Source organism: Chryseobacterium sp. Mn2064, from assembly GCF_049319685.1.
GTDB lineage: Bacteria > Bacteroidota > Bacteroidia > Flavobacteriales > Weeksellaceae > Chryseobacterium.
In genome coordinates, this window is sequence record NZ_JBMOUE010000005.1 from 115,343 (window position 1) to 173,013 (window position 57,671).

Sequence of the window (57,671 nt, forward strand, 5' to 3'; positions counted from 1 at the left end):
TGGGGGATTGAAGGCAGAGTCCCTTTTCTTGATAAAGAATTTATGGATATTGCCATGACTGTTAATCCACAAGATAAGATGATCAATACCGCTGAAGGAAAAATTGAAAAATGGGTATTGCGAAAAGCCTTTGAAGATCTTCTTCCGGAATCTATCGTATGGAGACAGAAAGAGCAATTTTCAGACGGTGTAGGATATTCATGGATCGATACTTTGAAAGAAGTTGCAGAAAAAGAAGTGACCGATGAAATGATGACCAACGCACGATTCAGATTTCCGTTAAACACTCCTCAAAACAAAGAAGAATATCGATACAGAACTATTTTTGAGGAACATTTCCCAAGTGAAACTTCTGCAGCGACAGTTCCTTCTGTTCCTTCCGTAGCCTGCTCTACTCCTATTGCATTGGAATGGGACGAAGCTTTCAAAAAAATGAATGATCCGAGCGGAAGAGCGGTGAAAGTACATGAAACGTCATATTAGGATTTAGATCTGGAATTTGTGAATGGTGAATTTGCTTCGCTTGTCAATTTTTTAAGGTTTGGGTTAAATGGTGCAAATTTCGGTGTAGCAGATTATCGTTCGATATGTTTCAACTATTGATGATCCATTCACAAAGTAAAAATTGACGATTCACTATTCAACGATTCATTATTCAACATTTGCTGGCGAAGCAGAATTGACCATTCATAGCAGCATTTTTCTCATGACAACATCTAACCTCCTCATTTATAATTTATCAATCCTGTAGCGATACAGGATTTTTTCTTGAATTAACGATAATAATATAGCATAATTTAACTCACAATCCAAAATAATATCTAATAAATAATTATATTTGGAAAACGAAAATATCAATTATAAAAAAAATGAGAAGAAACCTTACTGTTTTATTTGCCTTATTATCCTTCAGTTTTGCTTTTGGGCAGGGAAAATATGGTAAATACCTGAGTTCTAAAAAGCTTGCTTTGACCTATAAAACTGTGAAAGATCAGGATAAAGACGACTATTATCAGCAATATTATTGGCTTATAAAGGCAGAACAACTGAAAACCTATCCTCACCTTAAAGACATCAAACCAATTGTTCTCTATGAATTTGTAAAGTACGTAAACCCTCAGAATCCTACTAAAAAACTGGATGCAAGAGGTAAAGAGCTTAGAGCTACTGCAGAATTATCTTTAAATCAGTATTTTAAAAATAAAAACTTTGAAAATAATTCTGTACTGATGTACAACCTTGAAACCTATGTTGACCCTTCAAAAGGACTGTTCTATACAAAAGTTGATCCGGAAAAAATTAAGGAACTCGTACCGAAAGAGTTATTTGCTTTCAATTCTGTCAACAGAAACTTAGGTGAAGAAAAGACCTATTATCTTTGGGTGGATAAGAAAAAAGATGATTTGAATATTGTTGATATTATTCCTAGCGAAAAAGATGATAAAGCTTTCTATACAAGATTAAAGCAATATCTTCCAAGCTACAAATTCTCAAAATATGTTCCTACCGTAAAAAAAGGAAACAAATCTGATAAAACGGATATTGAATACTACTACATCATGCCGTTTGAACAAAATACCGATAACATCGAGTACAAAACCAAGGATTTCAAAACCTTTATCCTAAGCCAGTACAGAAAAGCCGGCGATGAATGGAAAGGAGTAGAAAAACCTAGAAAATAAATCAAAAAGTCCTGTGAAATCTCGCAGGACTTTTTTAATTTTATATGGATTTCTTTATCTAAAAGAGTAAACGCTTAAAGCAAGCACTTTCTTCAAAATAAAAAAAGTCTGGAAATCTTTGAATATTCCAGCCTATATACAATGACAGAAACAAGCCCGCAACAGACGTCCATAAAAAAAATTCTTCCCCTGATTCTGGCCACTGCCATTTTTATGCAGATGCTGGATTCTACGATCCTGAATACTTCTTTGCCTTCCATTGCCAAAGATCTCAAAGAGTCTCCGCTTAATATGCAGAACGCTATCATCAGCTATGTTCTTACATTAGCAGTTTTCATGCCTGCCAGTGGATTTCTTGCAGACAGGTTTGGAACTAAAAAAGTTTTCATTGTTTCACTTGTCTTGTTCAGCCTTGGATCTTTATTCTGTTCATTGTCTCAAAATCTTACACATCTGGTGATTTCGAGAGTTGTTCAGGGTGTTGGAGGAAGTTTGATGACACCTGTTGGAAAACTTGCCCTGATCAAAACATTTGATAAAAATGAACTGCTCAAAGCGATGAACTTTGCAATTATTCCGGCATTGATAGGCCCTGTGCTTGGACCTTTGGTTGGAGGTTACATGGTGGATTATCTTTCCTGGCACTGGATCTTTCTCATTAATATTCCTATTGGGCTTTTAGGGATACTTTTAGGATTAAAATTTATGCCCAACTACAAATCTGACGATGTAGATTTCGATTTAAAAGGCTTCCTTATTTTTGCCGCGGCTTCCCTACTCCTCTCTATTTCCTTAGAACTTTTTGGAGATATACAGAACATTACTCCTGTATTGCTTGTATTTATTTTAGGATTTCTATTCCTGTATTATTATTACAAACATGCGAAAAGAGGTGGAAATCCTATTTTCCCTTTGAATCTCTTTCAGGTAAGAACATTCCGCGTAGGAATTGTAGGAAATTTGGCCACAAGACTTGGAATCAGCTCTGTTCCTTTACTTTTGCCCTTAATGATCCAGATTGCCTATAAACAGTCTGCCGTTACTTCAGGATGGATTATTGCTCCTATGGCTATTACCGCCATCTTCGGAAAATCAACGGTTATCAAAATTCTGGATAAATATGGTTACCGTCAAACTTTAATGGTCAATACATTTATTATTGGAACTTTAATCTGTATGCTTGCCATCCCCAATATTCATACTTCCTTGTATTGGTTTGTTCCTATTATTGCGGTCCTGGGATTTTTTAACTCTATTCAGTTTACCTCAATGAATACAATTTCTATTGCTGACTTAAGAAATTTTCAGACCAGCAGCGGAAATTCACTGATATCCGTTAACCAGCAGCTGGCTATCGGTTTCGGAATTGCTTTCGGATTGATTGTTTTAAAGCTTTTTGAAAATACAGACCTTATTCAGGGAGAAATTCACAACGCTTTCCGATATACATTTTTAACGGTAGGAATTCTGACGATCTTCTCCGGTTTAGTGTTCAGAAGACTGCATATTTCAGATGGGAAAAATATGAAATCGAAAGAAGAGTAATGATCAGTCATAACATGCACAGAGGTAATTCATCAATCATTTAAACTCACAAATCAATATTTTTTATCATTCTCAATAAACATCTGTAAAACATTCACATCATTTTAACGATAACAAATGTATTTACATTTTCTGCTTTCCTTATCGTTCTTCTACGAACTTAACACAGATCAATGTTTTTGCCACGCTGCCAAAGTATTTTTGTTTACATAAAAAATCAACAATGTGATGGCAACTAAAAAAGTAGAAATCGTAGTATCTCCAAAACCTGCACATTTTGTAGGGGATGGTTTCAGAGTTCATAATTTTATTCCGGGCGTACACGGATTGGATATGAAAAGAATGGACCCGTTCATTATGCTGGATTATAATTCAAAATTCCATTTCAATGGTTCAGATATACCTAGAGGAGTGGGCGTTCACCCGCACAGAGGTTTTGAAACCGTAACAATAGCCTATAGTGGTAAAGTAGAACATCATGACAGCGCAGGCGGCGGTGGTATTATCGGACAAGGTGATGTACAATGGATGACCGCAGCAAAAGGAGTTCTTCATAAAGAATATCATGAAACAGAATGGGCCAAAGAAGGTGGAATTTTCCAAATGGTTCAGCTTTGGGTGAATCTTCCTGCAAAAGATAAGATGAGCTGCCCAAAATACCAGGCTATCGAAAACTCCAAAATGGAAAGAGTAGATTTAAATGAAAACGGTTTTATAGAAATAATTGCCGGTGAATACAAAGGACACCAAGGTCCTGCCTCTACTTTTACCCCTGTTCATATGATGAATGCAAAATTGAAAGCCGGAGGAAAAGCTGAGTTCAGTTTTCCTGCTCATTACAATACGGCAGCTTTGGTAATTGAAGGAAATATTACCATCAATGAAGAAGAAAAAGTAAAACAAGACCATTTTGCTTTATTTAAAAATGAAGGTGAAACATTCAGCATTGAAGCAACAGAAGATTCTATTGTTCTGATCATCAGCGGAGAGCCTATTAATGAACCTATCTATCCTCACGGGCCTTTTGTAATGAATTCAAGAGAAGAGATCATGCAGGCTTTCGAAGATTACAATACCGGTAAATTCGGTTATTTGGAGGATTAAAAGAATTAAATTTATCTTAATCTTCAATTATACCTTTTTTTATTAACTTTATATAATGGCAAACCTTATAGGTTTTAAAAATCTATAAGGTTTATTGGTCTTCATCAACAATTCCCTGTTTTTATGGGAAGCCAGCACCCCTTAGTACAAAATATTATGAAATCAGAATTTGAAAATATACCTCTCGTAAAAGCTGAGAAAAGATTTGAAATAGAATTTAACGGACATTACGCCTTCATCGATTACCGCGAGACGACTCACCAAATTGCTTTGATACATACCGAAGCAGAACCCGAGCTCGCAGGAACAGGTGCAGCGGCAGCCGTGGTAGAAAAAACGCTGAATTATATCGAGGAAAGTAATAAAAAGCTCCTCCCTTTCTGTCCTTATGTTTTTGCTTTTATCAAAAAACATTCTGAATGGAAGCGCATCGTTGATGAAAAGTTTGAAGGGTATGACAAACTTTAAATCAATCAGAAAACTATTCAACTTACGTACAATTTAAAAAAGTAATACAGCATTATGTCAAATATTGGACTTATCATAGAAGAAAAAGCAGCGGATATAGGAAACTTTCTGGTAGGAAGACTTCTTCCTTTCCGTGAGAAAAGAGCAGTGGGACCTTTTGTCTTTATTGATCATATGGGGCCTTCAGAATTAAAAGACTATCAAAATCTTGATGTTCCGCCACACCCACACATTGGCTTATCGACTCTGACTTATCTGTTGGAAGGTTCTATTTTCCATAGAGACAGTATCGGAAGTGCTATTGAAATAAAGCCCGGTGCTGTCAACTGGATGACTGCCGGAAAAGGCGTGGTACATTCTGAAAGAACTCCAGAATATTTAAGACACAGTGATAAGAGACTTCACGGGTTCCAGATCTGGGTGGGTCTTCCCAAACATCTTGAGCAGGCAGAACCTACTTTTCACCATATTGAAGCGGATGATATTCCTGTTTGGGAGGAAGATGGAATTCAGTATAAATTAATTGCAGGAGAAGCATTCGGAAAAACGTCTCCCGTTCCTGTACACAGCAAGTTATTTTTCATTGAGATCAAAACCAAAGATGCTAAGAAAATAAGCATAGGGAAAGACCTTTATGGAGAAGCAGCCATGTATGTTCTGGACGGAACGGTAACCACAGACGGAAATTCCTATGGTTCAAAACAGCTGATGATTGCCAAAGATACCCAACTTTGCGAATTCGACATGAGCGAAAATGGTACCGTTTATCTTTTTGGCGGTGAACCTTTTGATGAGGAACGTTTCATCTTCTGGAACTTTGTAAATTCTGATAAAGAAATGATTGACCAGGCCAAAGTCAACTGGAACGACCAGAATCATGAAGCATTTCCTTTAGTTCCAGGTGACGATCAGGAATATGTTCCTCTACCTAAAGCTATTTTAAACAGAAAATAATATCCGGTCCGGATGACAACAACCATGAAGATATTAGCATTTGCAGGAAGTACTTCTTCCACATCCATCAACAGAGAACTGGTAAAATTTGTTCTGAAAGATTTTCAGGACGAGGAGATCAATCTGATTGACCTCAACGATTTCACAATGCCTGTTTTTTCAGTAGATCTTGAAAAGAAAGGTTTTCCACATGAAGCCCACCATTTTTTGAAAGTCATTGAAGAATGTGATGTTATTATCTGCTCGCTTGCAGAACATAACAGATCTTACAGTGCTGCTTTTAAAAATGTTTTCGACTGGGCTTCCAGAATTAATGTAAAAGTATTTCAAAACAAGCCTATGTTTCTGATGAGTACTTCTCCCGGAGGTTATGGCGGTGGAAATGTAATGAATACGGCAAAAACATTTTTTCCTCAGTTTGCAGCAGACATCAAGGAGACTTTTTCGCTTCCAAAGTTCTATGAAAATTTTGATCTGGAAAGCGGTATCATTAATCCTGATATGCTGGCAGATCTGAAAAGTAAGATAGAAAACTTCAAAAATCAGTCTGTAAACAATGACTAAAGGAAGACTGGAAGCGTTCAGTGATGGTGTACTTGCCATTATCATTACCATTATGGTGCTTGAGCTTAAAGTACCGGAAGGAAATAGCTGGATGAGTCTCAAACCTCTTCTTCCTAAGTTTTTGGCTTATATTTTCAGTTTTATTTATGTGGGAATCTACTGGAACAATCATCATCATCTGTTTCAGGCCGTAAAGAAGATTAACGGCAGTATTCTTTGGGCTAATCTGCATTTGCTGTTCTGGCTCTCTCTGATGCCCATTGCAACAGAATGGATCGGAACCACCGGTTTTGCAGAGAATCCTGTTGCAGCCTATGGAATCGGGCTTATCATGTGTGCTATTGCGTACACTATTTTGGAAAATTTAATCATCCGATGTGAGGGGGAAAATTCAAAATTGAAAGAAGCTATTCATTCAAAATCTAAAGAATATATATCAATTATATTTTATATACTCGGCATAGCAACTTCATTTTTTTATCCTTATATTGCCATAGGTTTTTATTATATCGTGGCGCTCATATGGCTGATTCCGGACAAAAGAATCGAAAAATCATTAAAAGAAAATTGATATGGAAACACACGAATATCCCAACGGTAACATTACTGTCATCTGGCAGCCTCAGAAGTGTATCCACTCGGCTGTATGTGTAAAAACTCTTCCCCAGGTTTATAATCCCAAAGACAGACCCTGGATAAAAGCAGAAAATGCAACACCTGAAGAACTTAAAAATCAAATAGATCTATGCCCTTCCGGTGCATTAAGTTATAAATTCAATACAGAAAAATAATGGCGGTAACAGTAAAAGCAAGTTTAGGAAAAACAAAATACTATACGGAAGTAACTGCTGGTGAAAATAAGATCATCACAGATGAACCTATTGATAAAGGCGGCCAGAATAAAGGTTTTAATCCTTTGGAAATTTTAGCAACTTCTCTGGCAAGCTGCACTGCGGCGACATTAAGAATGTATATCGAAAGAAAAGAATGGGATGTGGAAAACATCAACGTAGAAGTAGAACTGGAGAATTATCCATTAACCAAAAGAGCGGTGTTCAAAAGAGATATCACTTTTGATGGCATCCTGGATGATGAGCAGCTGAAAAGATTGCACACCATTGCCGATGCATGCCCTGTTCATAAAATATTAACCAACGACATAGAAATATTAACTAAATTCTCATAGTATGATCGAAGTAAAACAAAACAACGACGAAAAACACGGAAGTTTTGAAGCTTTCATAGATGGAAGACGCGCAGGAGAAATGACGTATACCTGGGCAGGAGAAGAAAGATTTATTATAGACCACACGGAGGTGGAAGAAGCTTACAACGGAAAAGGCGTAGGCAAGGAAATGCTTTTGGCAGCAGTAGATTTTGCCCGAAAAAACGGAAAAAAGATCATTCCGCTTTGCCCTTTTGCAAAGGCTAGTTTTCAGAAGAGTGAGGAAATTCAGGATGTTTTGGTGAACTGATTACTTTTCCACCCTTACCATATAAACCTTTCAGAGAATCTCTGGAAGGTTTTTTATTTCTAAATGAAACGAACCTCAACAGACTCCATTGTAAATTCACGATCCACGACTGATCTTTTTTATATATTTGCTAAAATTTAAAATCAAAGCATGAATCCAGGAACGATCCTTTTGCTATTTGTCTTTATCTACTTCATCGGCCTTTTGGTGATTTCGTATTTTACCAGCCGGAATTCTGACAACCAGTCATTCTTTATTGGTAACAAAAAAAGTAAATGGTGGCTCGTGGCATTCGGAATGATAGGAACCAGCCTGAGTGGGGTTACCTTTATTTCCGTTCCGGGAACTGTAGGGAAGATGACCGGCTCAGAATACATCTATGGTGGTTTTGAATATTACATGATGGTAATCGGCTTCTTCATTGGGTATTTCATTGTTGCAGCCATATTGCTTCCTCTGTATTATAAGATGAATCTTACTTCCATTTACACGTATTTAGGAAAAAGATTCAATGTGGAAGCACATAAAATAGGGTCGATATTCTTCATTATTTCAAGAGCAATTGGGGCTACGGCAAGATTATATCTGGTAGTGAATGTATTGCAGATCTTTTTGCTGGAAGGGCTTGGCGTTCCGTTTTGGGTAACTTCTATGGTTCTTCTACTAATGGTTCTTCTGTATACTTTCGAAGGAGGTGTAAAAACGATCGTTATCACAGATACTTTACAGACATCTTTCATGATTATCAGTTTGATCGCCTGTATCGTATTTATTTTATCTAACCTTAATCTGTCGTTTGGTGAAGCGTATACTATTTTAGAACAGAAAAATTATACTCATTTCATCAATTTTGATCCGAATTCCAAAACATTTTTCCTGAAAACAATTTTGGGAGGAATTTTCATCACCATTGCAATGACAGGTCTTGATCAGGAAATGATGCAGAAAAATATATCTGTAGACAACCTTAAAAATTCTAAAAAGAATATGCTGACTTTTGCAGGAACACTTCTTCTTGTGAATCTGGCATTTCTTTTCTTAGGAGGACTACTTTATCTTTTTGCCTTACAGAATGGTGCAGAATACGGAACAATAAATTCCGAAACAATAACTAATATTTTCGGATTTAAAGATTCTTCTGGAAATATTAAAAACATCATGGGTGATGACCTTTTCCCGGCTTTATCACTTCAGGGCTATTTCCCTATGTTTATTTCAATCATCTTTATTATTGGATTGATCTCTGCGTTGTTCCCTTCTGCTGATGGAGCTTTAACTGCGGTTACAAGTTCATATTGTGTTGATCTTTTAAATCTCAATGAAGATAAAACCAAAACCGAAAAAGAAAAGAAACGTCTTCGTATGAAGGTACACTTAACTTTCACTGTTGTTTTCTTCATTTTAATCATGATTTTCAAAGCATTAAATGATAAATCTATCGTTTATCTGATCATGGAAATCGCAGGATATACTTATGGGCCACTGTTGGGACTTTTTGCTTTCGGAATTTTCACCAAATTCAATATTTCGAAAAAATATTCTATCCTTACCGTGACTCTTTTAGCCCCTGTACTTACATATCTGATCAATCTGGCTGTCACTACTTACACAGATTACCGAATTGGGGTAGAACTCATCGTTCTGAATGGTCTACTTACATTCATCGGTTTATGGCTGGTAAAGAATAAATCTTATCTAAAGGTGGTTTAATTTAAACTACTGATAAAGATAAAACGAAGAAGGCTGTTTTCATCAATAATGAAAACAGCCTTTTTTATATATTAGAATGATCAGAATATTTTCTATTCTTTAATCCATTTTACAGCTTGTTCGAAATCTTTGGTTTTTACTTTGATTACGTAGTTTCCTTTTACCAGTTCCGTTAAGTTAAATGTTCCAACTCTATCGTTGCTTAACTTATTATTCTGCTGACTGAATACCAATCTTCCGCTTGTATCATATACCGTAATATCATATGAATCATTAGGTTTGGTAAATTTAATGTTAACGATTCCTTTGCTTGGGTTAGGGTATACGGAAAATACATCTGCTTTTCCTGATACCTCATTTACTCCCAGTATTTGTTTATTAATGGTGAAATTAATCGGGTTGATATTAAAGAATACATTTCCATCACCAGCTACCATAATTCTCGCCTGTGTAGTATTCACATCAGGAATTGTAATGGTTTCTGATCCGTCATTAGGTGTAGAAGCTAAAATGGTAATCGGATAAGTAAGTCCACCATCCGTGGAAAGATAAATATTCACATTCGCACAGCTTACCGGAACTTCTGTAGTATTAGCTACATCCCATGTGATTGTCTGAGTACTGTTTCCCGTCCAGCTTACAGCAGTATTGGGTGCCGTTACCATAAAAGGTCCTGCATTGTCTACCACCGTCACAATGGCATCATCATTGGCTACTCCAGCACAACCTGCATTATTATCTCTTACCGTCAGTCTGAACTCCATCGTTCTTGCATATGATGGTAAAATCTCACCGATAGTGGTAGTGTTACTGATAACATCTGTAATTTTCGGGAAATATCTGTAAGGAACTGTTGTTGGTATAAATGATCTGAATATAGCTGCATTTCCTGTTGGAGCATTCCAGTTTCCGGCTGGTCCATTATCATTCTGTTCCCAGCAGTAGGTAAGTCCAGTGTTTTCAGCATCTGTTGCAGAACCTGTTAGTTTAAATGGAGTACTTTTAGGAATAATATAATTACTTCCAGCGTTTACTATAGGAGCTGTATTGGCAACAGGGTTTGTCACCTGGCAAGTTGTTGACTGTACTTTTGTAGTGATAGATTGGAACGAACTGGTATGGAAAATAGGGATACTGTTTGCTGCCAGGTTATTTGAGATCAGACAAATTCCTGCATAAGCCATAATGGTAATACCGCTTCCTGGCTCTACTGCAGTGCCTGCATTACGGTTACTTCCACCACAGCTTCCTGTTGTAGCATTAAAGGTATGAGGTCCCCCGAACTGGTGCCCTATTTCGTGAGCAACGTAATCTATATCGTAAGGGTCGCCAACGGGATTAGATGAACCGGTAATTCCTCTTGCTTTCTGGGAATTGATACAGATCACCCCCAACCCTGCTAATCCACCGCCACCTGTACTAAACGTATGGCCTATATCAAAATTAGCCGTTCCAATTAAGGCTGTAATCTGAGTCTGACTTTCATTAATTAATGTACCTGCGCTATTATTTCCGTTAAAGGGATCCGTACTAGGGTTTGTGAAGATAACATTGGTTTCATTATCTACTAAGACCAGTCTTGAAGCAACCTCTTGCTCATACACCCCATTTACTCTGTTGATTGAAGTTACAATAGCTGATAATGTCTGAGCAACTGTTGGAGTAGCAGTTCCAGTAGCCGCTATAGCATATTCACCTGTACAAGCTACTGCTAATCTGAAAATTCTAATTTGAGTTCCTACGCTTGGAGTGACGGTTTTTTGTGCATTTTTTTTTTCTACTTGAGAATCTTCAGCATGCGTTTCACATGTCATAGGATTTTTATTGATCAGATCACTTTTCTTATAAATAATATAGTTATCAATATTATTCTTTGCGTAAGGATCAATATAAGTATCTCCTGCTACTACCGATTTTATCTGGGCATGAAACCCTAATTCTGTAAAATCAAGCTTTATAGTAGCATACTGATCATCAACTCCCTGCCCTGTTAATGTAACGATTTGAGGGAACTGGCTGGCTAATTTGGGAGCCATCACAGAAGACTTCCAGATTCTGAATTTCGCTTTTGATCCATCAGCCATAGGCAGCACAATGATTGGGGCTTTCCCTTTGAAATCACTATCTCCCAATTCCGGAACAGAATCAATATAGTTTTTCAGATCTGCAATATTCAGCTGATAAGTAAGAAATTTTTCGGGTTGCACGGTCCGGCTTTTAGGATCTGATGTAATGGACCTCTCGCTGATCTTGGTAAAGAAGTCCTGTGCCTTTCCCAGGGAAACAGATACAATAAGTATCCCCAGAGATAATAGTTTTTTAATTTTCATAATTCATGATATTTTGAGATTGTAAAATATTTTTAAGTTGGTGTAAAAAAAATAACAAAAACACTTCAGGTACATAAAATAGCCACTAAATACCTGCGGTTTTTATAAAATTAATAAATTTTAAGATAAAATCGTCATAAAAAAATTAAAAATAAAAAAATATTAGTAAAAAATACAGATTCCATTCTTGTGAAAAATAAGATCCTATTTTTTATAAAACATTAAAAACCTCAATCCAAAAGCCATCCATACAGCAATTGTCGTATTTTCGAAATTATTATCTTAATTTGAGACAAAAACATATTTCTATGCAAAAAAATATTCCAATTTTTGGATTTGTATTGTTATCTGTTGTATGAACGATATGAAGAATTTATTTCAGAGATCATACCTTATAAAATCTATGTAGAAAAGGAAAAAAGAAAAATTCAGGTATTTCATTAAATGTTTACGGGAAAGATTCAGGATATTTTAATATTGAGGTTTACGATACGGAAACAGAACTCACTTTTGCATTTAGTAATAGTATTCTCATATAAATTACGGTTTATCTTCAATGAAAGTGTTAAAAACAGTAAAATTTTAAAATCAATTAAAGAACCAGATTTTAGGTCCCAATTTTTGCATTTCCGTAAGCCATTAAAAAATTGTAAATTTGTGTGCAAATAAATCAGATATAATGAGTAAAAGTATTGAAGAGCTAAAATCTCTTACTACACAGATCAGAAGAGACATTTTAAGAATGGTTCATGCTGTAAATTCGGGACACCCGGGTGGAAGCTTAGGTTGTACAGAATACTTCACAGCCCTTTACGGTAAAGTAATGAACTATCATCTTCCTTTCACAATGGAAGGCAAAAATGAAGATCATTTTTATCTATCAAACGGGCATATTTCTCCTGTGTTCTACTCTACTTTAGCAAGATTTGGTTTCTTTCCGGTAGAGGAGCTTAGTACTTTCAGAAAACTGGATTCAAGATTACAGGGTCACCCTACCACTCATGAAGGACTTCCTGGGATCAGAGTAGCTTCAGGATCTCTTGGACAGGGACTTTCTGTGGCTTTAGGTGTAGCTCAGGGTAAAAAGCTGGATGGTGATCAATCTCTTGTCTACTCTCTTCACGGAGATGGTGAACTTCAGGAAGGTCAGGTTTGGGAAGCATTCATGTATGCTGCTGCTAAGAAAGTGGATAACATTATTTCTACGATAGATTACAATGGCCGTCAGATTGATGGGGATACAGATGATGTATTAAGCTTAGGAAATCTTCATGCAAAACTTGAAGCATTCGGATGGGTTGTTTTGGAAGAAAAGAACGGTAACGACCTTGAAGCAGTAATCGGAATTCTTGAAAGAGCAAAAACTGAAACAGGAAAAGGAAAACCTGTAGCTATTCTTCTTCATACAGAAATGGGATACGGAGTAGATTATATGATGGGATCTCATGCTTGGCATGGTAAAGCTCCAAATGATGAGCAGTTGGCAAAGGCATTAGACCAATTACCTTTAGAAACTCCTGCAGATTACTAAAATCCTAACCTCTCGATTAATAAAAATAAAAATGAAATTTACATATACAGAAAAAAAAGACACACGTTCAGGATTCGGAGCAGGATTAGCTGAACTTGCTGATAAAAACCCTAATGTAGTAGCACTTTGTGCAGACCTTATCGGTTCTTTGAAAATGGAGAAATTCATTGAGAAGGCTCCTGAAAGATTCTTTCAGGTAGGTATTGCTGAAGCGAATATGATGGGACTTGCTGCAGGTCTTAGTATTACAGGAAAAATTCCTTTCACAGGAACTTTTGCTAACTTCTCTACTTCAAGAGTATACGACCAGATCCGTCAGTCTATCGCTTATTCTAATAAAAATGTAAAAATCTGTGCTTCTCACGCAGGTCTTACCCTAGGAGAAGATGGAGCTACTCACCAGGTATTGGAAGATATCGGGATGATGAAAATGCTTCCTGGAATGACCGTGATCAACACTTGTGATTACAACCAAACCAAAGCGGCTACATTAGCCATTGCAGACTTTGAAGGTCCTGTATATTTAAGATTCGGAAGACCTGTAGTACCTGTTTTCATTCCGGAAGATATGCCTTTCGAAATCGGAAAAGGAATTCTTCTTCAGGAAGGTACTGATGTAACTATTGTTGCAACAGGACACCTTGTATGGGAATCTCTTGTAGCGGCTGATGAGCTAGAAAAAGAAGGAATTTCTTGTGAGGTGATCAACATTCACACCATCAAGCCTCTTGATGAAGAAATCATCTTAAAATCTGTTGAAAAAACAGGTAAAATTGTAACAGCTGAAGAACACAACTATCTTGGCGGTTTAGGAGAATCTGTTGCGGGAATGCTTGCAAGAAAGAGACCTACAAAACAAGAATTTGTAGCTGTACATGATACTTTCGGAGAGTCTGCAACGCCTGCTGAACTAATGAAGAAATATAAAATTGATGCAGAAGCTGTAAAAGAAGCTGTAAAGAGAATTTTAGCTTAAGGTTGTAAGCTATTTGATATAAAAAATGCGGCGGTTTCGAAGAAACCGCCGCATTTACTTTGTCTATACTTGTCATGGTTCGTAGCTTCTACCCTACTTATTGTTGTTTATTTTTATGTCTCGGGTTGATTCAGTGGAATACCCACCGTAATTAATATGGGATGCAGTATTTTTTCGATGTACTCATCTTCTTTTTTATTGGAAGCTTTTCCACCTGAAAAGTAATTGCTTATCCTATAGTTTTTTACAAACTGATTTCGTTTTTTTCCTATGGAATAATAATATCCACCACTTTCATCATTGATAAAATAAGTCATCTCTTCAAAGCTCATGATCTTTTTAGCCACAATCTGCCTTCTGTAGATACATTTTTCCGATTTATTAAAGATATATTTCACGGGAATTCTGAAAATAAGATCGAATAGAAAATAAGCCATATAAATCCCCCATACAATCAAGGCAATTTTAAACTGATCTGACGACATTCTATCCATAAAATAATAGACTATTACCGGAAGTGCAACGATTCCAAAAGCCACCCACCATATCAAAGTCCGCAGGAAATCGTAATTGGGCATGAAGCTTATCTCGCTCCCATTCTCTTCAAACTTATAACGGTCTGTGATGTCCATTGTCCGGATTATTAATATTCATAATATCCTCTGTTTCGTTCACCATTTTCTGTATCCCTGCCTGGGTAAGAGCCTGTCCTACGGTAAGTTTCTTTTCTTTACCATCTACCTCAAAATAAATGGAAAGCATTACATTTGTTGTAATGAATCCCATGTATTTGGTAGCCAATATATGAAAATTGGTGAAATTTTCCAGGGGATAAGTTCTCTCAGGAACAAAAATGGTATGTTTTCCGGTAATGGTTTTTCGATCCATATCTATGATGAATTTTTTCGTAAAGAAATTGATCATAATAAGGACTACCAGAGCAATAATAACATAGCTGAAGGTTCTTGCACTGTTGAAAAGCACTCCTGCAATAACCAGGAAAATAAGGCAGAGTATAGTGACAAATACGGGTTGGTTCTTAAAGATATACTGATTACCTTCCTGTTTGTAAAACTTATAGTTATTCATAATTAATGTAATTGTAATTGATATTTTTATTTGGATTTATATTTTATTATTTGAAGAGGTCTTCGATTCTATATTTATTCAAAAATCCTGGCAATTTCGTCTTCATTAATCGTTTTCATGGTATTTAGATCTGTCCTGAAATAGGTATCATGAATAGAAAAATAGGCATTCATTTTTATTAAGGTCTGTTCTGATGCTTTCTTCCAACAGTCAGAAAACCATTGTTCAAAAATCTCGTACTTTTCTTCGTTATACTCATCCATCATTTCGTCAAAATCATCATCTTCATAATGATCTTCAAAGTCTGAAATTTTGTTCCATATTTCTTCAGGAACCAAGGCGTTCCATTCTTCGTTAGATGTATTGCTATTCTTTCTGGTCGGAAGAGATTGGGTATTGGTCGCAATATTACCTTTATGATCTACGCCCCAAAAGACAATATTCAGATAGTCAAATTCATATTCAAAATAGAAAGCTTTGATGTCAGAATGTGTACCGTGAAGATAGCTTATCGTTTCACCTCTCAGCAAATGAACCAGATCATCTGTAAGGCCGGAACTGATCGAATCCAGATAATTTCTAAATTCAATATTGAGTTGTTGGAGATTTTCCATACGTTGAATTCACTTTCAGTTTTAAAATATTATCGTTCAATCTTTCTTCCTATCCATTTTTCAAGCTCGGCAAACATTTCATCAATAGTGAGAACTTTCAGATCCGGATGATTCTTCAGCCATTGGGAATGAAGTGCTGTTAAATCTTCTTCCAGAGTATAAAATGAATCATTTTTCAAAGAGTCCCGGATTTCATTAAGACCAAAATATTCGCCTTCCAGAAACATTTCAAGTTGTTCATCATTAAGTTGTTTTACTTTCGAACACTGATCCTGAAATAATTCCAAATGTTTTTCTGCGCCTATTTTCTTCAGGCTTTCTTCTATCATTTGATTGAGTTCTTCAGACCAGCCGGAATTCCAGACAAACTGAGAAAAATTTCCATTTTTATATTGCGCCACATAATAGTCGACATAATAACTCATAACTGCATCTTCATGCATATCTTCTTCTGCAATTCCTTCTTCATTTAAAAGGTTTACTACAGATATATTGGATGCTATCACCTCATAAGCATCATCGTTTTTATAAGAGGTATCTGAGACAATTATTTTATCTGGCTTCATATGATATATTTAAAATGTGTTTTTTTAATTTCTCATTCTTTTAATTGCCCCAGGTAGCCATCCACTCCAGATATTCACTTTGATAGTCATTATCATTGAGTCTGACAATGAGTTTTTTCAGATCCTGTATCTCAAATTCATAATCTGAAACCGTAAAAATCAGGAAAATATCTTCGCCTGTGATTGATGTAAAAAAGTTTTCGTTTTTAAGTTTTTCCAATACTTCAATGCATAAAGAGTAAAGCTTTGCCTGAAAATCTTCAACCCCCTGATCATCTTCATCATATTTTTTGAGTTCTTCTCTCAGTTGGGTACAAATATTGTCGAATTCCTCATCAGCTCCTTCCATTTCATAAGTCCATTCTGCAGGTTCATACTTGTAGTACAACTCATCTTCTTTATCTATCGTTTCGAGTACCTTTAAAGTATTAGCAGCAGGACAAACCGTCATTGCTCCTTCATCACTGTACAACGCAAAACTGTAGATTTTTTCTGCTCCATGCTTTTCATACATTTCTAAAAAAGCCTTTTTAGCAGCATTTTCTATCTGCTGTTTCAAAATTCCAAAATCCATACTTCTTTTCTTTTTTAAAATGGGCGGTAAAATTACCTTAATCCTATGATATCAGTATATTATATTCTACAGATGTATAGCCAGATTCGTGATTATAGATAGCTTATTATCTGTTTTTATTATATAAAATCATTCCTGGAATCATGACTGCTACAGCAAAAAGCATTGGAGGAACATCTCCATGGGTGAACATCCAGGAAGTTTCCTTAGAAGGTCCAATTTTCACAATAACAGTGAGGCAAAAACCTATCAGGATCAAAATAATACCTAGTGTTTTTTTCATAATTGCATATTAATAGTTGATGGTGTTTCATTATATTTTAAGATCCTCAAGCTCATTCGTCACCTCCTGCATGGTACTTTTACTGAAAGATTGTGACACCAGAGGACGCTTAAATTTTGAGACATTTTTAAAATTGGCATACAGGTAGCAGCCTATAGGAATAAATCCCATAATCCGGAAAGTTTGTAGCTCAAATCCCTCAAAGTCATCAAGGTTGTACATCAATTTCTTACGATTTAAACCACTATTATTAACTCTCAATAGTTTAGATACCGGGTCAAAATAGATTTTGGGCGGCCTCAAAAAAACCACAGCCAGTAATAAGAAAAAAATGAGAAGTACAACACCTGTCTTCTGATAGCTGCTGTATATAAGTATTAATACAGAAATACATACCCAAGCTGCTATAATAAGGTGTTGTAATGACATATACTGCTTCACCAGATAACTGTTTCCTTCCTTTTTCAAATGTTTAAAATCTTCCATTTTTTTAAATAATGAAGGATTACCCTATAAATGAAAATTTATCCTCAACCATTTTCCCGATGAGCGGTAATGGCTTTTCTACTTCGTTTGCTGCGTTGATGATCCCAATAATCATAAGAACCAAGGGGATGAATCCCAATATTCCCAGAAGTCCGATATTGAGAATCATAAGCAGGATATTCAGAACGATAGATAAAAGGATAGAAAAAATAACCAGTCCTAAAGATTGTTTCAGATGATATTTTAAAAGGCTGTTGGGTTTATCTTTCCCCATTACAAAAGAAATCAGCCATCCGAAAATAGTGATATAAGATACGATTGATAATGTCTTGTTGTCCATAACTTAATTTTTTTTAATTAATATTTGTTGTTTTTTTACTGCTCCAAAATTGCGACGGAAAAAAGATTTCTTCCTACTTATCGGCTCCTACAAAACAACTTCAAATTAAAATTCGAGCGACTACAAAACGTCTACAACTAATTATAACAAGTTAAATTTCAATACATTATAAAAAACATACGATTCCATTTTTTTATATTGAACATTGACAGGTCTTTACAATTTTTGTACTTTCACCCCTATGAAACTGAAGTACTCATTTTTATATCTTATACTTTTCATCTGTACTTTATATCCGGCACAGAATACATTTTTTGATGGTCTTAAAGATCAGTTGAATAAAGAACAAACTTCTGTTCCGGAAAAGTTTAAAATTTTTAATGAACTCACAGAATATTATAGAGTAAGCGACCAGTATCCCACGGCCGAAAAATATGTTCAGCAGCAAATAGAACTTGCCCAAAAGGAACATAATAGCACCGAAGAAGTAAAAGCGCTTGTTCAGAAAGGAATCATTAAACTCAACCAATCTGAATACGCTAAAGTTCCTCCTATTATTGATGCGGTACACATAATTGTACAGAAAAGCCATGATAAAACCGCAGCCTTATATACTGAATATCTGAATATCTATTACAATAATTCATTGGGAGAATATGAAAATACAATCAAGCTCATCCAGAAAGTGCTTCCCAGTGTGGAAAAATTGCCTTCAGAAATCCTCTTGAATGCAAAGCTCAATTATCTCCTTTATGGAATTTATACAGCATGGAATGATGCTGAAAATGCTACCCAATATGCTAAAAAAGCAATAGTTTTATCTGAAAAATCAGGAAATAAAAATATGCTGAGCTCGGCCTACTCTGCTCTGGCTGTATGCTATTCTTTTCAGTACGAAAAAACCGGTGATTTAAAAGACCTGAAAACTGTAATAGAAATCTGTAGAAAAGCTGTGGCTTTGTATCATCAGTTTCCGGGACGCGTTTCTGCCTATGCCCATGCCATTGCTTTACTGAATCTTGCTAATTATTATTTAAGCTTTCCTACTATCACTCCCGAAATTCGTCAGGAAATTCAGGCTAGTGCCAACGAAATATTAGCCCTTACCCAACATACAACTCTTAATCAGGCAAATCAAGCCGGAGCCCTTGGAATATTAAGCACTCTTGCCATAAAGGATCATAATGATGCTTTGGCTGAGCAATATCTTCTGAAGGCTGAAAAAATTCTTCTCACTCAAAAGCCGGTATATTATCCCATCATGATTACGGTGGCAAAAAATCTCGCGCAATTGTATGCCCAACAAAAAAATTATCAAAGGGCCTACGAATATCAGATGAAAGTGACAGAGTACAGTCATATACTTTTTGATGAAGGCCAGGCTGAAACCGCAAAAAGACTGGAAGCACAATATCAGTCTCAGAAAAAAGAATCTGAACTGAGAAGCCTGACTGAGAAAACGACCAATCTTAAAAAAGAAAAACTATTATATATAGGTCTTGGAATTATTGGTTTAATAGGAGCGTTTTTCATGTTCCGTTCTTATCATTTTAAATTGCGCTATTCTATAGAACGGGAAAATAAACTGGATACCGAGAAACATGAGGCCGAAATGCAGATCAAGCTTCAGGAAGAAGAACAAGCCAGATTAAAAGCAGAGCAAGAGCTTCTTACCCTTCAGCAGCAAAAGCTTCAAAGTGAAGTACTGGCCAGCCAGCTTCATATACAGCATAAAAATGAAATACTTCAGCAGCTTCATACTCAGCTTTCTGATACTGATACCGACATCAACATCCAACAGATAGTAAAAGGAGAAAACCGCGTTGACAATGATTTTGAAAAGATTAGGTTTACGATTCAGGAACTGCACCCTGATTTCTTCAAAAACATCAACGAAAGAGCCCAACAGAAACTTACGGCTCTGGATCTGAAATACTGTGCTTATATTTATCTGGGAATGGATACCAAACAAATTGCTAACCTCCTCAATGTAGAGCCCAAAAGTGTAAGAATGACGAAATACCGACTAAAAAAGAAATTCGGACTGGATGAACACACTGCTCTGGAAACATTTTTTCAAGGGATTTTTTCTGAATAGAACTAAGAGCGAAACTTCATTTTTTAAACACTCATCGTTCCTTTTTCGATTAGGATAATATTTCCACAATATCAGAATTCTTTTTTCTCAAATTATCAAAATAAACAGTTGAAAAAAGATCAATATTTTTTTTCATCACCAAGACTTTTTTGTAAAACCCTTCAAATTTGTATCATTTGTATTCAAATAGCTTCATTCATTGAGACGATCTGTTATTTTGTACATTAGAAAATAATTCTAATTTTAAAGAACCTTCCTAAAATCTGTTTCAGATCTTCTTTTTAATACTTTATACTTTTCATTAAACTTTCTTTTTTCATCAAATCCCAAATCTCTATTACAACTCAATCTGTACAATACTTATAAACCAGATTTCAAAAAAATCGACTCATAAAATCTACAAATTATACGCAACATTTATCACCATAACGGGACCTAATTATTTATAGTTTTGACCCATCAACGTTGATGAAATATATTCTGAATCAGTAGATGTAAGTGTACAGTACAGATAATGATGAGAATTATTGATCCTAATGTCAGAGGTAAAATGACACAAATGAAATTAATACATTAAAAAACAATCACAATGAAAAAATTAATCGGTATGAAGAGTAGCTTCTCTTCTTTAGAAAACAAGAAAATGAAAAACCTGCAAACAATTCAAGGAGGAGGTAATTCTGCAGTTAACTATGTAGCAACTAATAATGGAGACTGCTACGACAAAGAAACATGGAGAGATCACAAGCTTGAATCTACGTTAGAAGTTTGCTAAAAAAGGGTGTTTACATCCGATATCTTTGTAAAGGGAGGAGTAATTCCTCCTTTTTTCAAATGATATGTGAAAATTGATTTTCAAGGCTTAAATAAATATTCAAAAACACTATGAAAAGAAAATTGGCCCAAAAACAACTTCCCATCCCAAATATACTATCTCTTTTAGTTATCGTTTTTCTGCTTTTTTCCTGCAAAACCAAAGATTATATCACCTATTACAATAGAGTGAATGAGATTGACAGCTTGTACCGAAAATTTAATCAGCCAGAAGAAGTTATAAAACAATACCGGGTACTTTTCAAGAAATACGCTCCTAAAAACCAGGAACGTATTGAGGAATATGAAACTTACATTACACTGGCAGATAAACACCAAAAAAACTTTGGAGGAAAAAAAAGCCTTTATAAACTTATTCCTTTACTTGCTCCTTATGAAGATTCTTATCAAAAACACTATGAACTGTTCGAAAAATATGGAATAGACAGCACTGAGGTAAAACAGAGAATTGCAGATTGGAAGAAAGGCTTAAATAAACGTCTGGTAGATTCTTTTAGTATAGCATTTACCCGTGATCAGGCAGAAGATCGTAAAGATCCTCAATTGAGAGAAGTGAATGATAAAATAAATGCTAAGTTACTCAAATGGACCTTTGAAAATTATGGTTATCCTTCTGTTCAGAAAATAGGACTTATTGGAAATAATGATGTTTTTATGCCCATGCATCCATTATTCAGTCACATGATAGATGCAGAGGAATATCCTTATTTTAAGATGAAAATGTTGGAATATATAAAATCGGGGGACTGCAATCCCAAAGACTATGCTAATATGGTAGACAGACATGACCTACAAATCAGTAAAAAAGAGATGCCTTATGGTTCCTACCCAAGCTACACCGCCGTTATTGATACGGCAAAAGTAAACCGAAACAGAAAAACTATAGGATTACCTGCTTTGAAACGTACTTCCATCAACAAAAAGGAAACAAAATGATTCTTATCATTTCCAACAATAATGAGAGAACTACCCTTAAAGTTATACAATGGCTTCTGGATATGAAGAAAGACTTCATTCGCATCCATGAAGATGAAGTTTTTGAAATAAAAACCGAGAACAAACAGGTCTTTCTGAAGAGTGATAGAAGTTCTTTTTTCCTTGATGATATTACCAGCGTATGGTATAGAAGAGGAAGATTGAAGATAAAACGGCTGAAATATGATAATGCTTCCGTCAATGCTCATATGAATGAAGTACAACATTGGCTAGAAGATTATGTAAGAAAAACATTGGAATCTAAAAAGCACATCAATAAAGAAAGCAACAGCGATATAAATAAACTTTTGGTTTTAGAACAGGCAAAAAAAGCGGGTTTAGAAGTCCCTGAATATTTTCTGGCGGATAATACGGAGCAGGTATCCCTACATAAGACAATTATCAAAACAATTGGCGGGAATCCAATATTGGATGACATTGATACGGATTTAAACGGCATCATGTATACTACAACCATACATCACAAAGAAAAAACAGATTTCTTTATTACTTTCTTTCAGGAGCAAATTGATAAAGAATTTGAGATAAGAACCTTCTATCTGAACGGAAAATGCTACTCAATGGCCATTTTTTCTCAGAACGATAAACAGACCAAAACAGATTTCAGGAAATATAATTTTAAAAAGCCCAATAGAAACATTCCCTACATACTTCCATCCCATATTGAAGAAAAGATTGATGTTCTGATGCGAACCCTGGATTTAAATTGTGGTTCATTAGATTTTATAAAATGTAAAGAAGGAAAATTCTTTTTCTTGGAAGTCAATACTATTGGGCAATTCCTGGGACTTTCTAATATATGCAACTATTCGCTGGATAAAGAAATCGCAGAATATTTATGAAAATCAAAGTAAAAGAAAAGAACAAACTACCGCTTACTTTCAAACATATCGAAGCCTTTCAACATCAGAAAACAAAAAAAGAAAATGATGTCATCTATGTCTTGGGTTGTGAAAAATATCAAAGTAACTTTCATATCAGGGAAAAACCTTTAAAATCTCTCACAAGACTATTATGAAAATTCCGATTTTTTGTTATTCTTTATTTTTCATGTGGGTACTCGCTCCATTTTTAAAAGCGCAAAACTCTACTTTCATATATGAGTTGAATTATAAACCTTACTCAGGCAGTTTAAAAACTGAAAAAATTATTTTCTATCTCGATAGTAAAGATGGAGCATCAATATTTCGATCGGAAAAATTTCGACAATCAGATTCGATAAAAGCTAAAAGAGGTACAGGAAACGGATTCGATATGGAATACAATAATAAACAGCTATATATTTATAAAAAAGATAAGAGTAATGAGATTTTAAAGTATGTATTTGTTCCTTTAATTTATAGCATTTACGTTATTTCAATTAACGAAAATCTTCATTGGAAAATTATAGCAGAGAAAAAGAAAATTGGACATTACAACTGTCAAAAAGCAGAAGTAGAATACGGAGGAAGGAAATGGGATGCTTGGTTTACCACTGAAATTCCTCTGCAGCAAGGTCCATACATGTTTTACGGATTACCAGGATTGATTGTAAAAATTTCTGATAAAAAACTTGATTATGATTTCGAACTCATTCAAATAAGAGATTTCAAATGGAAAGAACTGTATGTAGATCGGTATGAAAAGAAAATCTCTTGGGAAGAATTTAAAAAGCTTCAACAAAATTATTACACCAATCTCCTTTCTATGATTAATAAATCTGAGATATCATCTTATGACGAAAGTGGAAATAAAACAAAGACCAACTTTAAAGAAATGACAGACAATATCCGGAAGCGGATTCGAGAGAGAAATAGTCCTGTTGAACTCAATCACAAATTAGAATATAGGTAGCTTTCCAGCAATACCAACAATAAAAACTTTATTCAGTCTATGCAATATTTCAATCTATTCAGCAACATTCTGATCACCAAAGGAGCAGGCAGAATCCTTATTTCCGATCTTCAGAGAAACGTATCAGAACTGTACCCTTTGGAGCTGTACGAGGTCATAGAAGAGTTGAAAAGTATTTCTATTGAGAATATCCTGAAAAACTATGATAAAGAATCCGGAGAAATAATTAAAGAATACCTCAGCCTTTTACTCGAAAAAGAATATGGCTTCATCACAGAAAATGATTGGGACAAAAACTTTCCGCCACTTTCCATGGAATATCAAGAGCCGGGCAAAATCAACGATATTTTTATAGAAGCAGACAATATAGAGGTGATAAGAAAGGTAAAACCTTCCATTGAAAATCTGGGAATACAGCATCTTACACTTTACAGTAGAACGATACTCAGTGCAAAAGATTTAATCGAGATCGACAAAATATTTGAAACCTCTGTTTTATCCGGAATAGAAATTTTTTCACCGTTCCATCAAAAGATCAATGAATCTTTCATCCAGCAGCTTCATCAGAATACGAGAAGGGTTTACAGTTTGGTTTTTTATGATTGCCCCAAAAAACCATTCAATATTAAAGATGACTATAGATTTTCTGTACAGTTTGTAAAAGAAGACCTCAAAATATCAGCCTGTGGTAAAGTAGATGTTAAATATTTCAATACTAACCTTCCAAAAATTCTGGAAGCGGTCAATTATAATTCCTGTCTTCATAAGAAAATAGGCATTGACCGAAACGGTAATTTGAAAAACTGTCCTCTGATGTCTGAAAGTTTTGGCAATATACAGTATCAAACCCTTGAGGAAGCATTAAGCAAAGATCATTTCAAAAAGTACTGGAGTCTTACCAAGGATCAGATAGCAACATGTAAAGACTGTGAATTCCGTTATGTATGCACCGACTGCAGAGCTTATACGGAAAGAACCCATTGGAATGCAGAAGGGATTGATGTTTCAAAGCCTTTAAAATGTGGATATAATCCTTATAGCTGCGAGTGGGAAGATTGGTCCCAAAATCCTTTGAAAAAAGAAGCTATTCAATATTACCAGACGGCAGACCATAAAAACTCTGCAAGGCTGTAAATACTATCTGAAAAACTTCCATTTCGGGATAATTGCCAGCATTCCGAATCCTGTAAAAAGGAAAAGATTGGTTACATCGGTATACAAAAATGTAGAAAGGTAATAATTGTGCATAAAGAAATGCAGTACCAATAAAGCAGGGAACATAAAGATCCCGATTTTTCTATAGAAGAACATCAGTACAAGCCCTATCATCATCAGAAGATCTATCGAGAAAATCACATAAAAGTACCATCTTGGAATTTCCAGGAACTCGTGCTGCAGATATTCATCCACATCAATTCCCAATCCCATTACGGTAAACAACATCAAGGCTGCAAAGGCCAATACAAATCCCCATCCTTTCTTCGGATCTTCGTCAAAATAGGTGTATTCTTCCATCTTACAAAAATAAAGAACTTATGAGAGATTTCATAAGTTCTTTTATAGTTATTTGTTTAAAATTTGAATTAAATAGAGATCGCGTTGATCAGTCTATTCTTGTCACTCAAGTACTCTTCCATGGAAATCATACTCTCAGTTCTCATTACATCCTGAATGTCATCAATCTGATAAATAATTCTCTTGGCATCATCCGTGTTTTTTGCTCTTACTTTACAGAAAATATTATATTTTCCTGAAATAACGCTAGCTTCGATTACGTTTGGAATTGTTGACAATTCTTTCAGTACTTCCTGAGTACGGTTTGATTTTGTCAAAAGGATTCCGATGAAAGCTGTAAAGTGATAGTCCAGCTTACCATAATCGATGTTAAGAGATGATCCCAAAATAATACCTGCATCTTCCATCTTTTTCACTCTTACGTGAATTGTTCCAGCAGAAACATCCATCTGCTTTGCAATTTCTGTAAAAGGCATTCTTGTGTTTTCTACTAAGAAATCAAGAATTTTCTTGTCTATTTCGTCCAGTTGATAGTTCATATTAGTTAAATTACAATTTCTTTAAAAAATCTATGTATTTTTTGCAAATTTACGAAAAATAATTTAACTAAAAAATATATATCAAATATTAACAATAATTAACACAGATGATAAAAATCATTAAAATATTCCGATTATTTACCATTTGATTTTATAGAATCTGTTTTTATTTCACCTTTGGCGTCTGAATTTTTTTTGTCTTTTTTCTTCTTTTTAAACAAAGAATTGAAGCTTTTACTCCATACAATTCCCCCACCATAGGCTTGATTTGCAGAACCATTTGTACTCACCATCCCCATCCCTATGTTGGTTGGCTTGGAATACGCTCTTATAAGCAGCGTACCGTCATTTTTCTTGGAAAGGTCATACTCAACAGAGCCTTCAGTCGAAAGATAGTTATTTTGAGCCCCTTCTGTCTTTGAAAGCGGAATACCCAATCCGGTTTTAATATTTACTCTTGGAGAAACAGCTACACTTACTCCAGCATTGGCTCTGTCTCCCACACTTGAACTCTGATCACCTTTCACATAATTAAGGTCAATCTGGAATTCATTACTCATTGTATTCAATACAGATCCCAACTGTTTAAGAAGTATATTATATCCTGAAGATTCGGCTACATTTCCTACATTCACATCCACCCCTCCGGAATTGGATACATTGAAGGTACTCAACAACAGAACCGAACCGAACTGAAGAACCTTCTCCCCTTCCTGGCTCATTTTAGCAGCCAATGTTTCTCTTACCTGGCTGGATACATCCATAGCCGTTACATTAAGATCAATTTTAGGATCCACCAACGATTGGGTAATATGCGCCTGAAGCAGCACACTGATAGGCTGTAATTTCCCCATACTCAGATATTCTCCCACATTGGAAACCATTCTTATATAATTGGCATTAATATCAAGCGTTGGCTTCATGGCATCACCGTCCCATCTGATGCTACTGTTCTTCTCGATCTGGAATGTCTTGTTAAGAATCGCTTTAGAGACAAAAGTTCCGTTATCTACTTTATAAGTTCCGCTCATCGCAATATTCCCCTGTCTGTTCATCTGGAATTTCAGTGGGTCTGCCACTCCTTTTACAGTAATATTCCCTACATCGTCTCCTACAAGTACATTCACCGTTGTTCCTTTGTCTACATTCAGATTAAAGTCAATATTCATATTGGCTCCCGTCTTTTTCTTTTCTTCAAGAGTCACCAATCCGTCTTTTCCTTCTTTCAGGAACCTCAACATTTTAAATTCTTCAACATTAGAAGTAGAACTTGAATTAAATGTAAAAGTACTTCCGTTAAGCGCTTTCATATTAGGTGTTGTGATGCTCAATCCTGAAACGGGTCCATCCACATAAAGATCTCCCTGTCCGTACACCCTTCCCCAGAAAAGATCCGAATCTTTCTGAGTTGAGTTGAGCATAAGCAGGTTATCTGCTCTCATTACCAGAGATACCCCCATTGAAGAAAGGGTTTCAAACTGGATTGCACCAGATATATTCCCTTTGGAATTTGTTCTACCGTCGTGTACTTCAATATTATTGAGAATTGCAAGTCCTTTTGTCAGCTGAATCACATTATCATCAAACGAATAATCTACCCCGGTAAAAAGAAGCTTCAGTCCAAAATCCTTTAAAGCAATGTCTCCGTTATAATCCAGGTTATTGAGTTTACCATTGATCTTAAGATCTCCGGTTGCTTTCCCTCGGATATTCCCAAAAATAGTCTGTACAAACTGCTGGGTGAATGACAGGTCAAAATCACGCATTTCCGCTGTAAGATCTATTATGGGTGAAGAAGTATTGTTATTAACAGTTCCTGTTAAATTGAGGCTGTTATTTCCCAGAACTCCTGCTGAATGTACTTTCACATCAATATCATACACATTCAGAGAGAATCCGTTGGTGGCAGAAATGGAAATATCTCCCATATCATTTCCACTCATCTTGATATCATCAATGGTAACGTCTACTAAAGGTTGGAGTGTGCTTTTATCCATTTTGATCTTCACCGTTCCGTTGGCAAGACCTTTTATATCCATTCCGTTACCTCCGGACTGCATATCAAGGAGCTTTTCAATAGCAAAGTCGTTAATATCTGCATCTACGTAAAAGTCCTTCGCCGATTTAAATTGAGCTTCTTTGATAAATAGAGCACTCTTCTCAGAATAAATTCTCAGGTTCCTAATATCAAAATCTCCCGTTTGTTTTCGGTAGGTAATGGAATGATTCAAATCCGGACTTGTATCTATAGCCCAGGTTACTTCATTAAATTTAACTTCTGTAGGTTCGAATTTAAAGACAAAATCACCGGCTTCATCAGTAGACTGATCCACATTAATGGCGTATTCTTTAAGATTTTCATTAACCTCATCATCAGGGCTTCCGTGCTTAAATACGGTTGCTAAATGAAGTGTATTTCCATTTTCGTTGTTTCCTTTAAGCTCAAAGTCTTTGATAATGTTTTTGTTATACTCCAGTCTGTTGATCCTTGCATACAACTGCTGGTTAAGATTTGCCGTGTTAATTCTCACTTTAACACTGTCTACCATCGCACTGTCTCTACTCTGACTTCTTCTATCGTTAATTTTATAATCAGGATTGGAAGCTGCCAATGCTTTATCAGCGTCGGTAATTTCTTCTTCCTTGGTCATGATATATTTTAAAGAAGCTGCATCAAGATTTAGAATAAGGTTATTGGAGCTTCCGTCATATTCTCCTTCTACAATGGCTCCTTTAGGCAGTTTCAGATCGGGTAGAAAATAATTGATCAATCCCTGCTGAACATCAAAGTTTAGAGCAAAATTCTGTCCGTGATATAATTTTCTTGGCGGCGGTCCTACCAATATTTTTCCTATCCCGTTCTCTACCATTCCTTGAAGATCTGCAAGGCTGTATTTTCCGGATATTTTACCGGTAGCTGCTCCAGGAGCATCCACATCTATAATACGACCAGTTGCATCTACATAAGTTTTTAATTTAGCTTTAGGGATATCATACTTTTGAGTTGCCGTAGCAAAGTGAAGATTATTAGCGTCTACATCCAATGTAAGATCATTGATGGATGACATAGACATCTTTCCTTCTACCTGACCACTTACCACTTGGTTTCCCGGTTTATTGGTAAAGTAGTTCATGTTCAAATAGTTCACATCAGCATTTACATCCATGGCGATTTTGGACGTACTGAAATCTATTAACCCTTTGATTGTGGCTTTTGCCTGCTCATCATTTACGGTGATGAGTCCGTTATATTTTTTATGATCTAATAATCCGTCCAGATAAAGATTATTAATCGTTTTATCCATGATTTCAATGCTGGCAATCTGAGACTTGGTGGTCAGACGCATTGTATTTACATCAAAGCTTTGTCCGTTAAGATCAAATTTACCTGAGATTAATCCTACCGCTTTATTTTTAGTAATAACGGAAGCATTAAGATCTTTTACATCAAGATACCCAGAGTATTTAGGCATTGCTGTACTGTAATCGCTAAGGGTAACTTTAGAAATTTTGGCCTGTCCGATTCCTGTCATTAGATTTCCACTTTCTACATAAATTTGATCGGGATTTACTTTTGCCGTTCCATTGTATTTTAATTTTCCAAAATCATCTGCAAAGTTCTTCATCTTATTGGAAATGAAGGAAGGCATCATTGCCTTTAAGTCTTTATAGGTAAAATCTGTGGAAAGATCTTTTGTTTCAATAGAAAAATGTCCTTTCAGCAACTTATCAACCTTCATGGTTTTGGTTGCAATATTCACATCCGGGTTCCGGATCAGAAAGTTTTCCAAATGGAATTTATTCAGAGGCCCCGTCATGGTTCCGGAAAGGTTAAAAGGTTTGATATTATCCCAGTTCGTTACAAAATAACTGATATCATAACCGCTAATCTGACTTCCCTGATCAATATTCATATCCCAACGAACCCGATCTGCAAAGTCTGACCAAGAGCCATTATGAAGATTAAATTTGATATCCCCCTGAAGTAAAGTATGATCGGTATTCAGCGTAAGGTCTTTTAATGACAAAAACTGCTTCGTTAAAGACAGTTCTGTTGAGAATGTATCTACAATATGAGATTTCCCCCATCTTGAAGTTACAAATGACATATTATTGATTAAAGCTGAAACATTAGGTCCATTGACTTTCATGTTGGGAGCTTTCAGATTAAATTTTGTTGCGGTAAGCCACTTGCCATGTTCCCCTGAAGAATTCTCGTTAATGATTGATACTTTGGAATCAATAATCTGTATTCTGGAATTCAGCTGGAAAGGAGGTTTTTTAGGGTCTCTTTTTTTACCGTTATCGAAAAGTTCTGTAAAGCGGACAAAGTTGGAGATACTGTCACCTTTATAAGTAATAACTTTCACATCGGCATTTACCAGTGTCAGAGAGTTGAAGCTTAAAGAATTACTGTTTCCAGAAATAGCATTTACTGCCAGAGAAATCCAGTCTGAGTCGGCACGAAATTCCTTCGCTTTGATAAAATCAAAACCTTTATAGTCTTTAACTTTTAAACCTTTTATGGTTACATCTCCGAAATAATTCACGTCCACACTTTCTGTGGAAAAACCGGATTTGAAATCCTGGTTTACGATCTGTAACGCCTGATCTGCCGCCCACTGCTTGGTAATCGGAAGATTGATAACCACGAGGATGCTTCCAATGACGAAAATTCCAAACCAGAAAAGAGTCAGAAGAAGTTTCGCCCACCAGGTATAGCTGGTCACATCTTTAATGGCCTGTTTTCCGAACTCTCCTGCTGTTTCTACAGGGTGATGAAGAGCATCTGAAGCAAGTTCTGATGCTTCTTTTACTGTTTCCCGAACTTTTCCTTCAACATTTTCAACAGTTTTCTGTACCTGATCCCCTAGGTTTTCAGCTACTGATTTTTTATTCTCATTCTCGTTATTATTCTCTAACTTTGCCATTATTATGAGCGACTCTATAATTTTAGGTATTGAATCGTCCTGCGACGACACCTCAGCAGCTATCATCAAGGGAAATTCTATTCTTTCGAACATTGCCGCGAATCAGGCCATCCATAAAGAATACGGTGGTGTAGTTCCTGAATTGGCTTCACGGGCCCATCAACAAAATATTATCCCCGTTGTTGAAAAATCTTTTTCCAAAGCAAATATACAACAAAATGCTATCTCAGCTATAGGATTTACACGCGGACCCGGACTTTTGGGATCACTTCTGGTAGGAACATCATTTGCTAAATCTCTGGCTATGAGCCTTAATGTACCGTTAATTGAAGTAAATCACCTTCAAGCCCACATTCTGGCCCATTTCATCGAAGATGCAAATCCTGTGCCGCCTACTTTCCCTTTCTTATGTCTTACGGTAAGCGGTGGACATACGATGATTGTATTGGTAAAAGATTATTTTGATATGGAAATCATCGGAAAAACTATTGATGATGCCGCAGGAGAAGCTTTTGACAAAATCGGAAAAATATTTGATCTCGACTACCCGGCGGGTCCTATCATCGACAGGCTTGCGAAAGAAGGGAATCCTAATGCTTTTACGTTTAATAAGCCTAAACTGGAAAACTACGATTATTCTTTCAGCGGTATCAAAACTTCTGTTTTGTATTTCATTCAGAAAGAGGTGAGAAAAAACCCGGATTTCATCAAAGAAAACCTTAATGACCTTTGTGCTTCTGTACAGAAATGCATCATTGAAATTCTGATGAATAAGCTTGAAAAAGCAGCAAAAGATCTTCATGTAAATCAGGTGGCTATTGCAGGTGGAGTTTCTGCCAATTCTGCTTTAAGAAAGGCTATGGAAGACAATAAAGAGAAACTGGGCTGGGACATTTATATTCCCAAATTTGAATATACTACCGATAATGCAGCAATGATTGCCATGGTAGCTCAACTGAAATTTGAAAGAGGAGAATTTACAGATCTGAGAACTTCGGCAACGGCAAAATATGATTTATGAAAATACTCTTAGAAGAAAAAGTACTGGGAACGCATTCTAAAAAGAATTCCAAATATTATTGGATACTGGAAACGATTACAGGAAAAAATGAAAATTCGGAAGTTTCTTTAGATTATTTTCCATCAAATTCTGAAACAGGTTATATTCAGGATATAAAAGATGAAGTTTTAAAATTAATCAATTCTGAACATCTTTTCAGTTTTCCATACACTCCAAAAGAAGGCGATTTTTTATCCATCAAAAATAATTTGAGAAAACAGGAATACTTAAATCTGATTTTCCTTAACAATAATTGGATAGAAGAGATATACATGTGCTCTTACAGAGAATGTGATACAGATATATACACCACGATTAAAACAGGCGTTGCATTTATAAGCCAGGATATATGAAACTATTTTACGGAGAAATAGCCGATCAAAAAGTGATCATCAACGATGAAGAGCAACAGCATATTGTAAAAGTTCTTCGCATGAAGAATGGTGAAGATATTCACGTGACAGATGGAAAAGGAAATCTGGCTTCCGGGAAATTGTTGATAGAAGGCAAAAAAGCAGGAATAGAAGTTTCAGAGATCAAAACTCTTCTTCCGGCATTCAGTCCGAAGCTTCACATTGCTATTGCCCCAACAAAAAACATTGACCGTATTGAATTTTTCGTAGAAAAGGCTGTAGAAATGGGTATTTCGGAAATCAGTATTATCATTACGGAAAAAACAGAACGTAAGAATATCAATATCGACAAGATCAGAAAACAAGCTATTGCAGCCTCTAAACAAAGTTTAAGGTTTCATTTTCCAATCATCAATGACGCAGTGAAACTTACTGATTTCTTAAAAAGTATTGATGTAGAACACACTTTTGTGGCGCATTGCCATGAAAACCTTGAAAGAAAGGAGCTTAAAGCCATCCCTCAATTGGAAGAGATTGTTTTCCTAATTGGTCCTGAAGGTGATTTCTCTGAAAAAGAGATCTCATTTTTAGCAGAAAACAACATCAAAGCAGTTTCTCTTGGAGATCAAAGGCTGAGAACTGAGACGGCAGGTGTTTTTGTAGCCGCATGGAATTATTTTAACATGATCTGATACTTTTTTCCAGATTAATTTCCATCCGGCCCATATAAATATTCAGAACTATCGGTAAGGATAAGATTTCCCTTTTTCCACCGATAGGTTCTTGAAAAATCACCCTCCCCGGAAATTCTGTATTCAGAGCGTATTTCTTTCTTTACAGAGTCAAAATGAGGATTCATGATCTTTTCAAATTTTTCCTCTTTAACGAATTTCCCATTTTTATTAATCCAGACATAGGAAGTTCCCCAGTTCATTCCGGTTTCTTTAGCGATCATGATATCTTTTTTACCGTCAAAATTAACATCTTCAAAAGAAAATTCCGTCTGATCGATATTGGAAAATCCCCAATTGGAAACCGCATGAAGTTTCTGGGTATTGTTACCGCTTTTTACGGTAAGTTGATAATAATCTACCAACCCTTTTTCAACAGTATAAAAAACCTCTGCAACGGTATTTCCATCTCTTATTGTTTTTGAATATTTACCATCCGCCAATCCTTCGTACTGAGCTTCAGAAACAGGCTGTACAGTATTTTGTCCAGCCACAGACGTTGTATTTGATGGAGCTGTAGGAATCCTGGACGATTCAGTTTTGGGTTTATTGCAACTTAGTAGGGTTCCAATAAAAAGGATGTATATTGTACTATATTTCAAGATCATGATCTTTGAGATATTTGTCAAAGATCTGCTGTCCGCTTCTTATTGAGTTTACTGCCCAAAGTATCTTCATCCTCAACAGCTTTTCTTCATTAAGTTTATAATCTATATCAGATTTTATCAGTTTTTGCTTCAGTTCATACATACAGATAGAAGCGGCTACAGAAACATTAAAACTTCTGGTAAACCCATACATAGGAATCGCCAGTGTTTCGTCTGCAAAGTCCAGAATTTCCTGAGAAACGCCTTCCATTTCTGTTCCGAAAACTAAGGCTATAGGCTCTGTAATCTCATATTCAGGCAGCATTTTAGCATTATTCTCCAACGAAACCGCTACAATCTTATATCCTCTGTCTTTAATGTTCTGAAAAGACTCCATACTTCTTGGAAGCTTCTCAACCTCAACCCAGGTATCGGCTCCTTTTGTTACCCGAAGATTGGGTTCAAAACTATATTCTTCCTGTAAAGCAACTACTTTATGAAAACCGCAGGCCTCTACTGAACGTACAATCGCTGCTGCATTTCTGAACTGATAAACATCTTCCACCACGGGAAGCACAAAGTCTGAACTCTCCTGAGAAAAATGCTCAATCTTGGCAAGTCTTTCTTCTGTTAAAAATTGTTTTAAGTATTCAAAAGTTTCTACTAAATCTTTCTTCTGCATGTATTTATTTTTTCAAGAACCAATGGTAACATTCAACATAATTATTTTATTTACATAAAATTTTATGATAAGCGCCCTTTCATTTTCAAATCTTTGCAAATTAACGTAATTTTGACCTACGAAGCCTAATCGGGCTCCAATTCTTAATTAAAAATAGTACATGAAGCGAAAAGTCCTGCTCATCTATACCGGTGGAACCATCGGAATGGAAAAAGATTATGAAACCGGAAGTCTCCGTGCCTTTGATTTTGGAAATATTTTTGAAAAAATGCCTGAAATGAAACTCATGGAATGTGAGGTATTCGTGCATCCATTTGCCAAGCCACTGGACTCTTCGGATATGGGACCTGAAGAATGGAGAATCATCGCCAATTATATTTATAAAAATTATGAGGATTATGACGGTTTCCTGATCCTTCACGGAACGGATACCATGTCTTATACCGCTTCTGCGCTAAGCTTCATGCTAAAAGGATTGAGAAAACCCGTAATCATGACCGGATCCCAACTTCCTATTGGTGATCTGAGAACCGATGCCAAGGAGAATCTCCTGACAAGTCTTTATTATGCCAGCCTTTATGAGAACGACGAAGCCGTGATTCAGGAGGTTGCCATATATTTTGAGTATAAACTATTAAGAGGAAACAGAACGCTGAAATATTCTGCAGAGTATTTTGATGCGTACTCAAGTCCCAACTACCCTATTCTGGGGCAGTCGGGTGTTCATTTAAATATTCTTAAAGACAACCTGCTTCGTTGTGACCCTACTATAGAATTTCATGTGGATGAGCATATTTCAGAAGATATTTTATTTTGGAGAATTTTCCCGGGAATGCATCTAAGCCATTTTAAGGAAATCCCCAAAATGAAGGTTCTTATTCTTCAGGTTTTTGGGTCCGGAACAATTTTCAGTAGTGAAAAAACGCAGGAAACCCTTCAGGAAATCAGAGATAATGGAACGGAAATCGTTGTGGTAAGTCAATGTATATCAGGTGGTATCTCATTTGGAAAGTATGAAAACAGTAATATATTTTCAAGAATTGGAGCAATAAGCGGAAGAGATATGACTGCGGAGACCGCTATTACAAAGGCAATGCACCTCATAGACAATCCTAGCTATACGGGAAGCTTTGCAGATAACTTCACAAGAAGTCTTTGTGGAGAAATTACAGATTAATTGTAATATTTATTTGGATATTCCAGAAAATACGCTATTTTTGCAATCTCAAAAAGAGAGGTGTCCGAGTGGTTGAAGGAGCTACCCTGGAAAGGTAGTATACGGGTAACTGTATCGAGGGTTCGAATCCCTTCCTCTCTGCAAAACAAAAAGCGCTGATTATCAGCGCTTTTTGTTTTTATATCCTTACAGGCTTACTTTATGCACATATTTGGCTATCCGGAATGCAGACGTAAGGTTTACCTTTGATACAGCATTTTCTGTATCCTTCCTGGAAGCAGTCTTGCACACATCTTTCAATTCCTCCCTGGATTTCTTTCAATCCGGTTCTTGTAATTTTTCTTAGATTTTTCATGATTATTATTATTTTATGTAGTAGTGAATTTAACAAATTATTTCAAAACACAATCATATTATCTTAAAATCAGCACTTTACAATACAAAACCATAAAAAACCTCCCATAAACAGGAGGTCAAAAAAATGTTTATCGAAGTATGCGTGTTAAAAGCACTAAGATATGATCATGGAAATTCACCGACTATGATTGTAGTCATACAAAATGGGATGCCATGTGCAAAGCAGGAGCTTAGCCCTAAAGAATCAACAGAACACAGTCCATAAACCGAATTGCCGCCGTATTTTGAATATTGTGGCAATTTACCTTTACCAACTTTCTCAAAGAAATTCAGCTATTGAATTTTTCATCACTATCTGTGATTAATACGATCAATAGCCTCTTTAGTTCTATATTTTCTTTTTTCACTACATTCGCCTCTTAATACTATTCAAACCAAGATGTATAAACTACGTACAGTGTTTTCTTTGCTGTTATTTTTAACTGTTTTCCTCTTTCCTCAACTTACAAAAGCGAGTGCTTACTGGATGGAGATTCATGGATCGGGAAAATTAAAAGATCCCGTGAAAGTTCAGGTATGTTATGGATTTATTGATGATTTGAGTGAACGTCACCGAACTACAGGAGCAGAATTTCAGGAGATCAAAAACTTCAAATTCTTTGTCCTTACTGCTGATGGGAAAAAATCCAGCCTTGACCTAAAAGTTAATGGCGATCATTGGGAAGGAACTTTTACCCCGAATAAAGAAGGTGCTTACCGAATTTTCGGAATGAATGATCAGCAACCGGTTCTTCTCCGTTCTAAAAATCCGCAGGAAAATGTACGTCCAATCGATTTGATGTGTGGCGCTTATTATATCGGAAATCATTCGGCTACAACAGATCCTGTACAGTTTATGGATATCAGCCTTCAGAAAAAAGATAATGTTTACACCATCTTTCCCTATAGAGATATGAAACCTGTTGAAAAGGGAACAATGCTAAGGATTTTCAATCCTGAAAACTGGGAAAAGAATATTCCGGTGGATGAAAACCATCAGGCTGTTTTTAAAGCAACTCTTCCGGGGCTTTATGTGATCAGGCAGGATTGGTACGACAATACTCCGGGAACATTTCAGGGGAATTCTTATGGGAAAATACGTTACCGAAATAATTATTGTCTTTGGATCAATTAATCCTCTTATAAAACAAAAAGCCCGGACCATATGATCCGGACTTTTTTATCAACTGAAGAAATTATAATTTAGAATTTTAAAGAAACGCTTCCAAGGAAACGAGATGGCGCCTGTGGAGTTAAACGCACAGACCATGCTTTTTCGTTGGTAATATTATCAAACTTCAACCCTACTCTATATTTTGGCTGATCGTAGAAAATACCCAGGTCAAACATTTTATAAGATGGAATAATCACCTTAGCCGTTTGGGTATTGGTCTGATAAGAAGAAGAACCCATATTTCCTCCTCCTCCAATTCCAAGGCCTTTCAATTTACCTTCCGGAATACGGTAGCTGATCCAGAAATTGAACATATTAGCAGGGCCGGATAATGCAGGTCTCAAACCGTTAACCGATGGACTTGCGTTGGTAAATTTACTGTCATTGTAAGCATATCCCGCCACAACATTCAATCCATCCAATGGATTAGCTGTTAATTCAGCTTCAAACCCTTTGCTCAACTGAGTTCCGTCCTGGATAGAATAATTGATATCATCAGGATTTGTTCTTAAAATATTATCTACTCTGATGTTATAATAACTCAATGTTCCTACAAGTTTGTGATCGAAAATATCTGCTTTTACACCAAGCTCAAGCTGGTTGGCATATTCCGGTCTGAATGTATTTCCATTAATGTCAACACCACTTACATTATTAAAGCCATTCATATAATTTCCGAATAGGGAAACTTTATTTTTCAGGATTTCATACACAATTCCCATCTTAGGAGAAAGAGCTGTCTGGCTGTAAGGTCCCGTCTGCACCCCGCTATTACTCAATCCACCCTTTATTTCTCCTGTGGTAATATCATAAACACCTTTGAACTGAAATCTGTCTACCCTTAAGCTCGCCATCACCATAAGTCGATCCGTAATATTGAATACATCCGAAACGTAGGCTGCATACGTGTTATCACTATTATTTTCTCTTCTAAAAGCGGAAGTTGCCGTAAGCGCATCAATAGTATAATGATTTACTTTAAAATCTGCAGAAGGGTGAACAAAGTTGAATACTTTGGTATTGGTGTGATAACGGTCGAAATGGTTTGAATTGTTATAATAATCCAATCCTACAACCATTCTGTTTCTGAAACGGCCTATACGGAAATCTCCAATGAAATTCTGCTGGATATTGGTTGCTATAAACGAGGTAGTTCCTACCATCACCTGAGCGCTTGCTGTAGAATCTGTCTTTCCGTTGATGGCAGAGATATAACCATTAATGGTAGATCTTGCACGGGATACGATTGTTTGGGATGTCCAGTTTTCTGAAATCTTATAATTTAACTGAGCAAAAATGTTCATCATCTGCGTCTCATATGCAAGATCATCGCTCAGGAAATTTTTGTAATACGGAAACTTCATATCTGCAATAGATTGAATTTTATTACTTCCTATGTAAGGATTAAAACGTACTACAGATGTTCCTTTTGCCTGATTGAATTCCACATCAAGGAGAAGCGACATACGATCATTGATCTGATAAGAAAAACTAGGAGCAATTGCTAAAGAGTTGGTAAATCCAAGATCCTGAAAGCTTTTTTCAAAAGTTCCTGCAGCATTCAGACGAAAAAGAGCCGTTCTGTCTTTATTGATCGGGGTATTTACATCCATTGTTAAACGGTTGTAATTCCAGCTTCCTCCTACATAGCCTACTTCTCCGCCAAATTTATTATAAGGTTTTTTAGTAACACGGTTATACACCCCTCCATAACTGCTAGCAACACTTTTCCCAAATAATGTAGCAGAAGGACCTTTAATGGCCTCTATACGTTCAAGGTTTACAGGATCTATTACTGAAAATGCCGCTCCTGCTACTCCATTTCTCGCATTTGGTTCCGTTTCAAAACCTCTGGAACGGAATGTTACCCTTCCCTGGTTGGCAATCATAGGAACTCCCGCACCTGGTACATTTTTAGAGATACTTCCAAGATCTACAGCTACCTGTTCCTGAAAAAGTTCTTTGGTAACGGTATTATACACCTGTGGGTTTTCAAGATTTTTCAGAGGAAGTCTTGCTACAAAGCTACTTTCTTTTTTAGAAAATCTATTGGTGTTTTTCATGATTACCACTTCCTGAATTGCCTGAATATTTTCTTTGGTCAGCTGGTAATCAAGTTGTGTGTCTTCACCTATTTTTACCTCAACCGGAAGACGGATCTCTTTACTTCCAAGGATCTGAAACTTCACGGTATAAGTTCCTGCGTTAAGGTTGGCAAAATGATAATTTCCATCATCATCCGTTAGCGTCTGCCGATCTGCTTCCACTAAAGAAACGGATATCGCTCTCAGAGGCTGTCCGTCTATCATACTTACCTTACCGGTAATTTCACCCTGCTGTTGTTCCTGCGCTAATAAGTTGGTTACACTCAGTAAAGAGAAGAAAAAGATTAGAAATGGTTGGTACCATTGTATTTTTTTTGTTGAAGTATCATTCTGCCTAGTCCCTACGGAATGATTCATACACCCCGCCAGGAGCATATTTTCATTTGATTGTATCATTTTTTTCAGCCTTATTTAAAATAATTATAAATAAAGTGCAAAATAAAGGAATAGCAATTTATCTCACAACATTAATTTAAACTATTCTAAATAAATTTTAAAACCCTATATCATTACTTAAAAAATGTGTTAAAAATTAATACATTTTCAAATCTTACAGCGAAAACATCTTTATCATTATCAGAATATTAATATGACAATCAACATGCTATCATTTTTATTGATCAATATATCAGAAAATTGAACTCAACTTATTTAGTTTTCCACAAATTACTGATAAGTTATCAACATATTATTAACAATCCGTGAGTAGGTGAAAAGTTCAAATCTATGTAAACAATTATCAATCAAAACGATGTGCTATTCCTAAATCATTCCTAAATCTATAAGTTATTTTGTCATGTTTTTAAACAGTATTACAAGATTTTAAATAAACCATTTATTTATAAAGTATTTAATTTCGTTATGAACCATTATTTCCTCTGCGTTTCAACGGTATTTCTATTCGCCATCATTATTTCGCAGTTTTTTAAATTAATATTGAAGCAGTTATCTATGACGTTTAGTGTAAAGAAAATTTTTATCGTATTCTTATTATTGGGTTTTACAGGAACTTTAATGAAGGCACAAATCAGTGCTCCAGGATTGGGTGATGCCAATACTGCATTCTGGTCAGCTTTTGGAGTAAAAAGACAACTGGATTCTTTAGGAAAGAAACAAGCCCTAAGCTATATCGCCATTGGCCGAAAAAGCAGTCCGGATAATGATAATCCGTTTTCTAAACAAGCCATACTGGTCTTAAATCATGAAGTGTCTCATTCTTTTGCCCCTCATCAGCAATACAGCTATGCCATCAGCTACCGTCGACAGCCTAAATATGAGAGTGAAGCACCCTATGATAAAGAAAATACGGAACAGGAGTTCAGAATATACGGAAGGTATTCTTATACTTTTGAACTTGGAAAAAAATTTAAACTTAAAAATACAGTCCGCCAGGAATTCAGAAAGTTTTTTGATGCCGGTTTTCACCAGGTTGAAGAAGATTTTCAGTTAAGAACCCGTATCAAAAGTCAGCTGACTTATAGTTTATCACCCAAGAACAATCAAAAATTAGCGATAAGTGCAGAAGCATTATTTTCGATCAGCCATCTTAATGAACCGTATGCTCAATGGGAATCTTTTGGCTATCGGGAAATGCGTATTACAGCCTATTATATGTTTAATATTCCTCACTCACCATTCACTGTAGATGTTGGGTATATGGATGATTTGATCCGTGGCAGCAGGAGTATTCATCATGGTGGGGTTCATTATGTGGCGGCTGATCTTATCTGGAATATTCCTTACAAGAAGCATCATTAAACTATAGTTTTAATTGTCGGGTGATTGTTTTTTAACCACAGATAACGCGGATTTTCACAGATGATTGGGGATAGATTATCTTGTTTTTGGCTTTTGGATATTGAATGATATATACACAAAATCCCAGTTACAAGAGCCAGGGTTTTTGGTTGGAAAACTATTCCTTACAAGAAGCATCATTAAACTATGATTTTAATTGTCGGGTGATTGTTTTTTAACCACAGATAACGCAGATTTTCACAGATGATTGGGGATAGATTATCTTGTTTTTGGGTTTTGGATATTGAATGATATATACACAAAATCCCGGCTACAAGAGCCAGGATTTTTGTTTGAAAAACATAAGTTTCTCGACAATATAATTATGTATGAATGTATGGTGTAAAATTTTAGTTACAAAGCGTCAGAAACTGGCGGCTCATATGGACTTTAAATCTGGCTTCTGCTCTGGCTTGATTATAGATAGAGTGTTCAAAAGCCTTCATCGTTTTCAGCTTATTATCGATATATTCTGCAATATCCACAATGGAGAAAATAAAATCTCGGTATAGAGGCATACTCACCATTTGTCCGTAATAAGGAAGATAGGCTTTCAAAAAAGGGATCACTTTCTGATGTCTGTTATAGCTGATACAATACCCAACTCCTTCTACCGAAGTGACAATATCATAGTCATTAATATAATCCTGAATATTTTTACTGCCACTCAATGCATGAGTATTCTTAGAGCAGTATTTATTGACTTTATCTAAAATATGCTGAGCGTATTCCATCATTGAAATGTTTTTAAATTCGAATACATGATTCGGATTCTTTTTGGAAGGGTTTTCTTCATTGCAATGATTACAGAAGGAGATTCCTATTCTTTCATGGTAAGGGAAAAAACAATCTTTTACCTCTATAAAAGCGTCTGCCTGTAATTTATTATCGGCAAAATTATAATATAAATAAGGGCTGTACAAAGCAGCAAGCGCTTTCAAATAATCAATTTCGCTTGTGTTATGATATTCTTCAAACCATTTTTCAAGATTATCGTAATAATGGCTTTCAAAGTCTTTAAAGTGTAAGTAAAACGGTAATTCCATAGCTCTGTAATTTTGATGAGACAAAGCTATTACCGTAATGCGACAAAACTTGACGCAATATATTTTTTCTGTATAATGTATTTGTTTCGTACTTTTCTGAAACAAGAATACATCTCTTTATTCATTCCTTATTTATCGTAGTGAGTCATCACATATTCAAAGTAATGGATCATTTTCAGATAGTTTTCTATGCTGAGATATTCATTGGTACTGTGAATACTTTGCTGTTCTGCACTGTTGATTTTTATAGGCATAAATCGGTAGACATTTTTGCTGACAATTTCATATTTCCCGGCGTCGGTTCCGGCCATTGTCAGGTAAGGAGTGACAATAGCTCCCGGATAAATTTCTTTCACTCCCGCTTCTATCAGTTTAAATCCTTTGGTATTGGTTGGTGAAATTGCGGAAGCTTCCCTTGTATTATCAATTTCTTCTACTTCAACGTCAAAACCTTCGGTTGCTTTTGCGATATGATCCCGCACATCTTTCACCGTATTCCCGGGAAGAAGTCTGAAGTTGACTACAAACTCCACTTCCGGAGAAAGAACGTTGGTTCCGTCGCTTCCTTTCATCATCGTTAAAGCAGTAGTGGTGCGTACCAAGGCATTGGTCGTATTGTTTTTTGTAAGTTGTGATAACAGTACAGGTTTTAAAAGCCATTGATTAGCTAAAGCCATTCTTGTGGTAAAAGGCATTTCGCCTCCAATATTGTTAAAAAATTCTTTAATGAGCGGTGTTATCGTAGGTTTCATCTGATGATCTTCCAAACGCTGCATAATTATGGCTGCTTTACCAATGGCGCTCTCCATAGGTGGCATAGAAGAATGCCCGCCAAGTCCTTTTACTTTGATCTTTGCAGATAAAAATCCTTTTTCTGCGCAGCCTACAACGGCAACATCAGTATCTATTCCTGCGACATTTCCTTTACGCAAAATCAGTCCGCCTTCATCATATACAGCATCAAATTTCAATCCTTTTTTCTTAAAATAATCAGCAATCTGCATGGCGCCTTTCTGTCCGCCCACTTCTTCATCAAAACCAAAAGCGAGATAAATATCACGTTTGGGAGTCTGTTTGTTTCTGATCAGATTGTTCATTGATTCCAATAAAGAGAAAAGCATTCCTTTCGTGTCAATAGCTCCTCTTCCGTAGATTCTTCCATTGGCTACCACACCGGAAAAAGGAGCATAGTCCCAATCTTCGGCTACTTTAGAAACGGGCTCCGAAGGTTGATCATCCGGACGGAAAATATTGGTTTCATTATTTTTGATATCGGCATCTCCGGGAGGTACGACATCCATGTGTGACAGAAACAGAATAGGTTCAAGGGTGGCATCGCTTCCTTTCAGTCTGAATACCAATCCGTACTGATTCACTTCTACATTCTCAGTATTTTGATAGACCAGCGGATAGGATGTTTTCAAATAGGTTTTAAACTGATCAAAGGGTGCATAGTTGGATTCCCCCAGACTTCCTGTAGATACCGTAGGAATTTTGATTCCTCCTGATAAGCGCATCACTGCAGAGTCATTTTTTACAGGTTTCCATCCTTCACCTGAACCAACAGTATTTTTCTTAAAAGGATAGGTATATGTCTTGATCAGTACTACTGCAACAATAATAATAAGGATACCCAAAATGGCTAAGAGAATTTTTTTCATATTGGTAAATTTTGTGTGTGATGGGATGTATCACAAATATAGAAAACAAATATTCTATAATGGTATTAAAAATCAAGTATTTCCGTATTTGTTTTTTACCATTTACTGACGGGTCCAGAAATCAGGATTAAGATCAAAGAGGAGTTTATCATTTTCAAGTTCAAATTTATCTGAATTCTGTTTCTCGGGATTATTGAGGGCAACAAGTCTTATGATCCCTTTTTCTTCCTGCATATAGATATCAATAATATCGTGTCCTCTGTACTGATAGGTATAGATCAGAGCATTCTCCATTTGTTTATCCGGCTTTTTTGAGGAAAGTTCTGTTTTTATATCCTGTAATTTTTTCCCTGAATAATAAAAACCCAGCATATTATTGTAAATACTGGAAGGAGTATAAGTAAACAAAATCTGTGAAGAGGGCTTCGCTTTTATGCTTTTAAGAATATTACTGATCTCACGGTTGGTAAAGAAGATGAATTTCCGGTCTGTTTTATCAAAGATATAATCTGCATAAAAATTCATACTTATGCTTCCTTCTTTAAACGAAAGCTTTTTTGTTATATTTTCTGCATTAGGCAACGGTTCTGTATGAATTGGTTTGATGTAATTGGTACAGGAAACGGCTGTTAGCGTAAAAATTACCACAGTAATAGGAAACAGTATTTTTTTCATGGTTGATCGGATATCTGACAAATATAATTTTTACCCCGAAATTATTCAGTCTTTTTGAGATAAAATTTGGACTTATATTCTTCTGCTTTCATCACCAGAAAACGAAACTGCCTGATACAAAAAAAGCTCTTCTACGTTGAGAAAAGCTTTTTAAGAAGTATTATATTCTGATACAATCAGTTTAATATTCCATTCATTTGAGTAAGAATAATGGGTTTTCCATCGGTTATCATGATTGTATGCTCATGTTGAGCCATATATCCTCCTTTATTTCCTACCATTGTCCATCCGTCATTCAATTCTACAGCAAGATTGGATGAAGTGGAGATAAAGGTTTCTATTGCTACTACAGAGTTTTTTTTAAAACGCCTGGTATCGAAACGGTTTTTATAATTAAGTAATTCATCGGGTTCTTCATGTAAACTTCTTCCTACTCCGTGGCCACCAAGATTTTTAATCACTTTTAATCCTCTTTTTCTGGCTTCAGTTTCCATCAAAAAACCTATATCTGCTATTTTCACTCCTCCTTTGATATTGTCAATTGCTTTCAGCAAAATATCTTTTGAGGCCTCCACCAACTTCTGATGACCATGAATATCTTCTCCGATAATAAAGGAATTTCCGTTATCAGCCCAATAGCCGTCGAGCTCTGCAGAAACATCAATATTGATAAGATCTCCTTCCTTTAAAATTCTTTGATCTGTGGGAATACCGTGGCAAAATTCATTATCCACACTAATGCAGGTCCAACCCGGAAATCCGTAGGTAAGATAAGGGGCCGACTTTGCTCCAAATTCTGCAAGAATCTTGGCTCCATACTCATCGAGATCTTTGGTCGTCATGCCTGGTTTTGCATAATCGGTCATCGCTTTCAAAGTATAGGCAACAGCTTCACTTACCTTTTGCATTCCGATTAACTGTTCTTCATTGGTGATTGACATAATGTTGTTTTAAATATTGATTGATACAAAGTTAGAAAATTATCGTCAAGAATGTACTCATACCTTTATTTTGAATCGCTCACTTCTACCCTAAGATTACCCTTTTCGTGATTAAAATTATCATTGTAACTGAATAAAGTATCAATATAAAACAGCTTATTTTAAAACTTGGATAGAACCAGTTTTTATTAACTACTCTTACAGAGCTATGATGATTCTTTGTATATTTTAAATAGTACTCAATAATTTTATTTGGAGAATAGATTCCTATTATTCCCCAGATTAAAATTATTATCATCAAAATAATTGTCAAAATATAGGTTATATCCATACCTGTTTCTTGTTAAAAATAAATTGATCTGGAGTATGATTCTCCTGTCAATATAGAACTTATAAGGATTAATAAACCTCGACTTTATGAATGTCTTCTATATTATTTAGTACTCCTCCGTAAATTTTATAAATTTTTTGGGATGTTTCGATTTTAGGAATCACGTATTGACCTAAAACTTCAATATATGCACCATTGAGATTTTGTTTATAAAGAGTATTAATAATATCGTAAGAAAGTAATAAAAAAATAGAATTTTTTGTGTTTCTGTATGTTAAATCATCTTTTGTCAAATAGATACAATAGTTTTCTTTCTCTAAAGAGAGAAATCCTTTAATTATAATTCTTTTATTATCATACTTTTCAGGAGACGAAATTAAATTAATTATAGATGTTTGTATGGATTCACTTATTATCTGTTGTGAAAAAGCACTACTAAAGAATAATCCTAATATACAAGTAAGAATGTATTTTCCTTTATTAACGAATTTTATTGTCATTTTGTCTACGTATTTCTTGAGCATTTGGTTTAATTTCTTTGCCGTTACTATCAATAATTAAAGGATCCACGGAAGGTTTAATAGTAGGATCTTGTTTGTTCTGTCTTGTTCGGCTCAATGGAGCACTAGAGATAATACTTTTGATATTAACAATTCCACTTTTTCTTTCTTTAGGAGCCTCTAAACTTGGATCATAAACAATTAATTCTCCATTCGGAGTTACTACATATTGAGTAGACCTTTTTGACCAATCACCATTCCCTCTTGCTGTATCAATATCACGACCACTCATTTTATTATCATTTCAGGATATTCCCCTACTATAATAGCTCCGTCAGGAATATCCAAATCAACTAATGCACTTGAATCAGGAATTTGATTCCCGCTTTTATCACAATTAATTTGGCATTGTGGTTGCACGTAAGAATAAAATACTTTTCCATCTTTTGTTACTCCGCTGTACAACGCAGTACCAAGCTCAACATTCATAACTATTGAAGGACTATTATACTGAACAGCAAAATTTTCAGCAGCATCATCTAAAGAATCATAATGTAAATAAGATTCTAACCCCTCTAACTCTCGTGCATCAATAATTCTATTACCACTAAATACATATGGAGCCCAAGTCAGATATTTCTGTGCAAGTGGATCAATGTTAAAAAATCTTCCAATATCTGACACATAATTTTTCCATTTAAAGCTATAAAAACTTGTTTCCTATAACTCTTGTTCTTGGTACTTATAGTTCTTATAAGTAACCTATCCAAATAAAGCATTACCTGTCTTCACATGATTCATTCCAAATGGATAATAATCATTGACATCGGTGATTTCAAGAGTGCCTGCGCTGTTTCTTCCAAAACTTATTCCTGCATTGCCTAAATGATCTTTGTACTGATAAATATAACGGTTTTTCATAAAGTTATAAAACACTTTTGTGGTTAAATTTCGAGCAGACTTTATTAGCCTAAAAAGGAAAATCTGAATAGAAAAATTGTTATTCTGATTTAAGCAGGTTTGAGTATTTAACTAGGCAATTGTAAGGGAGCCTGAGATTTCTTTTGTTATTCTTACCATTTTACTATGTTTTTTGTTACCTGAACGAATATATAAAGGAATTTTCAATAGGCGGTCATTCCTGAAAATAATGACAGGTTTTGACATCTTTTGGCAGGTTTTGACAAGTTTAAGACCCACTTTCTTCGATAGTTGTTCGAGTGTTCTTCGAATGAGCTTCGGAAAAATGATTCTTTTTCCGAAGAACACTCGAAGGAAGTCCGAAGAACATTCGAACCGTTAAAGTATAAATTGCTTTACATTTTTGGTGGGTAATCATTATAAGATTCTATAGGAAGCTACCTCATAAAATGTGGAATAACAAAGTATCTTAAGTTCTCCCTATCAGTTTCTCTTCCCTTCGGAAAGCAAAAAAAGAGGATTACTATCTGAAAATAAACATTTATATATTTTTTAAAAACGAATTAAATCCTAAGATATATCTAAATCAAAATTTTATCTATTTCGGTTAATATTAATATCCCAATAGAAACCTAATGAGTTTAAAATCTTTTTATACCATGGTCTAGAAATTTCTTCTTTCAAAGCTAAAGGAGATCTTGTGGTCTCCCATGGAAAATCCATATTTTGACTTTTACGTAACCATAATACATCAAATTGAGAATCTCTTGAAGCAATATAAATTCCAGACATTACAGTAAACATAGAAAATAGGTCAGCCGGCAATTGATTTACATATTTAATTAGATTTTTTTGTTGATCAATACCTTTTGTAAATATAATAGTTGGATACTCATAATAATAAAATAACTTATTTAAAAGTAGTTTATTAACTATTAAAGTATTGGATTTTAATCTACATAAAATAATACTGTGATCTTTTTCTTTATCAACCAATATTTCTTCTGAAATATAATTAATAGTATTCATAAGATTATCATCTTCTATCCATCGTCTAAAACCTTGAAAATATATATAAGAGGTATTTTGTGAAAAGTAATCAAAAATTTCATCCCATTTGGTGGAAGAAATATCTAAATCATTGTTCATATCTCTAATACTAATGAGGTCTTCATTATGTCTTATTAAATCTAAATCACTATCCATAAAATTATTTTTTATAATTCCAGTAATTAAATGGAGCATGCCAAGGATATTGAGTTGAACTTCCATACTTAGAGCCCCCAACAATAAATCTAAAATGAGAATGAATTCCCATTTGTGTAGAAACCTTATCATGAGGAAAACCATAATCCCATCGTAGTAAATTTCCACCCTGAACATTACTTTTCATAGAAAATATTGTACCTCCACCACTACGATCTTGGTAAAGAGCCTCTACTTTATAACCTCCAATTTTAAGCCCATTTTTTCCAAAAACACCATATCCCCCTCTAAGTCCAAAAGGATTTATTTGAGATGCTTCTTTTAATATTATTGCTTCAGCAGCTTTTTCTGTTAAGTACCCCGCACCATATGAGTAATCATTTGCTGTATAATTAGATATATTACGACTAACATCTATTAAGCTATTAACTGTTTTTACCGATCCATAAGCTCCTAAAGTAAAAGTATTCGCTAGCCCATTCCAATAACTTTCTCCAAAAAATTGCCCTTTAATATAATTCCAAGATGACTGAACACCTCCTACAAATCCATTAAAATAACTATTACTTAAAGTTTTCGCATAAAAACTAGTACTACCGTTTTTAGCATTCCATGCTTCCATATAGGCATTTACCCAGTTGCGAAGCGTTAGCCCAAACATTAGGCTACTTTTCCCAGAGAGTACAACCTCCGGAATATTAATTGTTTCACCATCAAAACCTTTCCCTGAACCTGAACTATTTCCACCTTCTCCAGAACCTTGATATTCCGTATTCCCGGTAGCCCCGCCACCGCCGCTACTATAATTAGGATCTATCCCTAAAAATGAATTATAATATTGTCTGCCTGTGGTAAATCCTGGAGTTCTTCCTGAAGTATCAATAGTTCCATCCTGGTTAAACCATCTTCCGTCTACATCATATTGAGAAACAGGATTGTTGGCTACATAAGCATATGGACTTGTTGAAATATAGTTTTCTGCCAGTTGATCTACCCCGTTCCATCTTCCCAAATCTGGTAGATATTGTCTCCAGCCATAATCAAACATTCCTGTTTCCTGAAGCTCTTTACCGTTGTACTTATAACTGTAAAGGCTACCAAAATTGGAAGAGTTCAATCCATTTCCTCCGGTATGGCTTAATCCGAATGGATAATAGTTGTTGGTATCGGTAATTTCAGGAGCGCCTGCGCTGTTTTTGCCAAAGGTAACCCTACTGTTTCCAAGGTGGTCTCTGTATTGGTAAATATAACGGTTTTCTGTGAAACTGTAAAAACCTTCTGCCGTAGCTACAAAATCCAGTTTCCATTCCGGAGTATTAGAAAGATTAGGGTCAAAAATATTTTTATATGCCTGAACCTCATAAGCATTTTCAGTTCTGCAGGTCAGACAAATTCCACCCCTATCCAAATAACTATACTGGAAACCATCCAGATAGTCGGTCATTTGGGTTGATGTTGATCCTCTCGGAGGATTTGTTGAATAGGTTTTACGAAGCTTAGTTCCGCCTGCACTGTAAAGATATCCCACAGAGCCATATAGCAGCTGTCCAAAACTGTTCTGTTGTATGGTCATATTATTGGAAAGATTCAGATCATTGTAAGCAATAGATTGAATTCCTTTATCCAGCATATTTTTCATATTACCGTTCAAATCATAGGAAATCGTATTGTTTCCGCCTTCGTATCCGGTATCATTCAAGGCATTCTCAATCACTTTGGTTAAACGGTTTCCTGTATATTCATAGACCAGATCATCAACCTGGGTTGCTGTGGTTCCTGTAACTGGAAAAGCATTACGCTTTAACGTCTTAATATTTCCATTAAGATCATACGTCAGATATTCATTATAGTTATTATTGAATGGAACAGAGGCATTGGGCTCTGAATATACAGCATCCTTTAGTCTGCTAAGCGCATCATAGGTGTAATTGTATCTTTTTAGTACATTTTCTGAAGCGTTGTTCCAGTCTACTTCCGTAATACTTCCGTTGAATTTTCCGGAAGATATATTGGTATTGATTGGATTGGCATACTTCATTTCATATCCGAATAGTTTTCCATTCAGATTGGCAGGGTCATTAATCTTGGTGAGCCAGCCTTTAATATTATAAGTATAGTCAATGTTTTGTAAAGGTTGGGCAATATTGGTACCTCCAAGTTTTTTGTTTTTTATCTGCGAAAGTTCATTATATTCATTTTGTACGAGAATTTCTTCCGGATTAGAATCTATCTGATGTTTATGAACCAATAATCTGTTTTGGTTATCATAGGTAAAAGTCTGAGTGATTACTTTTTCAGCATCGGCTGCCAATCTTTTGTGATAGACTTTGGTTTGTTTGGTAACGCCTGCAAAATCAAGGGCTGATTCTGTTTTAGTATACCCACCCAGGTGATTGATGCTGTAAGATCCAACAGCTCTTCCCTTGGTATCATAATAGATATAACTCTTTGTCCAGTTGTCATCTTCAATATTTTTCACAAAGGCCATCACAGGAAGTCCTTTGGTACTTTTCCCTTCAACTAGAGTTTCTTTTAAAACAACTGCTCCTTGAATAGTCTGTGGGAAAGAGGGGTTAAAAGCGTAGCCAGGATATGAGTCATAATAATTGATGGATAACAATTTCACCCATTTGGCAGCATTGGGATATGCGCCGTTAGAATCATAAAAGACATCCATTCCCTGGCTGTTAAAAATAACAGAGGATGTACGTTTTACATTATTGTTACTGGAAACCCCATCAGCCAATCCCTGTTCTGTAGTTCTGTCTCCCCCGGAAGCAAGTCCGGTAAAGGCCACTCTTCCAAACTGGTCATAGGTGCTATACATCCATTGTCCCTTTTCTTTCAGATTGGCGTCCTGAGTTGCTACTACTCTGTCCTGTTTATCATATACTGTATATTCCCATCCTTTTCCAGGAATTTTCTTTTCTACCTGACGGCCCCACGTATCATACCGATATTGATAACACAAAGTGTTCAGAAGTTCATCGGTAATGGTTTTATGAATAGCCTCCGGAGGAAGTATAAAAACAAGCTGCCCATATTCATTGTATACATAATAAGTATCAACATGGACCGTAGAGCTCATAATTCTTCTTGTTAATACGGTTTGTCCTTTTTTATTTTTAAATTCTACCGTTTCTATTCCATCTTCATCTTTTATTGTACTTTTATAGAGTTGATTAGGAATATAAGTTTCTGTTAATGGTAAGCTTAAAATACTTTTAGTTACCCCGTTCTCCCAACTCGTGGAGATGAGATATTGGTACACTTCATTTACTTTATTGGTATCATATTCAAATTGTACTGGATGAGTGCTCCAGGCCTTACCTACGGAAGTTTGCTGTATAACTCTGTTTAAAGGCGAATTTTCTACTACTTTTTCGGTATAAATCTTTTCATCTCCATAGGTGGTAGGATAAACTCCCAAAGGGCCAGAATAATAGCTTCCGCCACTACTTGAAAGCTGAGGAACAGGAAGATAATCTCTGGTCTGTCTGCCAAACTGGTCATATTCAATATGGGTAACTACGTCTCTCCCTAATGGAGTAACGGCAACATCAACAATTTGCTTCGGCCTTCCCAATCCATCAAGATACTGAACCGTTTCAGTAGATTTTGAAGGTTGGTTACCGTTATAATCAAGATAGGTTTTGGTTTTAATATAATTTTCAGTGCTTGTCTGAGCATGAATCATCCCAGTCGCAAACAAGACTGTTAATACTATTATTTTTTTCATCGTTTTAGTTTTTTAAATGGTATTGATATTCTTTTAACGTCTTGTATGAAATATTTCCATTGGCATCCCTCTCTTCCCTTTGAATTTCTTTCAACCTGTTTTGAATATCATACTTATAAATTTCCCTGATCCCGTTGGGAGTGGTTATCGTAGTAGCCCCGATTAAAGGATCATAAGTGTAGGTATTGATTTGAAAATCCTTCAATTGGGCATTGTTTCTAAAAGAATCCAATGCCGTTAAAAGTTGTGATTCTGTAGATGGATCTGCTGCATCTGCATCGGAGGCATTGATAATGGTTTGAACCAATGAAGACACCTGAGCATAAGAAGCTCCCTCTATTTTTGCAATCGGTAGAGTTTTATTATATCCGTATATTGTTGTTGCAACATTTCCGTTAGCGTCTGTATACTGAAGAATATTTCCCTTTTCATCATAGAGATCTATGGTAGCTGTCTTTTGCGCTGTATTACCAATATTGGAAGTTGTAATTGCTGTTGGAAAAGTAGATGCTGCATTCTCAAACTTTGTTTCAACACGGGAAACCAGCTTTCCATCAATTTTCCCTTCTACAATAACAGGAGTATTCAGGATATGAGCTGCTGAAAGATTAGCATATCCTGATTCCGGATAAGTATTTATTTGCTCTTCAGTTCTGCCATCTACAGTCTTTTTTGTTAGCACTGGTTGAAAATTAAATGAACTATAGTCAGTTTCTGATGTTTCCTGTACATTTCTCCCGTTTTCAAAATAAGCTGTAGAAGTTGTTATAAATTTTTTAGGCCAAACATTTTTAGAATAAGTTTTATAACCATTATTTGTAATATCAAAGATTTTATAGTCTACTGGGCCAGGAGCATCTTCAAAAACATAATTATTTAGTTCTGAAAGTAAAAGCTTATTTTGATCATCATAAACCTCTTTTTTTTCTAAAAGCCCCCCGCTCAAAATACTATAATGGGGCCAGAACTTATCATTAGGTGCTCCTCCTGTATATGAAACTTCTGGGGAATCATCTGGAGTTTTATAGTAATACTTAGTATATCCATTGTTATCTTCAATAATTTTTACATTTTTGTAAAGTTTATATGAAGAATCATAATTTAAAGCCATCTCTGTCAAAAATGTTTTTCCAGATGATACATTAGGATCAACAAAGCTAGAATAGTCATATCTGACAGTCTTTATGGGTGTCGCGCCTGTTCTTGATTCATAATATTTAATAGCAGCTATCTTCCCTTCATCAAAATCATATTGTACAATACCCATCGAAGTAATTATACGTTTCAATGGTGGATCTGACTCAGCATAGTTATAAGTAAGCTCTGTTGTCTCAAAAACGGTACTATTCTTATCCAGTTTTTTTATATTCTGCAAAGCTCTTTTATATATGTAGTCCATAGAGCCGCCAGCTAGTTGCCCGTCTGGATATTGAAAATAAGTATAATCGAAACTATAACCAGAAATTACATGTCCGTACTGATCCTTCAATACGATTTTTTGCACCTGAAAAGGATCATTCATCTTCCAAGATTCATTGAAAATATAGTCATATTCAATTCTCCCAAATCCCGGAGATATAATAGATTTTAATTTACAATACTCATAGATTTTCAAACTAGGCAAATAGAATTTATTTTTACTCTTCTTCTCGTATGTAAAATTTGCTATTTCAATATTATTAGCATTGATAATCTTTGTAATAAAAAAGGCAGAACGATATTCATTAGAGCCTCCATATAACTCTCCATTTAAATTAGCTAAACTATAGTCATTAAAGAAAAATTTATTTCCTTTAGCATCAGTAATGGTGAAAGAGTTCAAAATGAGCGTTACCGTATTAGATGTGCGAGTATATTCTATTTTCACTTTATTGGCTGAAAGATTGATCAATTGAAAAGTATTATTAGTAGTATTCCTTACAAATCTAAATTTTCCTGAAGCTCCTGGTATATTATAGTAATAAATATCATCAAATTCATTTCTTTCATATCCATTAAGTGTGACATCATAATTTCTTTCATCCAACTCTCCCACTATGCTTCTGGAAATAACTCCCCCACTAAACAATGACCATCCTGTTCCAATATCTGATGCAGGCTCATCACTTTTGATGTTTAATAAATTATACGATAAAGAAACACCTAATTGAATATCTTTGCTATTTGACGGAAGCTGTAGAAGTGGTATCGAAATTTCCGGTATTCCTGTTGCGTTGGACTGAGGAAGATTATTATAGGAGGCCAGAGAGGAAACCGACGGCACCGGGTTAGAAAATTCTCCAAAATTAACATTTGCCCGCTGTGCTCTAGTATTTTGGAAAAAGAGAAATAAGAGCATTCCCCATAATAAAATTGCTTTATTTTTTATCATTTGTTTTATTTTTTAATCAATTTAGTATTCGCTGTTTTATTCGTGTCCGTCTTTATAACCACTAAATAAGCCCCTTGTACCAAAGCTTGAGTATTAATCTTCGTTACTCTATTCTTCGTCTTTATATTCTGAAGCTGTCTTCCACCCATGTCGTAAAGAATAATTTCAGCTTCCTTGAAATCAAAACCGATTTCTACATAAGCATAGTCGGAGACTGGGTTAGGGTAAATCTTAATGTCTTGTTTTTCGATTAACTTATCGACCTGCTTGTCTCCCAATTTCACGATCTTCCAGTTTTCCTTTCCAAGCTCTTCAGCACTGGTTCCGGCCAGAATAATGGAGCCATCTCGGTTTAACTTTAAGTCAGCCAACCTTTCCTCTCTCTTTCTGGATTCTCCGGAGATGTGTTTTCTCCACTGTTCATTACCATTCTCATCTAAATAAAGCATCCAGAAGGTTTCATCGTCCTTTTCTATTCTTCCTTCTGCCTGAGTATAACCGCCTAACAAAATTCCTTTAGAAGATTTATCATCTTCTGAATGAAGTACACTCATGCTCATCAGAAGATCTCTGTTTTTGAAGTTGTAAGATTTCTGCCACTGCTCTTCACCTCTTTCATTTAAAGAAATTAGCCATAGATCAGTTCCTTCTTCAATGCCTACCGTTTTGTTTCCGGATCTTTCTGATCGGGATTCTCCTCCGATCATAAATCCATTAGAAGATAAAGCTAAGGTTCTGATGTGATCGTCTCCTTTTCCTCCAAAGTTCTTTTCCCATTCTACTTTTCCGTTTTTGTCTAATTTGACAATCCAGTAGTCACCTTCTCCAAAATTGCTGCTGGCTTTTGGCATCTGGCTAATGGCTGTTGAAGTTGCTGATCGTTGTTCGGATCCCGAAACCCGAACTTCGGAACTCCTTGAATAAATTCCCAGTAAAGCGCCTCCATCTTTAGTGGGAATCATTTTCTCCACTTCATCTAACCCTTTTCCGCCTAAAATAAGTTGGGAAAGTTCTTTTCCGTCTTTATCGATTCTACTGATCCAAACATCTTTGGAACCATATCCTTTGGAAGAGTTCTGAACATTTCCGGCTACAAAAAATCCTAAGTCTGTCGTTTGAATAACAGAGCGGGCTTCTTCATCAGAAGAAGTTCCGAGTGTTTTCTGCCATAATTCATCTCCAAATTCATTGATTCTGATCAGCCAGATATCTGAACCTCCTTTAGAATCATCCTTTTTATCCAACCCTTTTCCGGAATAAGACGTTCCTGCCAAAAGAAATCCTCCCTCCTGAGTGGTAACAGTTGCCGACAGATAATCATGATTGTTTCCTGAGAAGTATTTTTCCCAGACTTCCTGCCCCTGTTGATTCAGTTTAATGAGATGGAAATCGTATCCATTGTTTTGCTTACTGCCTGAAGCTTGCTGCTTATCGCTTTGAATAGAGCTTCCTGTAATAAGGTACTGCTGATCAATGGTAGTGGTCACCTGGCTTAGAAAATCCTGCGTTGAGGATTTGATATCTTTCTGCCATACAACCTCCTGAGCAGATATACCTAAGACCGTGCATAAGGTCAATGCACTGAGATAAAGTTTTTTCATTCCCATGTTTATATTTGAGTTAATAATTAGCTTTTTTGCACTGCAAATTTAATCCTTTTATTCCATAAAAATCATACTAATGGGACTTAATATAATCTTTTATTTTTCAGCCCCCTAATGACTTTTTAATATTATTTCTTTACGCAAAAATATCACTGCACAACGACAGAATCTGTCGTAACAAAACGTAATCCATTATTTTTTTATAACATCTCAGAATAGCTTTATCATTCTTATTCTATTAAAAATAAACAAGGAGCACCAATTGGTACTCCTTGTTATCATATTTATTACGTAAATGTCGCTTTTAAAATGATTCTTAACTGATATTTTTTAAATCGGACCCACCGTAAGAATTCCATTGACTGTAAGAATTTTCTCATCCGTACTAAACATTCCGGCAGTATTCTCGGTAACCACTTTAAAATGGTGAGACATTGGATTTCCTGTACCATCTTTAAAGAGAAGAGTTCCTGATCCCCAATCGGTATCCTTCAATGCTAATTTAACTGATACCTTAGGTGATGCACTCACATTTTCCAATGTTTTAATTTTTGTCCAGTTTCCTTGTTGTGACATTTTATAAACATGGTATTTTGCTTTATAGGCTGGTTTCGCCCAAGAGAACGTTACGTTTGTCCAACCTAATCTTCCATAGCTTCCTACAAACATCATTGTCGGTGATTTTGGCAACACATTTTCCGTGATTGTTGTAATCATTACTTTGGACGCTTCAGACGGTGCATATTCTGTTACGATAACATCCGGTTGTGTATTCCCTGAATAATTGGCTTCTGCATATTCTACTTCAGCTTCCACGGTAACACGATAGTATAAAGGATCGCTGAACGGTACCTGAATAAAATCGGCAAAATCATCTTCCAAGGTCCACGTCTTATCATTCAAAACACCTTCGGTTTCAAGATTCATTTCTTTAACCAGCTTCATGGTTCTTACAGAAACAGCGTCCTGCATATTTAATGCACGGTATAATTTTGCTTTCTTAACATTATAAATTTTCTTGTAAGAATTAATTGTTACCTGCATTTTCGGAACAATACCTAATTCCTCATCCTGTAGTACAGGGATTACACTTTTAATTTCCGGAGTTTTTAACGGGAACGAATTCACCATCGCAACCGGGCCTACAGCAGTACTCATCTCTCCCTGCACAAGCTGTGCATTGATTTCCTTTACAGCATAGAAATAAACACTTGTAGAAGCTCCATCCAGTGTAAAATCTACAAACGTTGTTTTATTATTTCCTACTACTTTCATCATTGGAGACATATCAAACTCTGGAGACACTGGATTCAGATAAGCTCCATCTTTTCCTCTGATCACTTGGGCTTTTGGAATCGGCTGATAATCTCCTCCTTTAATATGTTGGTAAAGGATAGGAATTTCCGTTAATGGTACAAATGAATTCTGAATGGTTTGTCTGATAAAATCATAGAATGTCACCTTACTATATTTTCCATTCGGATGTGGAGGAATAATCTGATGCTCAAGGTGAGTCATCTGAGACGGAATTACAGGACTGATGTTCTCCTGAAAATGCGTATTATGATCCTGAATAA

55 protein-coding genes and 1 tRNA gene (2 of these 56 running past the window's edge) are annotated in these 57,671 nt (G+C 35.7%); 27 read left to right on the forward strand and 29 right to left on the reverse strand.

The annotated features are described in order from the left end of the window. The 12 genes from asnB to ACL9RH_RS18165 form a co-directional block, all read left to right on the forward strand. Window positions 1-483, forward strand: partial view of an asparagine synthase B gene (gene asnB / locus ACL9RH_RS18110; RefSeq protein ID WP_422694755.1) — the 3' end only. It extends 1,185 nt beyond the left edge of the window; only the last 483 of its 1,668 coding nucleotides appear in the window; its start codon lies off the left edge, out of view; its stop codon occupies window positions 481-483. 386 nt (window positions 484-869) lie between these two features. Beyond that, window positions 870-1,682, forward strand: coding sequence for a hypothetical protein (locus ACL9RH_RS18115; RefSeq protein ID WP_422694756.1), 813 nt, complete (start codon window positions 870-872; stop codon window positions 1,680-1,682). 141 nt (window positions 1,683-1,823) lie between these two features. Next, window positions 1,824-3,227, forward strand: coding sequence for an MFS transporter (locus ACL9RH_RS18120; protein ID WP_422694757.1), 1,404 nt, complete (start codon window positions 1,824-1,826; stop codon window positions 3,225-3,227). Window positions 3,228-3,455: 228 nt separating this feature from the next. Continuing rightward, on the forward strand, window positions 3,456-4,331 hold the full coding sequence (locus ACL9RH_RS18125) for a pirin family protein (RefSeq protein ID WP_422694758.1): 876 nt from the start codon (window positions 3,456-3,458) through the stop codon (window positions 4,329-4,331). 156 nt (window positions 4,332-4,487) lie between these two features. Continuing rightward, complete coding sequence (locus ACL9RH_RS18130; RefSeq protein ID WP_422694759.1) at window positions 4,488-4,799, forward strand: GNAT family N-acetyltransferase; 312 nt, start codon at window positions 4,488-4,490, stop codon at window positions 4,797-4,799. A 54-nt stretch (window positions 4,800-4,853) separates the two neighbouring features. Then, window positions 4,854-5,753, forward strand: a complete 900-nt coding sequence (locus ACL9RH_RS18135; RefSeq protein ID WP_422694760.1) for a pirin family protein — start codon at window positions 4,854-4,856, stop codon at window positions 5,751-5,753. A gap of 24 nt (window positions 5,754-5,777) precedes the next feature. Continuing rightward, a complete protein-coding gene (locus ACL9RH_RS18140) occupies window positions 5,778-6,317 on the forward strand; it encodes an NADPH-dependent FMN reductase (protein WP_422694761.1) in 540 nt (179 codons plus the stop codon). Next, window positions 6,310-6,888 carry a TMEM175 family protein gene (locus tag ACL9RH_RS18145; protein WP_422694762.1) on the forward strand — a complete coding sequence of 193 codons (579 nt, stop codon included), beginning with the start codon at window positions 6,310-6,312 and terminating at the stop codon, window positions 6,886-6,888. Before ACL9RH_RS18140 ends, ACL9RH_RS18145 begins: the two co-directional genes overlap by 8 nt. A gap of 1 nt (window position 6,889) precedes the next feature. Further along, the gene (locus tag ACL9RH_RS18150; protein WP_422694763.1) at window positions 6,890-7,108 is read left to right on the forward strand and encodes a (4Fe-4S)-binding protein; all 219 of its coding nucleotides are present in this window, start codon (window positions 6,890-6,892) and stop codon (window positions 7,106-7,108) included. Further along, on the forward strand, window positions 7,108-7,503 hold the full coding sequence (locus ACL9RH_RS18155; protein WP_422694764.1) for an OsmC family protein: 396 nt from the start codon (window positions 7,108-7,110) through the stop codon (window positions 7,501-7,503). The genes ACL9RH_RS18150 and ACL9RH_RS18155 overlap by 1 nt, the downstream gene beginning before the upstream one ends. Before the next feature lies 1 nt (window position 7,504). Further along, window positions 7,505-7,792: a GNAT family N-acetyltransferase gene (locus tag ACL9RH_RS18160; RefSeq protein WP_422694765.1), complete on the forward strand. Its 288-nt coding sequence runs from the start codon at window positions 7,505-7,507 to the stop codon at window positions 7,790-7,792. A 150-nt stretch (window positions 7,793-7,942) separates the two neighbouring features. Further along, window positions 7,943-9,502 carry a sodium:solute symporter gene (locus ACL9RH_RS18165; protein ID WP_422694766.1) on the forward strand — a complete coding sequence of 520 codons (1,560 nt, stop codon included), beginning with the start codon at window positions 7,943-7,945 and terminating at the stop codon, window positions 9,500-9,502. Window positions 9,503-9,594: 92 nt separating this feature from the next. Here the strand turns inward: ACL9RH_RS18165 and ACL9RH_RS18170 are convergent, their stop codons facing one another. Continuing rightward, window positions 9,595-11,832, reverse strand: coding sequence for a reprolysin-like metallopeptidase (locus ACL9RH_RS18170; protein WP_422694767.1), 2,238 nt, complete (start codon window positions 11,830-11,832; stop codon window positions 9,595-9,597). Between the two features lie 676 nt (window positions 11,833-12,508). On the opposite strand from ACL9RH_RS18170, the gene ACL9RH_RS18175 reads away from it, so the two are divergent. Continuing rightward, a complete protein-coding gene (locus ACL9RH_RS18175; protein ID WP_422695025.1) occupies window positions 12,509-13,363 on the forward strand; it encodes a transketolase in 855 nt (284 codons plus the stop codon). A gap of 31 nt (window positions 13,364-13,394) precedes the next feature. Continuing rightward, window positions 13,395-14,339 (forward strand): transketolase family protein, encoded by a 945-nt coding sequence (locus tag ACL9RH_RS18180; protein ID WP_422694768.1) that lies wholly within the window; start codon window positions 13,395-13,397, stop codon window positions 14,337-14,339. Window positions 14,340-14,452: 113 nt separating this feature from the next. Here the strand turns inward: ACL9RH_RS18180 and ACL9RH_RS18185 are convergent, their stop codons facing one another. The 8 genes from ACL9RH_RS18185 to ACL9RH_RS18220 all read right to left on the reverse strand — a co-directional run bounded on the left by ACL9RH_RS18185 (window position 14,453) and on the right by ACL9RH_RS18220 (window position 18,291). After that, window positions 14,453-14,971, reverse strand: a complete 519-nt coding sequence (locus ACL9RH_RS18185) for a hypothetical protein (RefSeq protein WP_422694769.1) — start codon at window positions 14,969-14,971, stop codon at window positions 14,453-14,455. Beyond that, window positions 14,949-15,428: a hypothetical protein gene (locus ACL9RH_RS18190; RefSeq protein WP_422694770.1), complete on the reverse strand. Its 480-nt coding sequence runs from the start codon at window positions 15,426-15,428 to the stop codon at window positions 14,949-14,951. Before ACL9RH_RS18190 ends, ACL9RH_RS18185 begins: the two co-directional genes overlap by 23 nt. 74 nt (window positions 15,429-15,502) lie before the next feature. Next, window positions 15,503-16,042 carry a hypothetical protein gene (locus ACL9RH_RS18195; protein WP_422694771.1) on the reverse strand — a complete coding sequence of 180 codons (540 nt, stop codon included), beginning with the start codon at window positions 16,040-16,042 and terminating at the stop codon, window positions 15,503-15,505. A gap of 29 nt (window positions 16,043-16,071) precedes the next feature. Continuing rightward, window positions 16,072-16,608, reverse strand: a complete 537-nt coding sequence (locus tag ACL9RH_RS18200; protein ID WP_422694772.1) for a DMP19 family protein — start codon at window positions 16,606-16,608, stop codon at window positions 16,072-16,074. A gap of 40 nt (window positions 16,609-16,648) precedes the next feature. Continuing rightward, window positions 16,649-17,182 carry a DUF4303 domain-containing protein gene (locus ACL9RH_RS18205; RefSeq protein ID WP_422694773.1) on the reverse strand — a complete coding sequence of 178 codons (534 nt, stop codon included), beginning with the start codon at window positions 17,180-17,182 and terminating at the stop codon, window positions 16,649-16,651. Between the two features lie 106 nt (window positions 17,183-17,288). After that, window positions 17,289-17,465: a hypothetical protein gene (locus tag ACL9RH_RS18210; protein WP_422694774.1), complete on the reverse strand. Its 177-nt coding sequence runs from the start codon at window positions 17,463-17,465 to the stop codon at window positions 17,289-17,291. Window positions 17,466-17,495: 30 nt separating this feature from the next. Beyond that, complete coding sequence (locus tag ACL9RH_RS18215; protein ID WP_422694775.1) at window positions 17,496-17,951, reverse strand: hypothetical protein; 456 nt, start codon at window positions 17,949-17,951, stop codon at window positions 17,496-17,498. Between the two features lie 19 nt (window positions 17,952-17,970). Continuing rightward, window positions 17,971-18,291, reverse strand: coding sequence for a DUF4870 domain-containing protein (locus ACL9RH_RS18220; RefSeq protein WP_422694776.1), 321 nt, complete (start codon window positions 18,289-18,291; stop codon window positions 17,971-17,973). Window positions 18,292-18,532: 241 nt separating this feature from the next. Between ACL9RH_RS18220 and ACL9RH_RS18225 the strand changes: the two genes are divergently transcribed. From ACL9RH_RS18225 to gwsS, 6 genes are all read left to right on the forward strand, one after another. Next, window positions 18,533-20,389, forward strand: coding sequence for a helix-turn-helix transcriptional regulator (locus ACL9RH_RS18225; RefSeq protein ID WP_422694777.1), 1,857 nt, complete (start codon window positions 18,533-18,535; stop codon window positions 20,387-20,389). 589 nt (window positions 20,390-20,978) lie between these two features. Further along, on the forward strand, window positions 20,979-21,164 hold the full coding sequence (locus tag ACL9RH_RS18230; protein WP_422694778.1) for a TIGR04139 family peptide modification target: 186 nt from the start codon (window positions 20,979-20,981) through the stop codon (window positions 21,162-21,164). Window positions 21,165-21,274: 110 nt separating this feature from the next. Next, window positions 21,275-22,159: a hypothetical protein gene (locus ACL9RH_RS18235; RefSeq protein ID WP_422694779.1), complete on the forward strand. Its 885-nt coding sequence runs from the start codon at window positions 21,275-21,277 to the stop codon at window positions 22,157-22,159. Beyond that, window positions 22,156-23,061, forward strand: coding sequence for a grasp-with-spasm system ATP-grasp peptide maturase (gwsG, locus tag ACL9RH_RS18240; RefSeq protein WP_422694780.1), 906 nt, complete (start codon window positions 22,156-22,158; stop codon window positions 23,059-23,061). Before ACL9RH_RS18235 ends, gwsG begins: the two co-directional genes overlap by 4 nt. 172 nt (window positions 23,062-23,233) lie before the next feature. Beyond that, window positions 23,234-24,052 carry a GLPGLI family protein gene (locus ACL9RH_RS18245; RefSeq protein ID WP_422694781.1) on the forward strand — a complete coding sequence of 273 codons (819 nt, stop codon included), beginning with the start codon at window positions 23,234-23,236 and terminating at the stop codon, window positions 24,050-24,052. A gap of 39 nt (window positions 24,053-24,091) precedes the next feature. Beyond that, window positions 24,092-25,186 carry a grasp-with-spasm system SPASM domain peptide maturase gene (gwsS, locus tag ACL9RH_RS18250; protein WP_422694782.1) on the forward strand — a complete coding sequence of 365 codons (1,095 nt, stop codon included), beginning with the start codon at window positions 24,092-24,094 and terminating at the stop codon, window positions 25,184-25,186. Window positions 25,187-25,189: 3 nt separating this feature from the next. Here gwsS and ACL9RH_RS18255 read toward each other — a convergent pair whose 3' ends face one another. The 3 genes from ACL9RH_RS18255 to ACL9RH_RS18265 form a co-directional block, all read right to left on the reverse strand. Continuing rightward, window positions 25,190-25,567, reverse strand: a complete 378-nt coding sequence (locus ACL9RH_RS18255) for a hypothetical protein (RefSeq protein WP_422694783.1) — start codon at window positions 25,565-25,567, stop codon at window positions 25,190-25,192. A gap of 68 nt (window positions 25,568-25,635) precedes the next feature. Then, window positions 25,636-26,106, reverse strand: coding sequence for an Lrp/AsnC family transcriptional regulator (locus ACL9RH_RS18260; RefSeq protein WP_034682046.1), 471 nt, complete (start codon window positions 26,104-26,106; stop codon window positions 25,636-25,638). A gap of 134 nt (window positions 26,107-26,240) precedes the next feature. Continuing rightward, window positions 26,241-31,037, reverse strand: a complete 4,797-nt coding sequence (locus ACL9RH_RS18265; protein WP_422694784.1) for a translocation/assembly module TamB — start codon at window positions 31,035-31,037, stop codon at window positions 26,241-26,243. A 4-nt stretch (window positions 31,038-31,041) separates the two neighbouring features. Between ACL9RH_RS18265 and tsaD the strand changes: the two genes are divergently transcribed. The 3 genes from tsaD to ACL9RH_RS18280 are packed head-to-tail and all read left to right on the forward strand — an operon-like array spanning window position 31,042 to window position 33,142. Next, the gene (gene tsaD / locus ACL9RH_RS18270) at window positions 31,042-32,058 is read left to right on the forward strand and encodes a tRNA (adenosine(37)-N6)-threonylcarbamoyltransferase complex transferase subunit TsaD (RefSeq protein ID WP_422694785.1); all 1,017 of its coding nucleotides are present in this window, start codon (window positions 31,042-31,044) and stop codon (window positions 32,056-32,058) included. Next, a complete protein-coding gene (locus tag ACL9RH_RS18275; protein ID WP_422694786.1) occupies window positions 32,055-32,450 on the forward strand; it encodes a hypothetical protein in 396 nt (131 codons plus the stop codon). The genes tsaD and ACL9RH_RS18275 overlap by 4 nt, the downstream gene beginning before the upstream one ends. Further along, a complete protein-coding gene (locus ACL9RH_RS18280; protein WP_422694787.1) occupies window positions 32,447-33,142 on the forward strand; it encodes an RsmE family RNA methyltransferase in 696 nt (231 codons plus the stop codon). The genes ACL9RH_RS18275 and ACL9RH_RS18280 overlap by 4 nt, the downstream gene beginning before the upstream one ends. A gap of 14 nt (window positions 33,143-33,156) precedes the next feature. Here ACL9RH_RS18280 and ACL9RH_RS18285 read toward each other — a convergent pair whose 3' ends face one another. Further along, the gene (locus tag ACL9RH_RS18285; RefSeq protein WP_422694788.1) at window positions 33,157-33,789 is read right to left on the reverse strand and encodes an XAC2610-related protein; all 633 of its coding nucleotides are present in this window, start codon (window positions 33,787-33,789) and stop codon (window positions 33,157-33,159) included. Beyond that, window positions 33,773-34,450, reverse strand: coding sequence for a TrmH family RNA methyltransferase (locus ACL9RH_RS18290; protein ID WP_422694789.1), 678 nt, complete (start codon window positions 34,448-34,450; stop codon window positions 33,773-33,775). The genes ACL9RH_RS18285 and ACL9RH_RS18290 overlap by 17 nt, the downstream gene beginning before the upstream one ends. 160 nt (window positions 34,451-34,610) lie before the next feature. Here ACL9RH_RS18290 and ACL9RH_RS18295 point away from each other — a divergent pair, with 160 nt between their 5' ends. Beyond that, a complete protein-coding gene (locus ACL9RH_RS18295) occupies window positions 34,611-35,627 on the forward strand; it encodes an asparaginase (RefSeq protein ID WP_422694790.1) in 1,017 nt (338 codons plus the stop codon). 54 nt (window positions 35,628-35,681) lie between these two features. Further along, a tRNA-Ser gene (locus tag ACL9RH_RS18300) sits at window positions 35,682-35,768 on the forward strand. 58 nt (window positions 35,769-35,826) lie between these two features. Here the strand turns inward: ACL9RH_RS18300 and ACL9RH_RS18305 are convergent. After that, window positions 35,827-35,982 carry a bacteriocin-like protein gene (locus ACL9RH_RS18305; RefSeq protein WP_422694791.1) on the reverse strand — a complete coding sequence of 52 codons (156 nt, stop codon included), beginning with the start codon at window positions 35,980-35,982 and terminating at the stop codon, window positions 35,827-35,829. A gap of 441 nt (window positions 35,983-36,423) precedes the next feature. Here ACL9RH_RS18305 and ACL9RH_RS18310 point away from each other — a divergent pair, with 441 nt between their 5' ends. Continuing rightward, window positions 36,424-37,158: a hypothetical protein gene (locus ACL9RH_RS18310; RefSeq protein WP_422694792.1), complete on the forward strand. Its 735-nt coding sequence runs from the start codon at window positions 36,424-36,426 to the stop codon at window positions 37,156-37,158. Window positions 37,159-37,226: 68 nt separating this feature from the next. Here ACL9RH_RS18310 and ACL9RH_RS18315 read toward each other — a convergent pair whose 3' ends face one another. Next, window positions 37,227-39,698 (reverse strand): TonB-dependent receptor domain-containing protein, encoded by a 2,472-nt coding sequence (locus ACL9RH_RS18315; protein ID WP_422694793.1) that lies wholly within the window; start codon window positions 39,696-39,698, stop codon window positions 37,227-37,229. 555 nt (window positions 39,699-40,253) lie between these two features. Between ACL9RH_RS18315 and ACL9RH_RS18320 the strand changes: the two genes are divergently transcribed. Continuing rightward, a complete protein-coding gene (locus ACL9RH_RS18320) occupies window positions 40,254-41,060 on the forward strand; it encodes a DUF2490 domain-containing protein (RefSeq protein WP_422694794.1) in 807 nt (268 codons plus the stop codon). Window positions 41,061-41,449: 389 nt separating this feature from the next. On the opposite strand, the gene ACL9RH_RS18325 is transcribed toward ACL9RH_RS18320, so the two are convergent. From ACL9RH_RS18325 to ACL9RH_RS18385, 13 genes are all read right to left on the reverse strand, one after another. Beyond that, the gene (locus tag ACL9RH_RS18325) at window positions 41,450-42,145 is read right to left on the reverse strand and encodes a hypothetical protein (RefSeq protein WP_422694795.1); all 696 of its coding nucleotides are present in this window, start codon (window positions 42,143-42,145) and stop codon (window positions 41,450-41,452) included. A 128-nt stretch (window positions 42,146-42,273) separates the two neighbouring features. Further along, entirely contained in the window at window positions 42,274-43,806 is a 1,533-nt protein-coding gene (locus ACL9RH_RS18330) for a M20/M25/M40 family metallo-hydrolase (protein ID WP_422694796.1), read from the reverse strand. Between the two features lie 102 nt (window positions 43,807-43,908). Continuing rightward, window positions 43,909-44,481: a hypothetical protein gene (locus tag ACL9RH_RS18335; protein WP_422694797.1), complete on the reverse strand. Its 573-nt coding sequence runs from the start codon at window positions 44,479-44,481 to the stop codon at window positions 43,909-43,911. 176 nt (window positions 44,482-44,657) lie between these two features. Further along, on the reverse strand, window positions 44,658-45,422 hold the full coding sequence (gene map, locus ACL9RH_RS18340) for a type I methionyl aminopeptidase (protein WP_422694798.1): 765 nt from the start codon (window positions 45,420-45,422) through the stop codon (window positions 44,658-44,660). A 399-nt stretch (window positions 45,423-45,821) separates the two neighbouring features. Then, window positions 45,822-46,253 (reverse strand): hypothetical protein, encoded by a 432-nt coding sequence (locus ACL9RH_RS18345; RefSeq protein ID WP_422694799.1) that lies wholly within the window; start codon window positions 46,251-46,253, stop codon window positions 45,822-45,824. After that, window positions 46,234-46,545, reverse strand: coding sequence for a hypothetical protein (locus tag ACL9RH_RS18350; protein ID WP_422694800.1), 312 nt, complete (start codon window positions 46,543-46,545; stop codon window positions 46,234-46,236). The genes ACL9RH_RS18345 and ACL9RH_RS18350 overlap by 20 nt, the downstream gene beginning before the upstream one ends. Then, window positions 46,542-46,937, reverse strand: coding sequence for a hypothetical protein (locus ACL9RH_RS18355; protein ID WP_422694801.1), 396 nt, complete (start codon window positions 46,935-46,937; stop codon window positions 46,542-46,544). The genes ACL9RH_RS18350 and ACL9RH_RS18355 overlap by 4 nt, the downstream gene beginning before the upstream one ends. Window positions 46,938-47,015: 78 nt before the next feature. Further along, window positions 47,016-47,174 carry a hypothetical protein gene (locus tag ACL9RH_RS18360; protein WP_422694802.1) on the reverse strand — a complete coding sequence of 53 codons (159 nt, stop codon included), beginning with the start codon at window positions 47,172-47,174 and terminating at the stop codon, window positions 47,016-47,018. 594 nt (window positions 47,175-47,768) lie between these two features. Then, entirely contained in the window at window positions 47,769-48,380 is a 612-nt protein-coding gene (locus ACL9RH_RS18365; RefSeq protein WP_422694803.1) for a hypothetical protein, read from the reverse strand. A gap of 4 nt (window positions 48,381-48,384) precedes the next feature. After that, window positions 48,385-52,119, reverse strand: coding sequence for a DUF6443 domain-containing protein (locus ACL9RH_RS18370; protein WP_422694804.1), 3,735 nt, complete (start codon window positions 52,117-52,119; stop codon window positions 48,385-48,387). 4 nt (window positions 52,120-52,123) lie between these two features. After that, window positions 52,124-54,490, reverse strand: coding sequence for a hypothetical protein (locus ACL9RH_RS18375; protein ID WP_422694805.1), 2,367 nt, complete (start codon window positions 54,488-54,490; stop codon window positions 52,124-52,126). Between the two features lie 5 nt (window positions 54,491-54,495). Continuing rightward, window positions 54,496-56,091 (reverse strand): T9SS type A sorting domain-containing protein, encoded by a 1,596-nt coding sequence (locus ACL9RH_RS18380; protein ID WP_422694806.1) that lies wholly within the window; start codon window positions 56,089-56,091, stop codon window positions 54,496-54,498. A 333-nt stretch (window positions 56,092-56,424) separates the two neighbouring features. Continuing rightward, window positions 56,425-57,671 carry the final stretch of a hypothetical protein gene (locus ACL9RH_RS18385; protein ID WP_422694807.1) on the reverse strand. 3,376 nt of this gene lie beyond the right edge of the window, so 1,247 of the gene's 4,623 nt are visible here — the last part of the coding sequence; its start codon lies beyond the right edge, outside the window — the gene reads right to left on this strand; its stop codon occupies window positions 56,425-56,427.

Excerpts from the sequence above, each read along its gene's own strand:
- ACL9RH_RS18155 (WP_422694764.1), top strand. The coding sequence starts at position 7,108 with ATGGCGGTAACAGTAAAAGCAAGTTTAGGAAAAACAAAATACTATACG.
- map (WP_422694798.1), bottom strand. The coding sequence starts at position 45,422 with ATGTCAATCACCAATGAAGAACAGTTAATCGGAATGCAAAAGGTAAGT.
- ACL9RH_RS18350 (WP_422694800.1), bottom strand. The coding sequence starts at position 46,545 with ATGAGTGGTCGTGATATTGATACAGCAAGAGGGAATGGTGATTGGTCA.
- ACL9RH_RS18150 (WP_422694763.1), top strand. The coding sequence starts at position 6,890 with ATGGAAACACACGAATATCCCAACGGTAACATTACTGTCATCTGGCAG.
- ACL9RH_RS18230 (WP_422694778.1), top strand. The coding sequence starts at position 20,979 with ATGAAAAAATTAATCGGTATGAAGAGTAGCTTCTCTTCTTTAGAAAAC.
- ACL9RH_RS18185 (WP_422694769.1), bottom strand. The coding sequence starts at position 14,971 with ATGGACATCACAGACCGTTATAAGTTTGAAGAGAATGGGAGCGAGATA.
- ACL9RH_RS18165 (WP_422694766.1), top strand. The coding sequence starts at position 7,943 with ATGAATCCAGGAACGATCCTTTTGCTATTTGTCTTTATCTACTTCATC.
- ACL9RH_RS18310 (WP_422694792.1), top strand. The coding sequence starts at position 36,424 with ATGTATAAACTACGTACAGTGTTTTCTTTGCTGTTATTTTTAACTGTT.
- tsaD (WP_422694785.1), top strand. The coding sequence starts at position 31,042 with ATGAGCGACTCTATAATTTTAGGTATTGAATCGTCCTGCGACGACACC.
- ACL9RH_RS18245 (WP_422694781.1), top strand. The coding sequence starts at position 23,234 with ATGAAAATTCCGATTTTTTGTTATTCTTTATTTTTCATGTGGGTACTC.
- ACL9RH_RS18130 (WP_422694759.1), top strand. The coding sequence starts at position 4,488 with ATGAAATCAGAATTTGAAAATATACCTCTCGTAAAAGCTGAGAAAAGA.
- ACL9RH_RS18190 (WP_422694770.1), bottom strand. The coding sequence starts at position 15,428 with ATGAATAACTATAAGTTTTACAAACAGGAAGGTAATCAGTATATCTTT.
- ACL9RH_RS18285 (WP_422694788.1), bottom strand. The coding sequence starts at position 33,789 with ATGATCTTGAAATATAGTACAATATACATCCTTTTTATTGGAACCCTA.
- ACL9RH_RS18280 (WP_422694787.1), top strand. The coding sequence starts at position 32,447 with ATGAAACTATTTTACGGAGAAATAGCCGATCAAAAAGTGATCATCAAC.
- ACL9RH_RS18225 (WP_422694777.1), top strand. The coding sequence starts at position 18,533 with ATGAAACTGAAGTACTCATTTTTATATCTTATACTTTTCATCTGTACT.
- ACL9RH_RS18330 (WP_422694796.1), bottom strand. The coding sequence starts at position 43,806 with ATGAAAAAAATTCTCTTAGCCATTTTGGGTATCCTTATTATTATTGTT.
- ACL9RH_RS18360 (WP_422694802.1), bottom strand. The coding sequence starts at position 47,174 with ATGAAAAACCGTTATATTTATCAGTACAAAGATCATTTAGGCAATGCA.
- ACL9RH_RS18200 (WP_422694772.1), bottom strand. The coding sequence starts at position 16,608 with ATGAAGCCAGATAAAATAATTGTCTCAGATACCTCTTATAAAAACGAT.
- ACL9RH_RS18215 (WP_422694775.1), bottom strand. The coding sequence starts at position 17,951 with ATGGAAGATTTTAAACATTTGAAAAAGGAAGGAAACAGTTATCTGGTG.
- gwsG (WP_422694780.1), top strand. The coding sequence starts at position 22,156 with ATGATTCTTATCATTTCCAACAATAATGAGAGAACTACCCTTAAAGTT.
- ACL9RH_RS18160 (WP_422694765.1), top strand. The coding sequence starts at position 7,505 with ATGATCGAAGTAAAACAAAACAACGACGAAAAACACGGAAGTTTTGAA.
- ACL9RH_RS18255 (WP_422694783.1), bottom strand. The coding sequence starts at position 25,567 with ATGGAAGAATACACCTATTTTGACGAAGATCCGAAGAAAGGATGGGGA.
- ACL9RH_RS18135 (WP_422694760.1), top strand. The coding sequence starts at position 4,854 with ATGTCAAATATTGGACTTATCATAGAAGAAAAAGCAGCGGATATAGGA.
- ACL9RH_RS18220 (WP_422694776.1), bottom strand. The coding sequence starts at position 18,291 with ATGGACAACAAGACATTATCAATCGTATCTTATATCACTATTTTCGGA.
- ACL9RH_RS18295 (WP_422694790.1), top strand. The coding sequence starts at position 34,611 with ATGAAGCGAAAAGTCCTGCTCATCTATACCGGTGGAACCATCGGAATG.
- ACL9RH_RS18210 (WP_422694774.1), bottom strand. The coding sequence starts at position 17,465 with ATGAAAAAAACACTAGGTATTATTTTGATCCTGATAGGTTTTTGCCTC.
- ACL9RH_RS18180 (WP_422694768.1), top strand. The coding sequence starts at position 13,395 with ATGAAATTTACATATACAGAAAAAAAAGACACACGTTCAGGATTCGGA.
- ACL9RH_RS18275 (WP_422694786.1), top strand. The coding sequence starts at position 32,055 with ATGAAAATACTCTTAGAAGAAAAAGTACTGGGAACGCATTCTAAAAAG.
- ACL9RH_RS18370 (WP_422694804.1), bottom strand. The coding sequence starts at position 52,119 with ATGAAAAAAATAATAGTATTAACAGTCTTGTTTGCGACTGGGATGATT.
- ACL9RH_RS18315 (WP_422694793.1), bottom strand. The coding sequence starts at position 39,698 with ATGATACAATCAAATGAAAATATGCTCCTGGCGGGGTGTATGAATCAT.
- ACL9RH_RS18375 (WP_422694805.1), bottom strand. The coding sequence starts at position 54,490 with ATGATAAAAAATAAAGCAATTTTATTATGGGGAATGCTCTTATTTCTC.
- ACL9RH_RS18335 (WP_422694797.1), bottom strand. The coding sequence starts at position 44,481 with ATGAAAAAAATACTGTTTCCTATTACTGTGGTAATTTTTACGCTAACA.
- ACL9RH_RS18260 (WP_034682046.1), bottom strand. The coding sequence starts at position 26,106 with ATGAACTATCAACTGGACGAAATAGACAAGAAAATTCTTGATTTCTTA.
- ACL9RH_RS18205 (WP_422694773.1), bottom strand. The coding sequence starts at position 17,182 with ATGGATTTTGGAATTTTGAAACAGCAGATAGAAAATGCTGCTAAAAAG.
- ACL9RH_RS18345 (WP_422694799.1), bottom strand. The coding sequence starts at position 46,253 with ATGACAATAAAATTCGTTAATAAAGGAAAATACATTCTTACTTGTATA.
- ACL9RH_RS18365 (WP_422694803.1), bottom strand. The coding sequence starts at position 48,380 with ATGGATAGTGATTTAGATTTAATAAGACATAATGAAGACCTCATTAGT.
- gwsS (WP_422694782.1), top strand. The coding sequence starts at position 24,092 with ATGCAATATTTCAATCTATTCAGCAACATTCTGATCACCAAAGGAGCA.
- ACL9RH_RS18325 (WP_422694795.1), bottom strand. The coding sequence starts at position 42,145 with ATGGAATTACCGTTTTACTTACACTTTAAAGACTTTGAAAGCCATTAT.
- ACL9RH_RS18320 (WP_422694794.1), top strand. The coding sequence starts at position 40,254 with ATGACGTTTAGTGTAAAGAAAATTTTTATCGTATTCTTATTATTGGGT.
- ACL9RH_RS18380 (WP_422694806.1), bottom strand. The coding sequence starts at position 56,091 with ATGAAAAAACTTTATCTCAGTGCATTGACCTTATGCACGGTCTTAGGT.
- ACL9RH_RS18195 (WP_422694771.1), bottom strand. The coding sequence starts at position 16,042 with ATGGAAAATCTCCAACAACTCAATATTGAATTTAGAAATTATCTGGAT.
- ACL9RH_RS18125 (WP_422694758.1), top strand. The coding sequence starts at position 3,456 with ATGGCAACTAAAAAAGTAGAAATCGTAGTATCTCCAAAACCTGCACAT.
- ACL9RH_RS18170 (WP_422694767.1), bottom strand. The coding sequence starts at position 11,832 with ATGAAAATTAAAAAACTATTATCTCTGGGGATACTTATTGTATCTGTT.
- ACL9RH_RS18115 (WP_422694756.1), top strand. The coding sequence starts at position 870 with ATGAGAAGAAACCTTACTGTTTTATTTGCCTTATTATCCTTCAGTTTT.
- ACL9RH_RS18265 (WP_422694784.1), bottom strand. The coding sequence starts at position 31,037 with ATGGCAAAGTTAGAGAATAATAACGAGAATGAGAATAAAAAATCAGTA.
- ACL9RH_RS18145 (WP_422694762.1), top strand. The coding sequence starts at position 6,310 with ATGACTAAAGGAAGACTGGAAGCGTTCAGTGATGGTGTACTTGCCATT.
- ACL9RH_RS18305 (WP_422694791.1), bottom strand. The coding sequence starts at position 35,982 with ATGAAAAATCTAAGAAAAATTACAAGAACCGGATTGAAAGAAATCCAG.
- ACL9RH_RS18235 (WP_422694779.1), top strand. The coding sequence starts at position 21,275 with ATGAAAAGAAAATTGGCCCAAAAACAACTTCCCATCCCAAATATACTA.
- ACL9RH_RS18290 (WP_422694789.1), bottom strand. The coding sequence starts at position 34,450 with ATGCAGAAGAAAGATTTAGTAGAAACTTTTGAATACTTAAAACAATTT.
- ACL9RH_RS18120 (WP_422694757.1), top strand. The coding sequence starts at position 1,824 with ATGACAGAAACAAGCCCGCAACAGACGTCCATAAAAAAAATTCTTCCC.
- ACL9RH_RS18140 (WP_422694761.1), top strand. The coding sequence starts at position 5,778 with ATGAAGATATTAGCATTTGCAGGAAGTACTTCTTCCACATCCATCAAC.